Genomic DNA, 57671 nt, shown 5'->3' with positions numbered 1-57671 from the left:
TTGGTTTCAACTCAACGACTGGTGGAACAATTGCTCCAATTACCAACCTTGGTTCAGTAAGAAACAAGGGATGGGAAGCAGTATTGACTTGGAAAGAGACAAGAGGAGATTTCTCTTACTCTGTATCGGGTAACCTTTCTTCAGTAAACAACGAAGTACTTTCATTCGGTAACGACTTGGTAGAGTTTGTAAGCTCTGGTACATTCCAGGCTGGTGCAACGACTAGAACCACTCCAGGTCAACCAATCGGTGCATTCTACGGATATGTAGTAGATGGTATCTTCCAAAACCAAGCGGAAGTAGATGCTCACGGCCAGCCTAACGCTAGACCAGGTGACTTCAGATATAAAGACATCAACGGATACGACTCAGAAGGTAACTTGGTAGAGGGACCTGATGGAGTGATTAACGATGCGGATAGAGACTTTATCGGTTCTCCAATGCCAGACTTTACTTATGGTTTGACATTGAATGCTGAGTATAAAGGATTTGATGTATCAGTATTCTTCCAAGGTGTTCAAGGAAACGAGTTGTTCAATGCAATGAAGTACTTCAACATGACAGGTGGTTTCCCTTACAACAAGAACAGAGAAATCTTGAATGCTTGGAATGGAGAAGGTACAAGCAACGAAGTACCTCGTCTGGATGCTAACGATCCAAACAACAACTTGAGAGTATCAAGCTTCTATATTGAGGATGGTTCTTACTTGCGTTTGAAAAACGTTCAGCTAGGGTATACGCTTCCTTCAGAGCTAGTGAAGAAAGCAGGTATGCAAAGAGTAAGAGTATATGCTAGTGCTCAGAACTTGTTGACGTTCACGAACTACTCAGGACTTGATCCAGAGATCTCGGGTGGTGCATTGAGCACAGGCTTGGATTATGGTACATATCCACAAGCTAGAACGATGATGTTTGGTGCAAACATCGCATTCTAATCGCTGAATGTATTCCTGATGGCAGGAAGCCGACTAGCTTACTGCCATCACTCTCAAAAGATTTTTAGAATATTAGAAGATTAATCTAATCGTTATGAAAATATCTAAGCAAATATTGGTTGCTATGCTGGGTGCAGCATCGGCCTTTACAACCGCTTGTAGTGATGACTTTCTAGACAGAACACAGCAAGCTGCTTTGACAGATGGTTCATACTTCCAAACAGAGGCTGATGCAGAAACTGCATTGGTAGGAGCTTACTCTGTGTTGAACCACCTGCGTATTGCACAAACGAAATTTATCTTGGGTGATGTTTCTACACCTGATGCTGAGAAAGGTTCTACAGCAACGGATGGTGCATATATCGCTGAGATCAAGAACTTTACTGCTGCTGGTGATAACATCGGTTTTAAACTAGCTTGGTATCCACAGTGGAATGGTATCTACTATGTGAATAAGTTGCTTTTGGAGCTTCCTGAGATCGAAATGAGCGAAGCTAAAAGAGCGAGCATCGAAGCACAAGGGAAATTCCTAAGAGGATTCTATTACTTCGAGTTGGCGAAAAACTTTGGTGGTCTTCCATTGATGGATGCTCCAGCGATTGCAGGAGAGTATGACTATCCAAGAGCTTCTTTGGAAGAGACTTATGCATTTATCGAGAAAGACTTGACGGAGGCAATTGCTGTACTTCCTATGAAGTCTGAGATCGGTACTGAAAACATGGGTAGAGCAACCAAAGGTGCTGCAGTAGCATTACTAGGTAAGGTTCAACTTTACGGAAAGAAATTCGCTGATGCTAAAACGACGTTGAAGCGTTTGGTGGACGGTGACCTTGCAGGAGAGTATAGCTTGGTAGAAGGAGATTACGAAGCTATCTTCAGACAAGCTGGAGAGCATGGTTCGGAGTCTGTATTCGAGATCAACTATCTTGGAGATGATAACGGAACTTGGGATAACGGTGGTAACTTCAACACAGTATTCCAGATGCCTCGTCTTTGGGGTTGGGGTTTCAACCAGCCTACGCAAACGTTGGTGGATGCTTTCGAAATAGGAGACCCTAGACTTCCAGCTTCTATCTTGACTTACCTGGAAGCTCAGGTATTGGAGGATGCTGCATTGGGAAGTGTAGTAGCGACTAAAAACTCAGGTTTCTACCAAAGAAAATCTTATATCTACCCAGATGCAAGACCTGACTGGTGGAGAAAGTCTTCTGAAAACTACCGTGTGATTCGTTTGAGTGATGTATACCTAATGTATGCAGAAGCAGCGGCTCAGGATGGTGATGATGCTACTGCTCAAATGTACTTGAACAAAGTAAGAGAAAGAGCAAGAAATGCAGGTATGCTTGACGCTACTCCTGGTTTCACGGTAGTAGATGTAGATGCGACTACGGTAGGTTCTTCTACTGACCTTGATGCTTTGGCACAAGCAGGAAACTTGGTGATCGTAGACATCATGCAAGAGGATTCTCCTTTAGCAGCAGCTGGTGTAACAAATGTTGAAGTAGCTGCTGAAACTGTTGCAGGAGAGGATGTAAACAAATGGGCATTGACTAATGCAGTAGTTATTCAGGCAATTGATGGAACTCCAGTAACATCAAAAGCAGATTTCTATAGCATGTTGGCAGGAAAAGCAGCAGGAACTTCTGTGGCGATTACTTATGCTAAGGTTAACCAAACAATTGCTAACGGAGCAGCTTCTACTACTGTAGCTGCAGATCAAGTAGTAAACGTTAACTTGAGCGAAATCCTTCCAGATGTAAATGCTACAGGTCAAGCACTATTGGATGCGATCTACCACGAGAGAAGAGTTGAGTTAGCTTCAGAGCACCATAGATTCTACGACATCGTTCGTACAGGAAAAGGTGCTGAGGTATTGGGTCCTGAAGGATTCAAAGAAGGAACACACAACTTCTTCCCTATCCCTCAAGAGGATATCGACTTGAGCAACGGGGTATTGACACCAAACCCTTGGCAATAAGAACCGTTTAGGTTTTAGATAGATTATGAGAAAGCCCTCAGCAGTGATGCTGAGGGCTTTTTTACGTTTGGCTTGAGGTTAAATGTTGTCCTTTCCTAAGTATTGATGTCTTCTATAAAGTGATGGGATAATTAAGGTTGAATATTTAAGCGACACAATAGTTATCTCCATCCCCGCCTAGGGTTAATTAGGTTTGAATAATTAACCGACACACTTCTTACGTGAAGAGATGGGTTGAAACCCACCTCTATGTGATGTCACCCTTTCAGGGTTTTATGGTATAATCCCGAAGGGATGACATCACATAGGGGTGGATTTCAATCCGTCACTATACGGAATATGACGGATAAATATTCAACCTTAATTATCCCGTCACTATACGGAATATGACGGTTACTTATTGAACTTCACCTTCTATTATTTTTCTTCAAGTGAGTTTATTTATTCACTGCTATATCCTCTCACTCTCCTTCTTCACATTGCATTCTCACTTAAAGTTGACATAATTATGCCACAATCCCTCGTCAAAAACTATATCCATTTGGTTTTTAGTACTAAACATAGAGAGCCTCTGATACTTCCTGAGTTTGAAGTAGAAATACATGATTATCTAGGAGGACTGTGTAATCAATTTGATAGTCCAGTCTTGAAGGTGGGAGGGTATGTAGATCACATCCATATCTTGTGCAACCTGTCCAAAAATCTGAAAATGATTGATTTGGCAAGACTTGTCAAAGGGAATTCTTCCAAATGGATTAAGTCGCTGGGACCTGAATTTGAACACTTCTACTGGCAAGAGGGTTATGGGGCTTTTTCTGTTACACCCTATGATGCCGATAAGGTAGTTCGGTATATTGAAAATCAAAAAAATCATCATGAAGGGATGACTTTTCAGGATGAGTTTCGCCGTATACTTAGAAAATATGAGGTGGAATATGATGAACGGTATGTTTGGGATTAAATCATTAGGATGAATCAGATTAATGATGGTTTGATTAAGGTCAAATAATTAACCAAAGATTGTTTATGTGAAGAGGTGGGTAGAAGGCTTATCATTCCTATGCACTTCTTAGTGATGTAGTCCATTATGTGGATTCTCGGGGTTATTTATCAAAACCCTGAAAGGGTGACATCACATAGAGGCGGATTTCAATCCGTCACGATAGCGGAAGGATTCAGCTGCCGAATAAATATTCAACCTTAAACAAAAAAAGCTTTCCCCAATAAGAGGAAAGCTTCAGTGATGATTTGAATATGATATGATCGCTTACTTCAAAGTAACTGTGATCGTACCAGAGTAAGTGTCAGGCAATACAAATTCAGGATCTGTTAGATCTTGTACTGATCCATAGCCCAAGTAGATAACAGTAACAGAGATTGTTTTGCTGCTAGGGTTGTAAACACCACTTCCCTGAATTACTGTACCATTATCCAGCATGTCTTGTAGAGGGACTTCTACGGAGTTGTCCAATTCATTCAGGATAATATTCATCTTACAACCTGCACCATAATAGTTTACTACGTCACCTACGATAGTGATCGCATTACAATCTTCCCATTCAGAAGCTTCAACCGTACCGGCAATAGAAGGGTTGCTGTAAGCATCAACATCTCTATCAGCATAGGCAATATTTATGGATTTTCCGATAAATAGGTCTACATCGTCAGAACATGGTAACTCGCCTAAGTTCATCATGTTGATAGAAGCTACATCATACCCAAAGTTTGCTCCTCCGATCTCTACTTTACTATCTGACTCCACATTAGTGATTTCGATTTCAAAAGCAAAATCATCTTCTGATACTTTGTCGTAGATACCTTCCAGCTCAATATATGAAGTATATTTCGTTGCAGGGATTACAACTTTTCCTTCTGTAAGGTCATTGATTTTTGATTCCCATCCAGCTCCTTTTATAGTATAGGATACGGTAACAGAGGCGTTGCTTGGAGTAGCGGTATTCAATTTTACAGGAATTTGAACAGTAGCCCCTTCAAAGAATTGGAACTTATCCATTTCAATTCCTACATAGGAGTCAAAATTAGGTGTTTCAATTTCTTCCTGACAAGCGACAACGCTCAATGAAAGCAGTGCTCCTGCAATGATCTTTGTAAATTTGTTCATCATTGGTTTGTTTTGTTGAATAAAAAAAAGTTATACCGTTATAAAGTGAATATTTTTTATTGGGTGCTTGACAAATATTTCATTTATTATTCACTTTTGAATCCCTGAAAACCGTTAAATGATGTATTTTTTTTACTAAAAACCATTTTATTCTGTAAAAAAGGTATTTAATAATGTTTATATATGCATAAATGTTATTGCAAAAAATAATCGATTGAATATTGAGGGGTGTGAATAATATTGCAGTTTCTGTAAGTATAAAAACCCACCCAACTACTCCTTTTTAAGGAAAGCTTTTGTAATATGGAGGATGCTATTTTGGACTAGCGTTTTTTCAACCTTACCAACGATTTATTTTTCAACTTTATGAGAAAGTCACTTTTAATCTATTTAATCACATTTTTGTGGGGAAGCCAGGTGCAGGCACAAACCCCCGATTCCCTTTTTCTAAACAACATCAAAGAATACCTACAGCAGCAACCTGACGGGGAGATGGCCTCGGAGTATTTGAAGCTTAAAAAGGTTTATAGAGATACGCGTAAAAGAGAGGTCTCCTTTTTCTTCTCGACGCATCTGGAGTACTACCCTCTTCGTGAAAAGCATGTTCAGGAGGTGAAAGAGATATTAAAAAATACCCTTCAGAAAAAATATAAAAACTATCGTGTGACGGTGTTTGTAGGTGAACAATCTCGTGATACCAAGAAAGGAAGAAACAAATGGCTCAAAGGCTATCCGTATGCTCCTAAGCAAACGATAGAGGAGTTATTGCCTAACGCTTACCGCTATACGCAGAAAAAAGATCCCAAAAGAATCATGCAGCCCTTGGCAAAAAAGGGAACGGTACATGTAAAAAATATTTCCAGGCCCTATGAGGTGGAGAAGGGCTTGGCTGGAAAACACCTGGCCTTATGGCATAGCCACGGGTGGTACTATGAAAATAAGCTGGACCGTTGGGAGTGGCAAAGAGCCCGTGTATTTCAGACAGTAGAGGATTTGCTTCCAATGGCTTTTGTGCAGCCTTTCCTGGTGCCTATGTTAGAAAATGCGGGAGCCAATGTATACCTGCCAAGAGAGCGGGATACCCAAAAGCATATGGTCATTGTCGATAATGATGACCGAGTGCAGGGCTATCAGGAGCATATAAAAGTACAAGCTGGAGGTACGGGCTTTGCTGTAGGAAAAACCCCTTATCAGGAGAGAGAAAACCCTTTCCAGCAAGGAACATTCCGTACATTTAAGGGACAGACCAAGGCAGCGGAGGCTATTGCCTGGAGACCAGAGATTCCTGAAACCGGAGAATATGCGGTATACGTGTCTTATGGAAAGCATAAAAGTGCTACAACAGCGGCTACCTATACGGTACACCATAAAGGAGGGAAAACAGATTTTGAAGTGAACCAGCAAATGGGCGCCGGTACTTGGGTATACCTGGGTACTTTTGAGTTGGAGAAAGGAAATACAGCAGCCGTAACCCTATCCACTAAGGCCAAAGGAATAGTGACAGCCGATGCAGTTCGTTTTGGTGGTGGTATGGGAGATATTGCCCGAAATGGCAAGCTTAGCGGAAGGGCACGTTACCTGGAAGGCGCACGCTATTATATGCAGTTTGCCGGGATGCCGGATACATTGGTCTATACCACTACGGATGGAGAGAGTGACTATAGAGATGATTATAGAGGAAGAGGCGAATGGGTGAACTACTTGGTTGGAGCTCCTATGGGACCCAATAAGGAACGTAAAACAGAAGGATTGAATATCCCTATTGACCTTTCGTTGGCATTCCATACAGATGCCGGACACTTGTTGAGCGATACAACAGTCGGTACCTTAATGATCTACAGTACGCTGGATGCGGAGACGGAAAAGTACTTCCCGAATGGCGTATCTCGTTATGCTAATAGAGATTTAGCAGATATCGTACAGACACAAATTGTGGATGACTTAAGAGTTCTGACAGACTCTATTTGGACGAGAAGACCTATGTGGGATAAACGTTACTCTGAGGCAGCCTTACCTAATGTTCCTTCTATCTTATTGGAACTACTATCCCATCATAACTTTCAGGATATGAAGTTTGCATTGGATCCAAATTTCCGTTTTGACGTATCCAGAGCAATCTATAAAGGAATATTGAAGTATATGAGTGTACAGCATGGGTATGACTATGTCGTACAACCTTTGGCGGTTCGAGCACTTTCGGCGGAGTTTGTAGAGGAAGGAAATGTAAAGCTGAGTTGGAAACCAACCATTGATCCTTTGGAACCAACGGCTTTACCGAACAGATACGTAGTGTATACCAAGAAAGAAGGAGAGGGGTATGATGTCGGAAGGGTAGTGACAGAGCCGACAATTGTTTTAAGAAACCTAGACCGTAGCAGTATTTATAGCTTCAAAGTAACAGCTCTGAATGAAGGAGGAGAGAGTTTCCCTTCTCATGAAATTGCGGCTTGTTACACCGGAGAGGAAACGGTATTGGTAATTGACGCTTTTGATCGTGTATCAGCTCCAGCCACCATAGAGGCAGAAGGGGTACAGGCATTTGCGGATCATATCGACCAGGGCGTTGCTTGGGGAACAGACTTGTCTTACATAGGAAGTCAGTATGATTACCGTACGGATTCTCCATGGCAGGATGATGATAATCCGGGACACGGAGCCAGTCATGCAGATCATGAAACAGCCTTGGTGGCAGGAAATACATTTAATTATGCGTTGACCCACGGACAGGCTATTTGCGGAGTAGGCTATTCTTTTGTGTCCGTGAGCAGAGAAGCTGTTGAAGAAGGAATGGTAGATCTAGAGGCTTATAAAGCCATAGATATCATATTCGGGGAGCAGAAAACGACGGCAGCTCAACGAAAGGGTATACCAGATCGTTATCAGGTGTTCCCTGTAAAATTCCGTCAGCAATTACGTCAATATTTTGCCCAAGGAGGAGCTGCCTTTTTATCTGGAGCCTATGTAGGTTCTGACTTATTTTTTGAGGTGAATGGATTGCCGAAGGCCACAGATCACCCCGATATATTGTTCGCCAGAGATGAACTCCAAATGTTGGGAAGAACCAATCAGGCAGACCGTAAAGGGCAGATCATTGCTGAGGATAAGCGCTTTTCATCCTTAGCCAATATACAGTACAATAAGGCCTTGAACGATACAATCTATGCGGTAGAGTCTCCAGATGGAATAGAACCCATGACAGAGGAAGGAAGAACCATTGCACGTTATAGCAGCAATAGTATTAGTGCTGGTATTGCGGTAGAAGGAGCAAGTAAAAAGGTGATTCTGGGATTCCCATTTGAAACTATCCAAGGGGTTGAGGTTAGGGAAAAAGTGATGGAGGATGTGCTGAGGTACCTTTTAATGAAGAATGAAGAGTAGTGGGTTTCGTTGAATCGTTGAACCGTTGAATTGAGCTTCGCTCGTTGATTCGAGTTGGACTGTTGTATGAGTATCAATAGATCAATCAACAGTTCAACTCGAATCAACGAGCGAAGCTCAATTCAACTCAGCAGCTTGCTGCTGAAATTCAACGATTCAACACTATAGGCTTACACCGAAATATAATTTTGATGATACCAACATCACTTTACTTATATACCGTAAATTGGGTAGCTTTCAAAATACTGAATTTCTGTGATGTTTTTGGTGTAAGATTATAGTTCCTTTGTAATGTAAGCAATGACAAATAGAACAAACAGATATAAGACTTTAATACTAAACTGACAAAGTCATTACACTTCAAGTGTTATAATAATTGAATTGGTCATAACATTCGTATACGAAATGTTTATAAAAGGTTTTAAGTAGTTGATTTGATTGGTAAGTTTATTCTTTGGGAAAAGGCAGTGATCTTCACAAGCCTTTTTTTTTGTGTAAAATGTTGAATCGTTGAATCGTTGAATTTCACCTTAGGTGAGTTGATTCGAGTTGAACTGTTGATTGATCTATTGATACTCATACAACAGTTCAACTCGAATTAACGAGCGAAGCTCAATTCAACTCTCCGAAGGAGAAGTTCAACGATTCAACATTTTATTATCTTTGTGCTTTCCCACAATAACCCCACTTTATTTCTATAAAAAAGGGAAATATTAGAATAGCCGTTTTCAGGGATATGAGGTTATACGGAACTCTATACATTTACATTATTGAAATTTGCCAATAACCATTAGAGCAATTTAGTGGAATAAAAATGAGGATTGTGAAAAAGGATTTGAGAAGGTACGCAGTCGTAGTATTTACGATATTGATTTCAACGCCATTGGCTTGGGCACAAGGGCCAGCCAAAAGAGAATTCAGAGCTGCTTGGGTAGCATCTGTAGCCAATATTGATTGGCCTGTGAAAAAAGGTTTATCCGTACAGGAGCAGAAGCAGTCTTTTGCGAATATCCTGGATGAGCACAAGGCGAGTGGAATGAATGCGGTGATTGTACAGGTTCGTCCTACTGCAGATACTTTTTATCCTTCGGCTAATGAGCCTTGGTCAGAATACTTGACCGGAACACAAGGAGAGATGCCAGGTCCTTATTATAACCCTTTGGCATTTATGATTGAGGAGGCACACAAGAGAAACCTGGAGTTTCATGCTTGGTTTAATCCTTACCGTGCCAATATGCGTGACTCTTTGGATCAATTAGCGGAAACGCATCCGTTGAGAAGCCATCCGGAGTGGTTTGTACATTATGGTACACGTTGGTACTATAATCCGGGTATTCCAGAAGTGAAGGATTTCGTGATTGGAGAGATCATGGAAGTGGTAAGACACTACGATATTGATGCCGTTCATTTTGATGATTATTTTTATCCGTACAAAGTAGCAGGAACGGAGTTTCCAGATAGCTTGGAATATCAAACGTATGGTGCGGAGCAATTTGAAGATGTAGCGGATTGGAGAAGAGATAATGTTAATGTTTTCGTAAAGGAGATTTCAGAAAAAATCAAAAAGGAGAAACCATTTTTGAAATTCGGAATTAGTCCTTTCGGAGTATGGAGAAATAAGAAAGATGATCCAGAAGGGTCCGATACCAATGCTTATACCAATTATGATGGCTTATATGCCGATGTATTGCTTTGGATGAAAGAGGGGTGGATTGATTATGTGGTGCCTCAGTTATACTGGAAAATAGGCCACCGTGTTGCAGATTATGATGTGTTGGCACGTTGGTGGAATGAGCACGATTATGGACGTCATATCTATATTGGACACGGCTTGCATAATGTGAAAAAATGGGAAGCAACGGAGCTGTCTAAGCAGTTGGAGTTGAATAAGCAACTGGATAAAATTAACGGAAGTGCTTACTTCAGTTCTAAATGGATCACAGGAAATGTGGCAGGAGTGCAAGATAGTTTGAAAAGCTATTACAATGAACCTGCATTAATGCCTGTTATGTCTTGGTTGCAAGCACCAGCATTGGCAGCAGCACCGGAGCTGAAAGAAGTAGGCGGGAAGTACAAAGAGGGAATTACCCTGAAATGGGAAGATGCCTTGAGTAGTACAGCCACTTATTATGCTGTATACCGTGCGATACTTCCAAAATCTGGAGAGACACCAGATTTCAAGTTACTGACGACCGTAAGAAGAGGTTTAAAAGACGAACAAACTTATACAGATCACACCTGTGAGGCGGGAGAGAAATATGTCTATGCTCTCTCTGCGCTCAATAGGTCACACCACGAAAGTGCGCCGCAGATGCAAGCCATTAAAGTGCGTCGTTGGTGGAAAGCTAAGAAACTAGATTACCAGCCTCAAGTACAAGAACTGCCTGAGGTAACCACAGATATTAAGTAGTAAATTGAGTTGGATTATATAGTAAAGTGAAAGGAATAATAGTTACGAGAGAGGTAACTATTAAAGATTTTATAGACATAACGGTGTTAGTTATTAAGGCTGCTGGACTTTGTCCATCAGTCTTATTACAAACTAAAATTATATAATGAGACGTTTGAAACGACGATCATTATTGCTATAAGAGTAATTTTCATTTTTATCGGATTGGGTTAGAGGCTGAGCCAGATGGTTCAGCTTCTTTTTTGTTTAGGCGGCTTGCGCCGCTGGTTGAGTAGCACTGCGTGCTGTTGAGTAGTGCTTCGCACTGTTGAGAAATAGGGCCTACTAGGACCTGTTCATAAAAAATCGCATTACCGAGTTGTATGAAGTACGATACAATGCACAAACATAACTCAACAATGCGAAGTATTTCTCAACAGCACGAAGTGCTGCTCAACAATGTGAAGCACTACTCAAGTTCATAAAAAATCGCATTGCCAAGTTATATGAAGTACAATACAATGCACAAACATAACTCAACAATGCGAAGTATTTCTCAACAGTACGAAGTACTACTCAACAGTGCGCAGCACTACTCAACCAGCGGCGTAAGCCGCCTCAACTATGCTTCGCTGCTAGCCGCTAGCTCAACACAAAGACAAACCACTTCCATGGCTTTCTTGATCTCCTCAATAGAAGGATATGTCGGAGCCAAACGGATATTGCTGTCTTTAGGGTCGTTCTTATAAGGGAAGGTAGCACCTGCTCCAGTTAGTTTCACACCAAGTTCATTTGCCAAGGCTACGACTTTCTTTGCTTGTCCTTCGTTCAAGTCTAAGCTGATAAAGTAACCACCATTAGGGTTGGTCCAATTAGCAAGGCCTTTTCCTCCTAGCTCTCTTTCCAATACTTCCAGTACGGCATCAAACTTAGGCTTGATGATGGCAGCGTGCTTTTTCATATGTTCTTTCAGACCATTGAAGTCCTTGAAGAAACGCATGTGGCGTACTTGGTTCAATTTATCTGGTCCGATGGTTTGGAACGCAAGGTGTCCTCTCAACCACTCCATATTATTCTCGCTACCCGCTACGGCAGATACCCCAGAACCTGCAAAAGTAATCTTGGACGTTGAGCCAAAGATAAATACGCGATCTGCTTGGTTTGCTGCTTTACAAGCTTCCAAGATGTTAGCCAAGGCATCCCCTTCTTCATTTAGGTGGTGTACTGCATAAGCGTTGTCCCAGAAGATACGGAAGTCATTGGCTGCTGTAGTCATGTTAGCCAAACGGTATACCACTTCCTCAGAAACAGTTAGTCCGGTTGGGTTAGCATATTTAGGAACAACCCAGATTCCTTTGATACTGTCATCTGCTTTTACCAATGCCTCTACTTGCTCCATGTTAGGGCCATCTGCATCGATGTCTACTGTGATCATCTCAATACCAAAGTGTTCACAAATAGCGAAGTGACGGTCATATCCTGGTGAAGGACAGATGAACTTCACTTTATCTAGTTTGCCCCAAGGTTTTTCACTTCCTGCAACACCATGTGACATGGCACGGGCTACAGTATCGTGCATTAAGGTAAGACTTGAGTTTCCTCCAATCACCACTTCAGCTTCTGAAGATACTTCCAAAAACTCCTTGAAGAAACTTTTCATTTCAGGAATACCATCCAATCCACCGTAGTTGCGAGGATCATCTCCTGTTGCCGTTCTGTAATCATCAGCCGTTACAAGATCCAACATGGCAAGAGAAAGGTCCAGTTGTTCCGGTCCCGGTTTTCCTCTTCGCATATCCAGGTCAAGATTCTCCGCTTTCGCCTCTTCAAACCTTGCTTTTAGGGTATCCAGTTGTGTTGTCATAATCGTAAATATTATTTGTAAGGGGGTATTTTAGTTATGAAAAAAGAATTCAGATGCTTGTTTGTCTTCATCATTCAAAGTTAATAACTAATTCGAATATTAATAATGTATGAAGGAATCATCTAATTAATTTTTAATGGAATAAGGGATAGTTTGTGAATTTGTGATTTGGCTAACGTAGAGGCCCTGAAGGGTAGCGATGACTTTTTAAATAACATGTAGGGTAGCTGTAAAGGGATTTTTTGGACTTTTATAAGTAACTCCTTGTCTTTCTGCTATGTTGCTGTTATCAATTGATAATGGGTTAGTGAAGAGTGTCTGTAGGTTAATAACATTGTAAAACCAATTAATTAATCCAAGCCAACTAACTAAAACCATTGACACTATGAAGCAAAAGGTGATTTGCACCCTGTTACTCTTTGTCCTTTTTTTAGATTCATTTTCTCAAGAACCGATTTCTTCTAAAACATTTAAAAAGTATAAGAGAAAATCTATGTTATCTACCCCCATTGCTGACGGGTGGTACGAAGCATATGTTCACACCACGAAAGATGGCTACCTGGTCAATAAGGTAGTAACCGCTGAAGTGAGGGTCATTGACAATCATATCGACCTGCTTCGCCTGTCAGGAGTACCTTACTTTGAGAAAGTATATGCCCAAGAAGCAATCTATAAAGGAGCAAGTACTTTTGTAAAGATGATTTACGAAGAGAGCAAGGTGTTTGTGGATGTTTACCCTGTACTAGGAGGTGAGGTAGTTTTAAATTATGATGTACAAGGATTACCCATTCCTATTGATCTAGAAAAGCGTAACCTTTCTAAAGGAAAGTTTAAAGCCTACACGACTGATGAAGAGGTCTCAGAGGAAAATGGCTTGTTTGTCTTTATAAAACAACCAGAGGAATCCCATTATACCATGATCAATTATTTAACAGAAAATACCGGAGGGATAGAGTATCCTGAAAATATTGAACGGGAAAGAAAAATGACTAACATTCTATTGACAGAAGGGGTCTATGAGTTTAAAGTCATCAAGAATAATCGATCAGGTAATAATAAAAAGCTCTATCAAGAGGCGGTGATATATATTTTTCCCGAGAAATCCATTTACTGGAATTTCAACAAAATAGAATGGGAGTAGTTAACAGTGCGGCCATCAATTGATCAAAATTTGATATATTGATGGCCGTATATTTTTTAAGGTAATATTCAGATGAACAACAATCAATTAAAATGGGAGACGAAAGCGAATCCCATGTATCGCTTTTTACTCTTACTAACCATCGCTACGGCTGCAGGCTTTCAAGGCTGGCGTACGCTTTTCAATAATTTCTCAGTAGATGAAATAGGCCTTAATGGGTTGGATGTAGGAGCAATCCAGTCTTTTCGGGAGGTGCCAGGTTTTATGGCCCTGTTGGTCATCTTTTTATTATTCTTGATTCGGGAGCATAAGTTAAGCGCCTTGTCGGTGATCACGATGGGACTGGGAATCTTGATGACAGGCTTTTTTCCGACCTTCTGGGGTATGGTCCTGACTACTGTGATTATGTCGGTAGGCTTCCATTATTTTGAGACCACCAATCAATCCCTGACTTTACAGTACTTCAATAAAGAACAGACACCGCATGTCTTTGCTCGCTTTAAGAGTATTACGGCCATGACCAATATTGTGGTAGGAGGAGCGATTTATGGTCTATCCTATGTGTTGAGTTATCAAGTTCTATACTTGTTGATTGGCGGATTTGCGTTGTTTGCTGGCGTATTTGCATATCTCCAGAATCCGGTAAAAGAGGAGGCAGAGGTACAGCATAAACGTATGGTTTTACGTAGACGTTATTGGTTGTTTTATGTATTGAACTTCCTCAGTGGCGCCCGTAGACAGATTTTTGTGGTGTTTGCCGTATTTCTTCTGGTGCAGAAATATCAGTATAGCATTCAGGAAATAGCCGTACTCTTCATATTAAACAATATCATTACCTACTTCTTTAATCCTTTGATTGGAAAGGCCATTAACCGTTATGGCGAGAAGAAGGTCCTTACAACAGAGTATTTAGGATTGATCGTGATTTTTCTCTCTTATGCTTTTGTTGAAAATCGTTGGATTGTCGCAGGTTTATACCTGTTGGACCATATTTTCTTTAATTTCTCTATAGGGATTAAAACCTACTTCCAGAAACACGCTGATCCCAAGGATATAGCGCCCTCAATGGCGGTAGGATTTACTATTAATCACATTGCCGCCGTAGTTATTCCAGTGATTGGAGGCGCTTTCTGGTTGGTAAATTGGCAGTTACCTTTCTTTGCTGGAGTAGCCTTGAGTGTGATGTCATTGGTATTCGTCAGCAAAATGGAGAATAAGTAAGGGTGCCCATAAGGGGCACTCTTACTTTCTTCGTGGTACATTTTGGTGATTGTTACTCTTCTTATTAAGGTTGCATTATTCGCCACACTACCAACGATTCAACAAAGCTAGTTGGTAGTATGGCGAGTAATGTAACCTTGATAAGAAAGAATTTATCATCCAAAAGAATTGACCATGAAGGTATTATCGTATCTAACCCTACTATTATTATTGATTACCGCCTGCGATACGCAGAAGACAACAAAGGGTATTGCTTCCTCCCAAAAACAGCAGTATGCTTTGGGACAACAACTGTTGAAAGATTATCCTCAATTTAAAGAAACGACGATCACAGATCGAAGGGTGGCACATCAAACCGTACAACAATTGCTACAACAATTGCCGACTTCTTTTGAGGTAGTAGAGAAAGGAACCTCCATAGAAGGACGTAAGATTTACTTGGTCTCTATTGGTGAAGGAGATATAGATGTTTTGCTTTGGTCACAGATGCACGGGGATGAGGTGACGGCCACTATGGCACTGATGGACATCTTCAATTTTCTGAAGGATACTACCGTGATGAAAGAAGAGAAAGCGCAGTTACTCTCGGAGGTGAAGCTGCATTTTATTCCTATGCTGAATCCTGATGGAGCAGAACGTTTTCAGAGAAGAAATGCTCTGGGCGTAGATATCAATCGAGATGCGTTGAGGTTACAATCTCCAGAAGCACAAATCCTAAAGCAAGTCAGAGATAGTTTGAAGGCTGACTTTGGGTTTAATTTGCATGATCAGAGTCGTTACTACTCGGCTGGAGATTCTGATAAACCAGCCACCATTTCCTTTCTAGCTCCTGCCTATAATGAAGCCAGAGAGATCAATCAGAAAAGAAAAGAAGCCATGCAGGTAATTGCTGTGATGAACCAGGCTTTGCAGCAACAGATGCCAGGGCAAGTGGCAAAGTATGACGATACTTTTGAGCCAAGAGCCTTTGGGGATAATATCCAGAAGTGGGGTACCAGAACAATCTTGATAGAATCTGGAGGGTATCCACAAGATAGAGAGAAGCAGTATATCCGTCAGATGAATTATCTGGCAATCCTTTCTGCATTATTCAGTATTGCTGAGGAAGGTTACAAAGCCTATGATATTGCGGAGTATCATGCACTTCCCGAAAACCAGCGAAAGTTATTAGATCTTAAGTTATCCAAGGTTCGTTATCCATTAAATGGTAAAGAGTATCTTCTGGATTTGGGAATTCGTAGAAATGAAAGTATTGGAACTGTCAATGATCCTTTTGTTTACGTTGGACGTATTACAGATGTTGGTGACCTGAGCACCTCTACGGCTTATCAGTACTTTGATGCGGAAGGCTTAAGGCTGCAAGGGGGAAAAGTATATCCTAAAGTTTTTCAGAAAGTAGAGGAGATAGGAACATTGGATATGCAAGCCTTATTAAAGGAAGGGTATACTTATGTGAAGGTCAAAGAGCTTGCTGAGGAAAAGCGTTATGCTTATTTATTGCCATTGCTGGCCGAAGACCAAGAACCTTCTAGAATAGGGTATGGAAGTCATGCTACTTTTTTATTGAAGAGGGGAGAAGTATTAGAAGCTGCTGTAGTGAATGGAGTCTTGATAAAGTTCTCTGAAAATGTCGTTTTGAATAAATAAATTAACTAAAAGTGATTATTTTTTATTTTTAACTTATTTAAATTAAAAATATTCATTAATAATTTATTTTTTTGTTTATATTGTATCCTAAGAAAGAAGCATTGAAAAAAATGCATATGAAAATGGTTTATCTGTTTTCGTACTTAGATTAAATTTACGCTTGGTTGCCTTCCCATTACTTGTGAATCATGGGTAATAGGGAAGGTTTACTATGTTTTAATAAAACGACTTCTCATGATACACAAACAAACGCTGCGTCTGTTGCGCTTTTCGCTTATTACTTTTCTGTTCGGGATGGGGTTGAGCAACTTACTTTTTGCGCAAGACTTTGAGACATATTTGGCGGGGATTGCACAGAAGCATCAATTGGTAGGAATGTCTGCTATTGTAGTACACGATGGACAAATGGTAGAGTCTCTACACTTTGGAAAAGCAGACATTGAAAGAAATATTCCTATAGGGAAAAAAACGATGTATCGCATCGCTTCTATTTCTAAGTTAGTGACGGCAACCGCACTGATGAAACTATATGAGGAAGGGAGTTTGGATTTGGATAAGGATGTGAGCGAGTATTTGGGATATCAATTTAGACACCCCAATCATCCTAATGCACCGATTACAGCCAAAATGCTATTGGCACATACTTCAGGGTTGAGAGATGGGAAAGGATATTTTGATTTTCTGAAAGCCTCTTACGGAAGTACTCCTAAAAATATTAGCGGATTATTAACAATAGAAGGATCCTATCATACGTCCGATTTGTGGGGGACGGAGATTCCTGGCAAGTACTTTACCTATGCAAATATCAATTATGGGGTGATCGGTACGCTCATTGAAAAAATTAGTGGCAAACGATTCGATTTGTACGTAAAAGAAGTTATCCTCGATCCTTTAGGAATGGATGGCAGCTTTAATGTAAGTGACATTGCTAATATTGAAGATATGGCCGTGTTATATCGCAAAGGAATACCTCAGGCCGATAATTATGGAGGAGTATCTCCTTCCCGTAATATGGATCACTATATCGTTGGTAGTAATGGGTTAGCGTTTGCCCCTCAGGGTGGCTTGAGGACTTCTGCTGAGTCATTGGGTAAGTTTATGCAAATGCATATCAATTATGGAAAAGTAGAGGGAAAGCAGGTGTTTGATAGCACTACGATTGCCAAGATTCATGAGCCGGTATGGACTTATTCCAGCACAGGAAATGGCAATAACTATCACGAGCTATTCAACCAATGGGGATGTGGTGCACACTTAATAACCAATAAGCCTAATGGTGATATTGTCATTGACAATTTGAAAATGGTAGGACATCCTGGCGAGGCTTACGGCTTGATCTCCGATATGTATTTCAATACAGAACATCGTTTCGGAGTGATCTTTATAACCAACGGATATTATAGGGATAAAGGCTATAGCTATGGACAACGCAGCGCATTTTATGGACCAGAAGAGGAAACATTTATGGCTGTAGAGCAGTATTACTACCCTTTGATCAGTGCCTTGAATCAAGAAACACAAGAAAAAGAGACCTTTTATGTAAGCCAAAAGGATAAGCAAGTTCACTTTACAGATACACCTAAAGGAACCTTGTTGATCTATTCTTTACAAGGAAAGTTGTTGCGACAAGTTACCGTGAATAGCAAGCGTATCTCACTGAAGGAACAAGGAGCTTGTATCTTGGTACATCAGACGGAAGGAAAAGTATCGGCTGTTCGTAAGGTAACATTGTAATTTGTTGAATTCATTCAGCAGCTATAAAAATTAAGTTTGTTTACGTGTTTATAGTTCATCAAAACACACCTTGAAGGGAGAGGCGTCTTCCTTTGGGTGTGTTTTTTGTTTTTTACTGCCCATAAGTTTTGCTTACGCCCCAAAAGCAATGGGGAACCTCCATACTATAGTAGTTAAGATTGAAGCGGTTGTATGAGATATACTTATTGTTTATGAGTAGTGATAGGCTTAATCTGAAAGTCTATATAATCCCCCTCCTAGAGTTATCGTAAAAAAATGTATTTTCAATAGCGTATATCAATGACTAATTATTCGACCTATGTCTATCTTTACCTTAAGAGTTTTACTTGTGTTATTATTGCATATCACTATTCATTATGAAGGTTTAGGACAAAAGATATATCCCCAGAAAACATTTTTCAAGACACGAGATTTCGGACAGTACTTCTTATCGGACCATTATGCGCCCAATGTCAGAGTAAATGGAGGTTTGGGGCTTAATCTATCAGGGTATAACATTAATACAGATAGAAATGAACAATATGTATTTTATAATGAGACAGTAATAGGAACTCAAATTCCTTTGTACCTTCAAAAGTGGAAGAAATCTTCTTTGGCAGTTTCTCTACCCATCTCTATGTCCGTATGGTTTGATTTTACCGAAGATATTACAGCTCCTATCCTTAATACAGATTATCGTTTTGGTTTGATGGAGACCAATTTTATAAAAGAAGTAGATAATGGCCGAATCAAGAACTGGGGTTTCAAGATAATTCCGTTCTTTCATGAAAGCACACATATCGGGGATGAACTGACGATTAGTAGAATTTTGGATTCCATCCCTATCACAAGAGTTAATGTCTCCTTTGAGACATTTGAATTTGCATTTATGGTGAATGATCCTAAAGAAGAGTGGATAAGTAATCACGCTTCAAAAATTGGGGCGAGAGTATTGTGGAACCACTCAAAAGGATGGTATTCGATAGGCTCTTATGAAGCTGAGGACTCAGATTATATCGCTTCCAAAAGGTGGTTTGAAGCATACTTCCAATATCAATACCAACAAGCAAAAGGGGTGCTGTCGTCTGACTATTGGTTGTTTATGACTTCTTTTGATTTTAGTTTAAGAGTGCAGTATGGATATCCTTTTTATTTAAGGGGACCTCAGGGACAAACGATTGTGGAGATCGAAAACGAGGAGCGATATAGTCCTACGTTTAACTTATTGTTAGGGTGGAAGTATCGGGATACCGTCAAGGAAATATCTAGGATAGGGTTCTTTTTAAGGGGATATACTGGCTTAAACTATCACGGACAGTTTCGAAATATCCCTACTTATCAATTTATGGGCTTTTCTCTGATTTATGAGTAAGCGCTTGTCTGGAACATTGATTCGAGGAATTTTTTATCTGAACCAGTGTTCCAAACAAGCTCTAAAGCTTTTTAGTGTTAATTACCGTAGAGATACGTCTATGGGGTATGCGTCTCAGATGCTGAATTTTACAGCAGCTTGGTCGTAATATTGTTCGTACTCGTCAGCGTCTTATGGACAGGACATTTGTTAGAAATTTCCAATAGTCTTTCTCGTTGCTCTTTATTCAAATCACCTTTTAAAGTAATTTCCCGTTCAATAAAGTCTATTTTCTCTCCGTCATTTTTAGCCTCTTTACAATCTTCAGCATAATCTTTCTTGTGGGATAGATGTACCTCGACTTCCTCCAAGGGCCATTCTTTACGATCAGCATACATTCTCAAAGTCATAACAGTACAAGCTCCTAGAGAAGCAAGCAATAGTTCATAAGGAGTTGGTCCTAGATTATCGCCGCCAACGTCCTCCGGTTCATCGGCCAGTAGCGGATGTTGCCCCGCAAGAATGTGTGTAGTGTAACTATCTTTGCCAATCTGGGCGACCACTTGTTGATGTGTCTGTAATGATGGAGCTTTAGAAAGCTCAAGGTATCTTTCTGCCCATTGAGCAATTACTTTTCCAGCATATAGGGAATCGTCCTTGTTGGTTAATAAATGGTCAGCCTTGTCTAAAGAAATAAAGCTTTTGGGGTGCATAGCTTGCTCGTAGATCTCGGCAGCATTATTGATTCCGACGATATTATCTTGTGGGGAGTGCAAAATCAATAACGCCCTTTTGAGTTGCTTAATAGACGCTTGCTTATCCTTTTTTCCAATATCATCGATAAACTGCTTTTTGATGGTAAACGGTCTTCCTCCAATATTGACCGTCGCTTTTCCGGAGCGATTGATTTCTTCCAGTTGCTCATCAAAAAGATGGGTAACATGATCTGGAGAAGAAGGGGCGCCTATTGTTGCAATAGCCTTGACAGAAGAAATATGATGGGCTGCTTGTATAACAGCGGCTCCTCCCAGGGAATGTCCAATTAATAGACTAGGGCTTTCCCAATGTTCCTGCATATATTCTGCCGCAGTGACAAGGTCTTCTATATTGGATGAAAAGTTGGTGTCCTGAAAGTCTCCCTCACTACTGCCCAGTCCTGCAAAGTCAAATAATAAAACAGCAAAGCCCATACTGGTTAGTGCCTCAGCGATATGCTGAACAGCTTTGAAGTTCTTATTGCAAGTAAAGCAATGGGCAAAGAGTGCGTAAGCTAAAGGCTTCTGTAAAGGGAGTTGTATTTCAGCAGATAGGGTAAGGTTTTCTTGGTTGTTGAAAGTGATTTTTTTTGTGTTCATAAGGTGTTTTTTATTGCTAATTGTTTATAGGTGATAAACGGAATATATATTAAGCATAATTACAATAGAAACAACCTTGGTAAGGGGAGTGTTTTAGAGCAAAGGCTGTAACTTATCCACAATAACCTTAATAGGCTCACAACTGTCCCTCCCTGCAAAGTACTTACTGTTGTTAAAGTAAATGCTCTTCCGTTTAAGATTTAGTGCCTTTCGGGCTACGCTATTTTGCTCTGCATCTACCACACCAAAAAGGCGTCGGGCACAGGCTAATTCCTTTGGAACAAAAGGATGCCATACCTGTCCGGTAACATAGCGTCTGGAGTGAAGTACGATAATATTGTCAAAGCTTTTTCGAAGCTCCCGTCCCGTTAAGGGAAGTCCTTTCTCCAGGGCATATAGGTACCAGGCGACCACCGTTGCATTGCCGTCATGCAGCTCGATAATCTTGGGCTTTTTCTGGATATTGATAATGAGGGTTTTTTCAGGAATACTTCCGGTATGCCTTAATTGGTTTACTCTTCTCCTGATTTTTTTTAGAACACGTTGATCCTTCCTGAAAAAATAGCCGTGGCGAGGAGAGCTTAAAAAGTCGCCAACGTTTAGTTTGTCAATGGCTTCCATTTACCTTTTATCAAAATAGTTTTTAGGATATGTTGATAGCAGCAGACGGAGAAGAAGAAAGCGGGTAGGTATAAGTCCCCTTCTTCTGTGATACTACTTTGTAATGTTATTTTCTTTTAACGAATAAAAATGTCAGAAGTTTTCTTTGACTAGATGATAAAGCCTCAATAGCACGAATTGCTATTCAACTCCTTAACATAAAAAATTTCCATTTTAATAACTGTAGTAGGTGATTCAGTGTTACCCTAGGGAATTCATATATTAACCACTGACTATGAATACCTATAAAATAATAATAACTGTCTGCTTCCTGTTGGGGAGCCTACTGTTTAAACCCTATAATGGATATGCTCAAACCCAAACCCTGGAGTTTGAGATTACCAATATTGAGCAAGGAAAAGGGACGGTATTTATCGCTCTTTATGATCGCGATGGAAAGGACTGGATTGATAAGCCGTTTAAGGATATGGTTATCGATACTAAAGAAGATAAAAAGGTGATTTCTTTTGAGGTACCTTATGGCACCTATGCAATATCCGTTTTTCAGGATCTTAATGATAATGGAGAACTGGATGATAATATGATGGGAGTTCCCAAAGAACCAATAGCTTTTGGAAATAACTATAAGCCTCTAGGAAATCCCAAGTTTGATGCGGCCTCAGTACCTTTTAATAAACACTATAAAAGGCAGCAATTGAAGCTATATAAGATCTTCTAGCACAGTTGAGGCGGCTTGCGCCGCTGGTTGAGTAGCACTGCGTGCTGTTGAGTAGAGCTTCGCTCTGTTGAGTTTTAAACAGTACCTTTTCTCAACTCACCGAAGGTGAAACTCAACAGCACGCAGTGCTACTCAACTAGCGGCGCAAGCCGCCTCAACATTTACGCTTCGAGCATGGGGGTTTCCAAGTAAGTTAGCGTATGCTTCTTGGCATCCATCTGTACTTTTACTCCTACAGGAAGAGAAAATTTATTGGTAATATGCCCAATGTTAGCACCGTAATAAGCCGGAATCTTTAGGGGGTAAATGTGATCCAGGAACAGCTCAGACAGGGAGAAGGAAGCGGCAGGGTCGTCAGAAACGCACTTTCGACAATTCCCAAAAATAAATCCGCTGATCTGATCTAAAACTCCAGAGATTTTAAGGTGCGTCAGCATTCGGTCGATACGGTAAGGGTCTTCATTTAGATCTTCCAGAAATAGAATCTTTCCTTTCCAGTCCGGAATATATGGAGAGCCTATCAGTCCAGAGAGTACGGTAAGGTTTCCTCCAACCAATTCTCCTTCTACTACACCGGGACGTATAGTATAGGCTTCTTCTTCCGTAGAGGTATCATTAATGAGCGTGTACATTTCATTAGTCATTACGGTACGTTGAAAGTGCTCTACAGAAAATTCATTCCAGCTGGCATATCCTACTAGTCCGTGGAAAGTAACCAAAGAGGATTTCTGGTAAAGGGCCAATAACAAGGCAGTAATATCACTCATCCCCATCACCATCTTGGGATTTTTTCGGGCCAGTTCATAATCGATATAAGGAAGCATACGGGCACATCCCCATCCGCCACGAATCGCTAAGATGCCGTTGATGTCCTTATCTCCCATAAATTGATTAAACTCTTTGGCTCTATCCTTATCCTTTCCTGCCAGGTATCCGTGTTGTTGGTATAAGCTTTTTCCTTTGACTGCTTCTAAGCCAAGCTCTTTAAGGGCATCACATACTTTATCAATATGCTTGGGACTAAAGACCGCTCCTGCAGGGGCCATGATCGCAACTTTATCACCTTTTTTTAATGGTCTTGGTTTTATAAGTCCTGGAGTAGAAGGAGTAGCTAAAGCAGGTGAAGAAGGTAAAAAAATGCCTGAAAGCATGGCTGTGTTGAATAGAAAGTTTCTTCGGTTCATAATCTCGAATGTTAATTACGTCTGGTTTGATACTATACCTAGGGTCCGTTGAAAAGGAGCACCTGGTAAACTAAAAAAATCGTTTGTATGGATATAGCAGGAAAGTTCAAAAAGTTGTCTTCCCTGAATATGAATCTTCTTATTGTCTAAGTTTTTAAGCAGAAAGTCCTTCTAATAGTAATAGCAAGGCCTCTGCCAGTTCATGGTTGGAGGTATAAAGTACTCCCTTTTCATTCATATAAGTCATTCCCTTTTTGTTGAGTGGTAAAGGGGAACCTTTTGTATCGGAAACGTGTGCTCCCATTTCTTGAAAAATACAAGCAGTTGCAGCGAAATCCCAACTGCAACCACCTCCTTTTTGAGGCTTAGGAAGCTTGAAATAGCAAGCGGGTGCATGTTCCAATACCCATAAAGCATTCATCACTGCCCCTCCAATTTCCTTACGCTTTAGTTCTTTATAACCATGCAGTTTTACCAAGGCCTCCATGCTTTCGATAACCTCTACATAGATAGGGTGTTTTTGAAAACTTTGATCGGCAATAAAGTGAAAAGTACTTGATGGAGTAATTGTCCAGGGCTGCTGGTTTTTATAAGCTCCTTTCCCCTTTATCGCATGGTATAAGGTATCTGTGACAGGATCATAAACAACGCCAATTACCGGGATACCTTCTTTACTGATTAGGGCAATAGAAACGGAGAATCCTTCGGTTTGTTTTGTAAAGGGTAAAGTGCCGTCCATAGGATCGATACACCAGAAATAGGCTTTCTCAAATCGACTTTTATCATCCTGACTTTCCTCGGTCAATAGTCCCAGATCATAGGTAGTCTGACTCTCAGCGAGTATGGATAATATGATTTCCTGGCTCTTAAAATCTACTTCCGTGACCACCGAGGATGCTAGACTATTACCCTCTTTACGCAAGACGTTGATATTAGGATCATGAAGGCTTTCGGAAATATATTTGCCAGCTTTTTTTGCCGCCTCTATCGCAAGGTTGGTAAGTTCTTCGAGATTCATCAAGGATTAATTTTCAATGATTAATTTTCACTGCTCACTGCTCACTGCTCACTGCTCACTGCTCACTGCTCACTGCTCACTGCTCACTGCTTTCAATACCTCCCTCTTCACCCTTTCACTATAGGCATTAATCTTCCAGTGATCCGGACTCCATCCTTTCAAAAATCGATGAAAGTCAGTCCATGCAACGGGATATAAAGCTCGCCAGTTTTTTTCTAGTGCATCAAGGTCGACGTTTTTTCTTTGTCTTTGAAGTGCACTTCTCAATTCCTGAAAATAAGAGTCAAGAATGCGTTCTTCGTAACGTTCACAATCCTCTTCATAGAGGCAACTACCAACAAAGTAAGCGACATCTTTCATTCCACAGCCACCGCCTACGTACTGAAAGTCGACAGCAGAAACCTTTTCTCCATCTTCTGAAAAACAGAAATTGGCGAGTTTAGCATCTCCGTGAACGATGGTTTGAAAGGGGCTTTCTTTCAAGATCTGATCGATTCTTTCTGCAACCTTTTTTAGTGGAAGATCATCAAGAGCAGCAAGTTCTTCCGGTCGTGTTTCTAAGTGCCAATAGGTACCTGTTTCCCATAGTCCTTTGGGATTGTTCCCCATAAAGGTGGCGTGGAAGTTAGCGAGCCAGTGCAAGCAGTTTTCAATGTCCTTCCATGTTACGGCAGTTTTGCGGGAGGGATATCCACTGCTATTTAAATCTTCCAGTATAATTAATACTTCTCCATCTTTTTTATCCATTCCAAGGCATTGAGGAATACGTGCAAGAGAAGGGCATTGTTGAGCATAGTCCTTATACCATTGAGTCTCGACTTCATAAGAATGTAGTTTTCGCTGGTGCGAAAGGTCGGAGTTCCATCCTCTCGGGTGTGCCCCTTTTTCTTCCAATTGTATATGTTTGACAACAACACTCTTGTGGTCTCCCTTGTTTAGTTGAAGCCTTAAGATTCTTCCATATCCACTCCAAAGCTCTTGAATAACCTCGGTTTTGGTGATTGATTCGGAATTGGTAGATTGTAGGATCACCTTTTTAAATTGCTGATTCATTTTTAAAGGTAAAAGGTAAAAGGTAAAAGGTAGGGGCGACCCCGTGTGGTCGCCCATCGTTTGAGTTTATTCCTATCTGGCCACCTATTTAAATAAGGTCGCTTTTATAAAAAAATATATAAACACTTTTCAAAGTAAAACAAACACCTTCTTTATGACAAGCTTAATACTTCCCTTCGTGATTATGCTTTCTGTAATTTCTGTAGGGATAGCCTTTTTGAAAGGGCGTCAGTTTGGCGGTAAAATAACAAAAAATGATTTGGAACGATATCAACGATCATCCAATTGGAAAAAAGGGCAATTTGAAAACTTGATTGAAACCAAGATGGACATCAATTTGGGGACGATGCCAGGGTTGATTATGAGGAATATGAGAGACAAGCGAAATCGGACTCCTCAGGATCCTTTAGCGATATTACCTTTAGACCGTAAGCGCTTTCAAGAAGATATAGACCGTCCTAAGTTTATCTGGTATGGACATTCTGTGTTATTGCTACAGGTCAAAGGAAAAAATATTTTAATTGATCCGATGTTTGGACCTAATGCAGCTCCTATAGCCCCTTTCCCTTCCAAGCGATTTAGTGAAAATACTCTGGATATTATTGATCGACTTCCGCCGATTGACCTGGTGTTACAAACCCATGACCATTATGATCATTTGGATCTGGATAGTATTACAAAGTTAAAAAATAAGGTGGACCATTGGTGGGTAGCAATGGGTGTAGAGCGTCACCTTGTACGCTGGGAAGTAAAAAAAGAAGGTATTAAGGAGTTTGATTGGTGGGATACCGATTCTTTCCAAGAACTAGAAATTACATTTACTCCTTCCCGACATTTTTCAGGAAGAGGATTAAAGGATAGAGCGAAGTCCCTTTGGGGAGGTTGGGTAATTAAGTCAGAAGAACATTCGATTTACTGGTCAGGAGACGGAGGTTATGGGCCACATTTCAAGGAAGTAGGGGAGCGTTTAGGTCCATTCGATTGGGGCTTTATGGAATGTGGACAATATGATAAATTGTGGCAAGCGATTCATCTGATGCCGGAAGAAAGTATATGGGCAGCTCAGGATGCAAAAGTTGATGTCGCTATTCCGGTGCATTGGGCAGGGTTTCGTTTAGCTTTACATCCTTGGAAAGAGCCTGTTAAGCGTTTTGTAATGGAGGCAGAAAGTAAAGGGGTAAATGTTGCTATGCCAAGGTTGGGAGAAATGGTAAAGATGGGTGAGGTACCTACTTTTCGATGGTGGGAAGAGTACTAGAAATTGGGTGGAATTAGTTATTTGTAGGCTTTAACTTGAGGTAAAAGTTTTTAGTGAAAAAAAAGGATATGGAAGGAGAATATTATAAAACGAAAGCATCAGTAGAGGAATATATTCGTATGGCAGAGGGGTTTGATGGAGGAAAACTGATTGAACAATTGAAAGCGTTTTTACCAGAAGGGTCTCGTCTATTGGAAATAGGTTCTGGCCCGGGTACAGACTGGAATATTCTTAAGGAAGTTTATGATGTCATTGGGTCTGATAATTCTGTAGAGTTTTTGAAACATCTTCAGAAAGAAAACCCTGAAGGAGAGTTCTTGGAGTTGGATGCGATCACACTAGCAACAGAAAAGACTTTTAATGGAGTCTATGCCAATAAGGTATTACACCACCTTAATGATGAGGAGCTGAAACAGTCCGTGGAACGACAAGCTGCTATATTATCTTCCAATGGAGTAGTTTGTTTTTCTTTTTGGAAAGGAGAAGATTCTGAGGTTTTCAATGGACTATTTGTGAACTATCAGAATGAAGAAACGTTGAAAGAAGCTTTTGGGAAGTATTTTGACATACTATTATTAAAATCCTATCAGGAGTTTGATCCAGATGACTCTTTATTATTAATCGCTAAAAAACGATAGAATAGGTTAATTAGTGACAATATTTAATCTTTTGAGCTTTTCCATATGCTCCATCCTAGATAAATAAAAACTCCCTGTAATAAAAGGCGTAGAACCGCAGTAGTTTTGGAACCTACTACCGGGACCTCACTTATTAGGTCAAGAATATGGATCGGTAAAAAAAGAAGCATGAGAATGGCAAAAGCTATTCCTCCTATTTTCTGTGTCTTTTTGAATAAAAGTAAGCAAGCAGTAGAGATTTCAGCGATAGCTGCGGCAATGTTGGCAAAATGAGGGTGAACCACTTCAGGGATCAATGGTTCGTAAAAGTTTGGAATCATAAGGTGAGCGAGCCCCGTTAGCAATAAAAAGATGGCTAATAATAAAGGGAGGTATTTATACATCATGATGTCTGCAAGTGTAATGTTAAGGTACCAAAAAAGGTGTTCTTGCTAGCAAGAACACCTTTTTTAATTGAGGACAAATTTCTTTGTAATTCTACTACTCCCATTCTTTAGTGTCAGAAAATACAACCCTGCTTGAAAAGCGGCTTCTGGAGCGATTGTATATTCCATCGCACTTCTAACTGGAGTAACCTTTTTCTTGAAGACCACATTTCCAATAGAGTTGAAAATAGTGATTTCCAAAATGTGGTTGCTGTTAGCACCGGTGATGCTAACTTTAACTTCCTCCCTGGTATTGTCATCGGGATAAATATCGAAGTCAAGATTCCCTGAATTCCTGTAGCTTAATAACTCGCTACTTCGATGACCTTCCAGTGGGAACTTAAGTAGCGTGGAAGTTCCCGCATAACTTGTCAATGAAAGGACAATGGAAAGTGAAAGCGCAAAGAACTTCACCATTAATGCGTGAAGTTTTTTCATTCGTTGTACAGTTTTTAATCTATAATCAAATGATTTAGGATGAACAAATAGACTACTGCGACAATCTGTTGCAATAGTTTCAAGTTATCAACTAATATATTACGGAAAAAGGTTTTCCGCCAGTGGTTATTTTATAATATTAATAAAACTTGTTGAATTCTCAAGTGATTAACGCCCTTTAACACCCTTAATCACAGAAGAATACCAAGGAATAGTGATTTTATGCCAGCCCTATAAGTTTTTATTGAACTGCCTTTGGAAGGTAACGCTTTAGCCAGGTATTATTTAATGCTTTAGGCCATTCTTCTCGATATTGGGCGACATTTTGTATAGTGTTATCATATACAGGTGTTTCTGAGGAAATCAAGCCATCTTCTACCGCTTTTTTTAGCCCCATCATTGGGATAATTTCCAATCCATTATTTGTTTCTACAGCAACCTCTGTTCGACTAAATAACTGCACGTTCAACTGCTCCTCAATCGCTTTGATAATGGCGACAGACTTATCTATAGAACATCCTGATGGGGCATGGTGCTCTTGATCTACTGCCAGAATAATAAATCGATCTTTGATAATCTCAAAGCTACCTTTTAAGGCTGTACCATGTGTGTCCCATTGGTTGATGAAGTTTTCCAATAGTTGTGCAATGCCTTTTTGCTCATCAGAAGAGAATACTCTACTGGATTGGTATACCCAGATACGGGAATGGTTAGGAATATTTTCGAATGCGATATACATATGTTCTTGATCAACTAATAAAATATAAGCTATCTGTTTCTAAGTGAAACAGTTTACTTTTCCAATTTGTTTATAAAACTCGTGGGCTGATTGCTAAGTAAACTTATAGCTAAGTGCTATTTTCAGCCGGTTTAAGGATAAAGGGTGAAGGATGAAGGATAATAACTGTCTCCATAAATTCTTATTCCTTCTTCCTTCTTCTTTCTTCCTTAAACCACTAGGCAAAGGTAGTGGGAGGTAGCACAAAATAAAATATTCGGAGACGAAAAAAGGGCACGAATGTTCGTGCCCTTACGGATTACTTCTTATCTATTATCGGTTACTTTTCCTGTTGTATTGCGATTAGTTCAGCAATATCCAGAACTTGGACTTCCTGCTCTTTTTCTTTGTTCTTTACACCATCAGTCATCATGGTCATACAGAAAGGACAAGCTGCAGCAATTACTTTAGCACCTGTTTTCAGTGCTTCTTCTGTACGCTCAATATTGATTTCCTTGTCGCCACTTTCGGCTTCCTTGAACATTTGTGCACCACCGGCTCCACAGCAAAGGCCTTTTGTTTTACAGCGTTTCATCTCTACCAAGTCGGCATCTAGTGCCTCCAAAACTTTTCGAGGAGCTTCATAAACATCATTGGCACGTCCCAGGTAGCAAGAGTCATGATACGTAATCTTTTTACCCTTGAACTCTCCTCCTTCCTGCATTTTTACTTTTCCAGCGTCAATCAACTCTTGAAGGTAAGTGGAGTGGTGTACTACCTCGTAATTACCTCCTAAGGCTGGATATTCATTTTTAATGGTATTGAAGCAGTGAGGGCAAGCCGTAACGATACGCTTAACATTGTACGCATTCAGGGTTTCAATGTTAGTCATGGCTTGCATCTGGAAAAGAAACTCATTTCCAGCGCGGCGAGCAGGATCTCCGGTACATGACTCCTCAGGACCAAGTACAGCGAAGTTGATGCCTGCACCATTCAATATTTTTACAAAGGCAGTGGTCACTCTTTTGTAACGGTCATCAAAAGATCCCGCACATCCTACCCAAAATAATACTTCTGGTTCTTTACCTGCTGCAGCCATTTCGGCCATAGTAGGGATTGATATATTGGTATTTTCCATATGTTTATTTGCTTGTCAATTAATATTTGGTTGAGTGGCACTACGTGCCGTTGAGAAGTGCTTCGCACTGTTGAGTGGAGCTTCGCTCCGTTGAGTTTTACGGTAGTGCCGGCGCTCAATGGAGCAAAGCTCCACTTATATGCTCAAAGGTGATGAAAGGCTGATTTACTTATATTAGAGCTAATGCTCAACGGAGCGAAGCTCCACTCAACGGCACGCAGTGCCACTCAACCAGCGGCGTAAGCCGCCTCAACATAGGTTAGCTTTTTACAGATTTGATTTCGTCTGCCCATTTGAAGCGATCCGTTGGAGGGAAAGCCCAAGGTGCTTGGTTGTTCTCAATATTCTGGAACATCGCATTCCACTCCATAGGAGTACCTGACTCTTCCATGGCTACATATCTTCTCATATCCAGGATGATTGATAGTGGGTCGATATTGATAGGACAGGCATCAACACAGGCATTACAAGAAGTACAAGCCATTAGCTCTTCCTTGCTGATATAGTCTCCGTAAAGTGCTTTACCATCGTCGTGTCCTTCCCCATGTTGGTCTATATTCTTACCAATTTCCTCGGCACGATCTCTTGTATCCATCATGATTTTTCGAGGAGAAAGTTTTTTGCCCGTAAGGTTGGCTGGACAAACAGAGGTACAACGACCACATTCGGTACAGCTATAGGCATTAAGAACATTGACCCAAGTAAGGTCCTGTACGTCTTTGGCTCCAAACGTACCGACTTCTTCCTCTTCATTACCTTCTTCAGCAGGAAGTCCCATCATAAGTTTAACCTCATTGGTGACTGAGTCCATGTTTTTCATTTTCCCTTTTGCTTCCAGGTTTGCGAAGTAGGTATTAGGGAATGCCAGGAAGATGTGTAAATGCTTAGAGTAAGTAATGTATACCGCAAAAGCCATGATACCAATAATATGCATCCACCAAGCAGTACGTTCCACAGCAATCAGTACCGTGTTAGAAAGTCCTTGATAAAGCGGAATCAATGACTGGCTAATAGCAAACTCTCCAACAACGGGGTAATGTTCAGCACCACGGCTTTGAAGAATACTGTCGGTAGCATTCATAGTATACAGGGCAAACATCAGTACAATCTCCCATATCAGAATGATATTGGCATCAGAGGTTGGCCATCCTTTCATTTCCGGTTTGTGGAAACGTGGTAAACGCATGATATTTCTTCTAGCCAAGAATGCGACACAGGCCAAAACAACCAATAAAGCGATGGTTTCAAAGAAGTTGATCAGAAAGGAATAAAAATCGCCAAAAATGCCAGCAAAAAGACGGTGCGTTCCCAATAGCCCATCCAGGACAATTTCCAGTACTTCTAAGTTAATCAATAAGAAACCAGCGTAAATCGTGAAGTGCATGATGCCGGCCAGTGGGCGTTCGAACATTTTCTTTTGTCCGAAAGCAATCAATATTGTATTGCGGATGCGAGCCCCTTTGTCTCCCGGTTGCTCAACCTCCTTCCCAAGCAAGATATTGCGTCTAATGAAGCTACCTCTTTTAAAAAGTAGATATCCTGCAGCACCCAAGACAAGCACAAAAAGCGCTTGCTGAGCAATTTGAATAGGGTTCTCCATATTTGTGTGTGTTGTTTGTTGGTATAAATGATGAAATTCTTACGGGAGTATAGCAGTACTCCAATAAGTACTATTGTAACGGAGGTAAGGTAATATTCCTATGGTTAAAAGGAGATAAAATATTACCATGTTACATAATTGTAATCAAATGTAAATAAAAAATGTTATGCATGCATAACAAAAAAGATATTTTTTTGAGGTAAAAGGTAAAAGGTAAAAGGTAAAAGGTAAAAGGTAAAAGGTAAAAGGTGATTTTACTTTTTACCTCTTACTTCTTACCTATTACCTCCATAACATAAGCTTTGCCCCACTCTTGTTTTTCTTCTTCACTCCACAAGTCGGGAAAGAAGGAGCGCTTTTGGAATCTTGGAGGAAGATATTTTTGCCAATTGGTACCTCCCGTAGCTGCGATATCTTTAGGCTCTGCATGTAAATAGCGCACTGCGGATTTATAGTGAGAAAGCGGCCAATTGATATTGGCGAGCTGATCGTAGCTGCGTAAGGCAACAACGATTTCTTGCTGAAGAGGAGTGTCCTGTAAGTGTTCCTGATACAGTCTCCAGAGGTTACATGCTTGCATATCCTTGCCCAGTTGAATTAAATCATCCCGGTATTTGCGCATGAACATTTTTAGGGTGAGAGTTTGTTTTCCGGTAGCGAGTTCGGTAGCTCCCTGTTGCCAATAAATATGTGCAAACTGTTTTTCAATAGAAGTATTTTGTGATAATTCTTCCTTATAGGCGTGATCTACCAAATAAATAAAATCAGTACTCATGACTTCTATCTTACGGTATTGTACTGACTGAAACCCACTGGCAGGGAGAAGGGCCATACGGTATTTCAAGAACTGCTCCTTATCCATACCATCGATCATAACTTCAAAGGAATCGCATAGATGCAGAAAGTAGCGGTTGATTCGTTGTATCCTTTTAAGAAAGAAGCTATCGGTGATACCATCCCCTTGTGTGCTGATCTGTTTCAGTTCATGTATAATTAGCTTAAAGTAAAGCTCCGTGATTTGATGATACATGATAAAGATTTCCTCATCAGGAAAGTCAGTACGAGGGTTTTGTAGACTCAATAATGTATCCAGATGAATATAGTCCCAATAGGTCAGGTAATTGGAATAGAGTAAGCCATCCAGATAAGAGGAAAGGTCTTGTCCCATGGCCTCGTATTTTTCTTGTAGCTTACTGACTTGCTCAACAATTTTTGGGTCGATTGATTGATTATCCATGTTTAAGGTAAAAGGTAAAAGGTAAAAGGTAAAAGGTGTAGGGGCGACTCTTGTGGTCGCCCAGGGTTACAAAGTATATTGAACATTAAACAATAGGCAGACCCCACATGGTCGCCCTATGTTTCCTTGTAACAGAACCATTGTTCTCCCCCATAAAATACAAATTTTTCAATATGATTTTTCTTATATTGTTTTTTCAAATGTTGAATTATTCTTTTATACTATGCCCCGACAACAATTTTTTACGGTTTTCTCTTTTTGTTCCTTTTTAACCCTCTTGTTTTTTTTCTCTTTGGAAAATGCTTTAGGGCAAGAGGCTGTGTATCATCAGGGATGGTTGGATAAAAAAGAGCTATTGCCTGAGAATATTATTTATGAGCCTACCATTAAAACGGTACAGCTTTTTAATCCGAACAGTGGAGCCAATCCGGCGGAGACTGCTGATGCTGTCGTTTCGGTGAGAGAGTCAGGGAGTCTATTGCTTCGGTTTGATGAACTAGCAGAGGATGGAGAGTACTATGAGGCAAAGATTTTACATTGTAATCATGATTGGACTTTATCCGGCTTGAGCTCTTTTGATTTTATGGGGAATCAATACAATGCCTTTCGAATTAATGATTATGAGTATTCTATGTCGGAGGAGGTGCCTTATATACATTATGAATTGCAATTACCAGCCTTAAATCGTTCTGGGAATTATTTACTGGTAGTATATCGGGAGGGAGACGAAGACGATTTACGTTTTATTCGTCGCTTTGTCGTATATGAGGATAGAGTGAGTATTGTGGGGGAAGTGGCACAGACCGTAGGAGGAAGAGTCACTTGGGAGACTCATCAATTGAACTTTAAAGTGAACTATAGTAACCTGGAGATTCCCTTTCCAGACCGTAGCGTGTGGGTGACACTTCGACAGAATGAACGTTGGGATAATGCAATTTACAATTTGCCTCCTCGTTTTATTCGTACCAATGATCGTGTGATGGAGTTTGATTACTTCAATATGGAAAATGCATTTCCGGCAGGGAATGAGTTTCGAACATTTGGTTTCAGGAGTATGACGGGTAGTGGCTTGAATGTTAGAACGATTGAAGTTCCTGATGCGGGGAATATGAGGCGAATTTACTTATATAATGATATACGAAGGGGAGATAAGTCATTCAATCAGCAGCAGCAGGATATCAACGGAAGTTACTTTGTACAAGTCATGGGTAGAAGGCAGTTTTCTACAGACGCTGATTATATGGAGGTGATCTTTACCCTTAAAATGGAGGAGGTGAAAGGAGATGTATACTTGATGGGGAAGTTTACGGACTGGAAATTGCAGGAAGAATATAAGATGACCTATTTACCCGATAAAGGGATCTATGTGGGAAGTGCTATTCTCAAGCAGGGGATGTATGATTATGCGTATAGCATTTATGATCAGGGGGAGAAAAGTGAAGGCTATATAGAAGGAAACTATCGATTGGCTCAGAATACCTATGACATCATTGTGTATTATCGAAAGATCGGTGATAGAGCGGATCGGGTGATTGGATATCGCCGATTTTAAGCATTATACTAACAAATAAACAACACATTTTATGGCTATAACAACAACCAGCAAACGCTATCAGGTGTCTAAGGCGTGGCACGTTATATTTTTTCTAATCGTGATAGGAGAGGTGTTGAGACGTATATTGGTTCTACCAGAAGAAGTAGAATATATAGTCAAACCGATGATTATGCTTTGGATCTCTCTTTACTTCACCCGTTTTTGGAGGAGAGGGGTTAGTTTAATCTATTTAGGGATGATGTTTGCCTTCTTCTTTTCTTGGTTGGGAGATGTTTTACTGATGTTTCAGCAAGTCAATCCTTTCTTTTTTGTGACAGGCTTGGGTGCTTTTCTAGTAGCACAATGTTGGTATGTTTTTACTTTTCTTCGTTTGAATGAAGGACAGAAGGAAGTAGGCTTATTGAAGCAGAAGCCTTGGTGGATTATTCCGTTTCTGATTGTAGGAGGAGGATTATATTGGCTACTCTATCCAGGGATGGGAGAAGTGTTAAAAGTGGCGGTGTTATTTTACGAAGCCTCTATTTTGGGTATGGCTTTGACCGCTTTTAACCTTAAAACAGGGCCAAACAAAGCGGCAGCTCAACGTATTTTTATAGGAGCATTACTCTTTATGAGTTCAGATAGTGTCATTGCCCTCAATCGATTTTTTACGGAGATTGCCTATGCAGGATACTTTATTATCCTGACCTATATTGCAGCCCAATACCTTATTATGACAGGGGTATTAAAATTGATAAAAGAGAAAAATTGTTGAGGCGGATTGCGCCGCTGGTTGAGTAGCACTACGTGCTGTTGAGTGGAGCTTCGCTCCGTTGAGTAGCCCTTCGGGCTGTTGAGAAAAAGCAGTACTGCAAAATCTCAACGTGCGAAGCTCCTCTCAACAGCGAAGCGCTCAACCAGTGGCGCAAGCCACCTCAACATTAGCGTTTGATAAAGATAAAATCCCCTCCTTCATCTCCTGTTCCGTGTACTGTACCATATTGTGGTAGGTTTTCACTATTGTTGATAATCGCATCCTTCATGCTGTCAAACAATTGCTCGGCAGGGAGAAATTCATTGTGATTATTTTCCAGTCGCTTAATTAAGTAAGATAAGAAAATACTTTTATCTGGAACCTCTTTAAGGGCACCACTGGTCATTGCTTTTCGACTAGGGAGCTCATATCGCTTACGGATAGTACGTGGAGCACTGGCAAACGCGGCCCTTGTACGGAAAATAGAGCCACTGAAACAAGCGTCAGTCACCAACAAGGTATGTTGTGCGGGAAGTCCTTTCAGGTATTCTTTCAGTCTGCTATTACTAAACCAGTTGCTGCTGCTTTTTGGATGTGCATCAACGGGAAGCCAATAGCCAACTTCTTTTTTGGAGTCCCAGTATCCATGACCCGCATAAAAGATCAATACATTATCAATATCACGTACTTTGCTCATTAGACCATCAAAGGCTTGAATCAACTCTGAACGGGTAGGATTGCTTACAACCGTGATGTTTTCTTCTTCAAAGGTATAATGATTGACCAAGGTATTTTTCATGTCCTCGGCATCTCTTAGTGGATGTTCTAGATCCTGTATTCCTTGATCCTGATAATCTTGTACACCGATGATCAAGGCATAGTATTTCATTTCCTCTACATAGTCCTTAACGTCAAAATCAAGGTCTCCCATATCCCATTCATCGATCACCACCGTATTGGTATTTTCCACATTTCGAACACTAGCGATCATCTCAGGAATTTCTTCTTCCTCTATTTGTGGCAGGGCATTATCAGGAATTGCGGTAGAAAAGATATCGTTATTCTTGATAAAGTAGGCCATGTTTTCCTTTAGGTCGATGGATGGAGGATAATCATCCTGATCGGTATTGATAAAATCTAAAGCGATAGGATTGGACCAGCTGCCATCAGGTTGTAGTACACTGGCAAAAACATCATAGTCCATGTTTCCACTACTAGTTTCTGCTGCGTACAGTAAGGTTCGATTGTCTTCGAGAATCAGAGGGGCTTTTTCACTGTTAAGGTTGACAGGAGCTGGCAAAGGAACAGGGGATTGCCATTCACCTTTCTCGTTTTTATGAGCGACATAAATAGTGTACGTAAAAGAGATGAAATCAGAGTCGTCATCAATACGAGCGAAGTAAAGACTTTTGCCATCCGCAGAAAGACTAGGAAATAGTTCGTTGCCTTCACTATTGATAACCGAGCCAAAATTATGGATTTTCCCTAGTCGGTTACCGTATTTCTCGATATAGTATAGGTCTGTACCCCCGAAGTTGTCATCTTCCTTGGAGGCAGAAAACAAGATCATGCTTTGGTCGTAGCTCACGAAAGGAGAGGTCACATTTACTAGTTCGTCGGCAACCTTTAATACTTCAGGCTTATGCCATTCTGATCGTTTAAACTCACTACGATAAAACTGAAAGGTATCGTTTTCACGATCAGAAGCAAAGATGAGTTCCTTGTGCCTTGCGCCGTGAAGGATGTTAGGAAATTTCTCAATGCTTTCAGGAGTACTGACATTTGTAAGCAATTGAGAGACACTCTGAGCCTGTAAGAAAAGCGGCAGGAGTAAGAGGGAAACAATGAAATAATATATTCTCATGGTTGATTGGAATTCAGATTTGGCCTACAAAAAAGCAAAAAAATGTTAGAATATTACAATCCCTTAAAGCATTTAATTATACTGTGAATCAGTTACAAAAGGTGTGCAGAATCGTATTTAGGAGTGCGGCGTTAGTAGTAAATGTATTGATTTTCAAATCTTTTAACGCTTTTAAGGATATACTCCCCTATATTTTACGTTACACACAAGGTAATATTTTATAATTTTGTACGATTCAAAAAATAAGCATCAATAAAGAAGCTATTGCAAACAGACGCTAAGGAGATCCCTTGAAACAAAATTTAATACAATGAGTGATAAGAAAAAACAAGAAAGTCCATTAAATAATTTATTGATCAATATCCTGATCCCTACAGTGATCTTATCCAAGTTTAGTGATGAGGAGTATCTGGGGCCTACGTTGGGGTTGATCGTAGCGGTAGGTATTCCGGTGCTTTATGGTATTTATGATTATATCAAGACCCGTAAGGTCAACTTTTTCTCTGTGATGGGATTTGTGAGTGTATTATTGACTGGAACGGTAGGACTATTAGAGCTACCTAAAGAATATATTGCTATTAAAGAGGCCGCGATTCCTTTCATTATTGGTTTGGTCGTTTTGATTTCCATGAAAACGAAGTTCCCTTTAGTGGAAAAGCTGTTGTACAATCCTACGCTGATTAGAGTAGACAAGATTAATGCATCTCTGGAAGAACAAGGTAATGAGTCAATTTTCAAGAAAAAGCTGAACCATGCGACTATTTTATTGGCATTTTCTTTCTTCTTGTCTGCAGCCTTAAATTTTATACTAGCAAAGGTACTTATTGTAAGTGATCCGGGGACTGTTGCGTTTAACGAAGAATTAGGGCAAATGACGGCTTGGAGTTTTGTGGTGATTGCGATCCCATCGACCTTGGTGATGTTTGCGGCTTTGTGGTACTTGATCAAAGCAATAAAGCAATGCACAGGCTTAGAAATGGAAGAGGTATTGGTAGGCGTGAAGCAATAAGCTATCTGCTTGTTCATATTGTTTAGTTGAGCTTCGCTCGTTCATAATGTTTAGTTGTTTGTTTTTATTGAGCTCCGCTCAGTGGCTATGTTTCGTAGAGATAATGAAGTCATCATACCAAATAGAAAGCGAAGCTTTCAAAAAAACAATAAAAACAAACAACTCAACTAAACAGCATGAACGAGCGAAGCTCAATTAACATACGCCGTGTAGCGGGATGAACAAGTTACTCTATCTCTCTTTAAAAAAGACTATTCCAAACAAAATCTAATGATGAGAAAAGAGCGTAGGGGAAAACATTTTGAATCTGTATTAGTTAATGTAAACGCAATAGTTTATTCACATAAGCGAGGTAGTGCAGCGTGATATATTAAATACAATCGTAAAACTACAAGGCATTTTATTTGGGTTCGAATCCCATTTCTCGCTCGAGATTAAATAGTAGAAAGTAGCAATGAGAGAATGAAAATGGACAGCAGCTTCTGCTGTCTTTTTTTTACACCTCTTTAGAGATTAGTGTGCAGCTAACAATATGAAGACTTTTTATTTAGATTAATTATAGTTTGTTAAAATTATGTTAAAATAATAATAATCTAAAAATAGAAATATACTTAAGTGTTTGATCTGTAATTAATTATCGTGTTGCTCATTTTATTGAATGAATATATTTTCATTTGTTAACATGTAAAGGGTTTTATATTATTAATTATATATTCATATTTGCTATACAAATAATACAAAAACAAGCGAGAATAGCTCAGCTGGTAGAGCACGACCTTGCCAAGGTCGGGGCCGCGGGTTCGAATCCCGTTTCTCGCTCTTAAGGGTTCATAGTAGAAAGTAGCAATGAGAAATAGTTAGTTTTTGGGTTACTAACTAAGTTTAAAGGGGTGTCGCAGTGCGGTGCCCTTTTCTGTTTTTAGTATTGCTATAAAATAAAAGCCATCTTAAGCTGATACTTAAGATGGCTTTTTTATTGATGCTTATAGAGGTAAAAAACTATTGCAGTTTCATATCCTTAATGATTCCATCGATTCTTTCATCGAGCATAGCATCCACCTTATCAAAGTCTTCTTTGCTGTCCAATGTTGTGTTCACGCTAAAGTAGAACTTGATCTTAGGTTCTGTTCCAGATGGGCGAGCAGAAATTTTCGATCCGTCTTCCGTATAGAACTGTAATACGTTAGATTTTGGAAGATTTACGGTACACTCCGCACCTGTTTGTACGTCTTTGGCTACCGAAGACTGGTAGTCAATAACATCTTTTAGTTTAGAACCGTTGATGGTTGCTGGAGGGTTTGCTCTTAGCTCTTTCATCATCTCAGCAATCTCTTCGGCCCCTTTCATTCCTTTCTTGGTGATAGAGATCAAACGTTCTTTGTAGAAACCATACTTCACGTAGATTTCAATCAGTTGATCAAACAAAGAAAGTCCTTTGCTACGTGCATAAGCGGCCATTTCACAGATCATGGCAGCAGAAGCTACTGCATCTTTATCTCTAACTTTGTCGCCTACCAGATAACCATAAGACTCTTCTCCACCAACAACGAAGTTTTCCTTTCCTTCTTTTTCCTTGATTACCTCCGCAATAAATTTGAAACCAGTCAGGACATTGTAGCAAGTCATACCTTGTTTCTTGGCGAATGCGTCAATCAGCTCAGTCGTTACAATGGTTTTACAAACAAAGTCATTGTCTTTAGCCAAGCCCATGGCCTTTCTGTTCTCAATCACATAGTTGAACATTAGGGCTGCGGTTTGGTTACCGTTCAGCAATACCCATTCTCCTTTGTGATTTTTGATTGCGATACCAACACGGTCTGTATCCGGGTCAGTTCCCAAAAGAATATCCGCATCCAATTCCTTCGCTTTGGCAAGACCAATGCTTAGGGCTTCCGCCTCTTCCGGGTTAGGGTATACTACCGTAGGGAAGTTGCCATTAGGCTCAGCTTGCTCCTCTACGACATGTACATTCTCGAATCCAATACGTTTTAGGATTTCAGGAATATGTACAATACCTGTACCGTGAATAGAAGTAAAGACGATCTTCATATCTTTTTGAGACTTGATCATGTCGGGAGCAATCACATTCTCCTCTAACATTTTCAAGTATGGCTCGTCAACTTCCTTATTGATTTTAACGATTAGTTCTTCGTTGCCTTCCCATTTCACATCGTCTACTGATTGAATGGATTGCACTTCCGCTACCACATTTTTATCGTGTGGAGGTACAAGCTGTCCACCGTCTTTCCAGTAAGCCTTGTAACCGTTGTATTCTTTAGGGTTGTGAGATGCGGTTAATACGACACCAGTCTGACAACCCAACTCACGGATAGCAAAAGAAAGTTCCGGAGTAGGACGCAAGGCATCAAAAAGATATACTTTGATACCGTTAGCTGCAAATACCTTGGCCGTTACTTCTGCAAAGTAGTCACTGTTGTTACGGCTATCGTAAGCAATCGCTGCTTTAAGTTCTCCACTTTCGGCTTCTTTTAGGTAGTTAGCTAACCCTTGTGTCGCGATACCCACCGTATATTTATTCATACGGTTAGTACCTACACCCATAATACCTCTCAAGCCACCTGTACCAAACTCAAGACCTTTGTAAAAACTGTCTGCTAGTTCTTCTGGGTTACTGGATTTTAATTGTTCAATTGTTTTTTTCGTTTCCTCGTCATAGTTACCGTCTAACCAGACCTGTACTTGATCGTTAATTTTCTGATCCATTATGATATGATAAGTGGTGAATGAAAACTTTGCCCTAAAATATAAAAGCTATAGGAAATTTTTAAGATGATGGTTGAATAATTCATGTTTAGGCCATGGGAAATTTACAATTATTCATTTTCAATGAGGAATGTAATGGGTGGGGAGGGGTAGAGGTCATCGATTTAATGAAGAATGAAGAAAGGGCGCCCCTTGTGGTCGCCCCGACGATAGGGTAAAGGCAGAAAGAAGGAAGAAGGGCGCCCCTTGTGGTCGCCCCGACGAAGGGTAAAGGCAGAATGAAGAAAGGACGCTCCTTGTGATCGTCCCAACAAAAGAAGTGAATAGGAAGCGTATTTTTCATTCTTCATTCTACATTCTTCATTAAACGTTTTTCCCGTTTCGTCCACTCTTATTTAATAAGGTGGCAGAGAAGTTACATTTTAGTGACGATCGATAATGAATGTACGACGTAGGGAAGAAGTATGAGAAAACGAAGAACATTCTATGGATTGAATAGTTTAAAATATCTGCGAATAATCAATATAAATACGATAAGACTTACTTAGTGATGAAAGACAAGAAACTATTACCAGCAGGCATTGGAGCCTTATTAGTTATAGCTGCGGTGATCTTTGCCAAGTTTATGCCAGGGGCTGCCAAAGCCAATGCAGAGGTTAAAGAGGCCAAAGCTCCTTTAGTGGAGGTGAAGTATTTTACGCCTGATACCTTAAAGAATCAATTGCAAGCCACCGGTAAACTGACTTCTAAAGAACGCTTTGAGGTATATGCACAAGTAGAAGGTAGTCTGTTAGCTTCTGCCAAAAGCTTTAAGGAAGGAAATACCTACCGCAAGGGTCAGCCAATTCTTTCGATTGATAAAGGAGAGTATGCGATGACGCTATTGGCACAGAAGAGTAATTTCTTGTCGGCAATCACAGCCATTATTCCAGATCTAAAAGCAGATTTTCCTGAGAGTTATCCACAATGGCAGAAATACCTGGATCAGATGGATATCAACAAATCCTTGAAAGCGTTGCCAACGCCTGTTTCAGAGAAAGAAAAATATTACCTGGCAGGAAAAGGGGTATACAATGCATTTTACTCGATCAAGTCAGGAGAAGAACGCCTTTCGAAATATACTATTTATGCACCATTTTCAGGTGTTGTAACCAAGTCCAATGTCGATGCCGGTTTGGCGGTGCGCCCAGGAATGCAATTGGGTGAAATGATCCGTACGGATGTATTTGAAGTAGCCTTGGCACTGCCTCTGAAAGAAGCGGGACAATTGTCGAAAGGCGATAAGGTAACCTTATCTTCTCCGGATATTCAAGGGGAATGGAAAGGAACAGTTGCCCGTATCGGTGGTAACCTGGACCCAAAGTCACAGTTGGTGAATATTTTCGTAATGACTTCAGGAAAAGGCTTGAAGGAAGGAATGTTTATGCAAGCAATGATTGAAGGGAATACCTTGGAAGGGGTTGTAGAGATTCCTCGAAAACTATTGAAAAACAGCAAGGTTTACATCGTGGAAGGTAATAATCGTAAGGGACTATTGAAGCAGAAGTACGTAGAGGTGGTAGCCGTGAAGGAAAATACTGCGATGGTGAAAGGAGTCTCTACCAAAGATGCGATCCTGATGACCACAATGAAAAGTGCTTACGAAGGAATGGAAGTAACCATTAAATAATCACCAATTGACGATATGAAGAAACTAATAGAATATTTTATCAAGTTCCCCCTCGCCGTCAATCTGGTGATGGTACTGATTGTTTTCTTTGGCTTTATGGGAGTCAGAGAAATCAATAGCAACTTCTTTCCCAACTCTCCGAACCGTTTTGTGATGGTACAAGCGGTATATCCGGGGGCTTCTGCAGAAGAAATTGAGGAAGGGGTAGTCCTGAAAATTGAAGAAAACCTGAAAGGAATCACCGGGCTGGAGCGATTGACTTCCGTGTCCCGTGAAAACTCCGGACAGGTAACGGTAGAAATGCAGTCGGGGACAAACATGGAAAAAGCCCTGACGGATGTAGAGAATGCCGTGAATAAGATCAGTTCTTTCCCAGTAGGGGTAGAGTCCATCATTACCTTCAAGCAAGAGAATGTGAACTTTGCCATCAACTTTGGTATTGCTGGAGAAGAGGCAAACCTACATACGCTCAAAGCGACAGCACGTACTATTGAGAAAGACTTATTGGCGATGAATGGGGTGTCCAAGGTGGAGTTGTCGGGCTTTCCGGAAGAGGAAATAGCGATTCTACTGAATGAGTCGGCTATGCGTGCTTACAACCTGACTTTTCAGGAGGTAGCCAGAGCTGTATCAGTAGCCAATCTGAATATGACAGGGGGGAGCATCAAGGATGGACAAGAGGAGTTCTTTATTCGTGTAAAGGACAAGGCCTATACCAGTGAAGAACTGGATCACTTGATCGTAAGACGTACAGACAATGGTGGTGTGATTCGTCTGAAAGACGTTGCAGAAGTAAAAGACCAATGGGCTGACACGCCTACCAGAGTATTGATCAATGGAGAGAGAGGGGTGATTGTCACCGTGAGTAGTACGTATGAGGAAGACGTGGTAGATATTTCCGAGAAGGTAAGAAACTACATTACTGACTTCAATAACAGTAATACCAATTTGCAGGCAACCATCGTAAAGGATATGTCTGTGATCTTGCAGCAACGTCTGGATTTACTGACAGACAACGGGATCATGGGGATTGTGTTGGTATTGGTATTCCTATCAATGTTCTTGAATCCTAGAATTGCTTTCTGGGTAGCGATCGGTATCCCGATTTCTATGTTGGGTATGTTTATCATTATCTCTTTCACAGGGGTAACGATCAACATGATTACCTTGTTTGCTCTGATTGTGGTATTGGGTATTCTGGTGGATGATGCCATCGTAGTGGCAGAAAATATTTACCAGCATTATGAGGAAGGAAAGACTTCGGTTCGTGCGGCCATTGATGGAACAATGGAAGTATTGCCTGCCGTACTGTCTGCGGTTTTGACTACCATGGTAGCCTTCTCAACCTTTGTTTTCCTGGATGGCCGTATGGGAGATTTTTTCTCGGAGATGGCAATTATTGTAATAGCTATCTTGTTTGTATCTCTTATTGAAGGATTGATTATTTTACCAGGTCATATTGCACACTCCAAGGCATTGCAGGCAGGGTATCAAAAGCGTTTCAATGTGACACAGAAGACCGAGGATGCGATGCGTTGGTTGCGTACCCATACGTATAAGCCAGTGATTACCTATATTCTGGATCATAAGATACTTGGGTTAGCAATTCCTACTGCTTTATTCATCACATCCATCGCTTTGTTGGGTAAGGGATACGTGGATGCGACTTTCTTCCCATATGTAGAAGGAGACGATATTACCATGAACCTGGAAATGCCTTCCGGTACACAAGAAGAGGTAACGGACGAATGGCTGAATGTGATCAATAAAGCTATTGATGAGGTGAATGAAGAGTTGAGTGTCAACCAACCAGGGGGACAAGCACTGATTCAAAAAGTATCAGAGACTTACCTGAATGCAGAAAATAAGGTGAGAGTGAACATTACGTTGCTGGATGCTGAGGTTCGTAAAGGAGGAATTTACGATGTGATTGATGGGATTCAGGAAAAGGTACCGGCTATTCCAGGGGCGGAGAAATATGAATTTGTAGCCTTCTCACCTTTTGGAAAACCATTCTCTCTTTCCTTAAACCATCCTGACCTTGCACAATTGAATAAGGCCAAGGAAGAGTTGAAGATTGAACTGAAGTCTATCCAGGAGCTGAGAGATATTGCAGACAACACACCAGTAGGAAACAGAGAAATCCTGATTACCTTGAAAGATAAAGCGTATCACTTAGGCATCACACTTCAAGACGTGATCTCTCAGGTGCGTCAGGGTTTCTTTGGTTTAGAAGCACAACGTTTACAGCGTAACGAAGATGAGGTAAGAGTATGGGTGCGTTACCGCCCGGAAAACAGAAAAACCATTGGACAGCTGGAGGACATGCGTATCCGTATGCCTGACGGTTCTGCTTATCCTGTAAATGAGATTGCCAATCTGGAGTTTGTCAATGGTGTCTCAGCCATTAATCACTTGGACTTCCAACGTGAAGTGAATATTACCGCTGAGTTGACGAGCCCGAATGCATCCGTACCAGCGATCATCAAGCAGGTCAATACAGACATCTTACCAAAATTACAGGATAAGTATCCAGGGTTGAAAGCGAGCTATGATGGACAGAAGCGTGAGCAGGAGAAAGTGGTGAACTCGGCACAACGTGTATTGCCAATTGTCTTTTTCAGTATGTTTGCGATTGTGGTCTTTACCTTGCGTTCCGTGACGCAGTCGATCTTGGTATTTGCCATGATTCCATTGAGTGTGATTGGGGTAATTATTGGGCATATGGTACATAATGTACCGATCTGTATTCTTTCTTTCCTTGGGTTTATCGCCTTGGTAGGGGTTGTGGTCAATGACTCCCTGGTATTTATTAATGCCTTGAACCTCAACTTAAAGAGGGGAATGAAATACCGTGAAGCATTAATTGAGGCAGGAACTTCCCGTTTCCGTCCAATCTTACTGACTACCTTGACGACCGTAGCGGGTATGGGGCCAATGGTGTTTGAAACCAGTATGCAAGCCAAGTTCTTGATCCCAATGGTAGTGACAATCGCTTATGGTATCATTGCGGCAACAACAACAACACTGATTGTACTTCCAATCCTATTGGATATGGTGAATAAGTTGAAGCGTAAATGGCATAAGTTGAAGACGGGAGAGGAACTTACTGCAGAAGAGGTAGAAAGCGCAATCAAGGAACTTAAATACGAATACAAGCATGAAGAAGTATAAAAATATAAGCCTGTTGTGTGGGTTGCTATTGGCAACCTTCACGGCTTCGGCTCAGGATAAACTAAGCTTGCAAGAGGCGATTAGTACCGCCTTAAGCAATAACTATCAACTGAAGGCAGTTGCGGTTAATAAAGAGATTGCAGAGAACAATGCCACCGTTGGTAATGCAGGGCTATTGCCTTCTGTCAGCTTGAATGGAGGGGGAGAATACTCGAATAATAATACGGAGATTGAGTTCTTGTCTGCAGGAGGAAATAACCAACAGCAAGGAGGAGGTGGCGACGTGCCAATTGAAGCGAACCGTTTGGAAATCGATGGGGCTTCTTCTATCAATTACAATGCGAGGGTTCAAGTAGATTACACCTTGTTTGATGGTTTTGGAAACTATTATACCTTCAAGAAGCTCAAGCAAAATAAAGAATTGGAAGATGTAAAGTACCGCCAGCAAATGGAGAACACGGTGGCTCAGGTAGTACAATTCTATTATGCGGTGAGTAGACAACAAAGAAACTTGCAGGTAGCCAAGTCAACCATGGCGATTACTAGAGATCGTGTGAAGCGATTGAAAGATCAATATGCTTATGGACAAGTCAATAAATTGGCCGTATTGAATGCGGAGGTAGACTTGAATACAGATAGTACAAAAGTATTGGAAGCAGAGCAAGGGTATGAGATGTCGCTGCGTGACCTTAACGTGGTTTTAGGGCAAGAAGTCAATACGGTGTATGCTGTAGATACAGAGGTAGTGTATCAGGAAGAATTGAGTGCTGAGGAGATCATGAGTAATATTCGTTCAAATAATGCTTCTTTGCAGGCACAACAAATGCAGGTGGAAGTAAATCAATTGGATACGCGAATTGCACAAGCTGGAAAAGCACCAAGAGTAAGTGCTTATGGCAGTTACGGGTGGAACCAGATGGAAAGTGATGCCAGTCAGGTAACCTATAACCAGAGTATTGGATATAGTGCAGGAGTACGTCTTTCTTGGAACCTCTTTAACGGAAATCAAGTGAGTACTCGTGTACAAAATGCAAAACTGGCTACCGAAGCGCAACAGAATCAATTAAACCAAATGCAGATTGATCTGGAACGACGTGCAGCCAATGCCTGGACGGACTATGAGTACAAAAAGCGTATTGCCAGTATGGAAGAAACAGGAGTAGAGCGCGCTAAGCTTAACTTTGAGCAAACGAAAGAACGCTATGAGTTAGGGCAGGTGACTTCCGTAGAGTTCCGTACCGCTCAGGAGAACCTGCGTATGGCAGAAAATCGTTTGAGCAATGCACGATATGCAGCCAAGATTTCAGAAGTAAATTTATTGCAGTTAGCAGGAATGCTGATTAATTAATTTTCAATGATTAATGATCAATTTTCAATAATTGGGCTCTCATTAGAGTTTATCACGGTTAGTTGTTGATAAGTAGGAGAAAACACTGAACTGGTCCAAGAGTTCAAATTCCGAACGAGGTACGAGTAAGGAATTGCTCTTGGACCAAGCGGTTTACCACATCGGCTAAGTTTTTAGTGTGGAGGTGCATAGGCTGAAACTTTACACTTCTACATTTCATACAAAGTAAACCGTGATAAAGTCTATTAATAATTGAAAATTGATCATTGAAAATTAAAAAGATTATGAAGGACATTATCAACCCCCGTCTGCTACTGATTCCTTTTTTCTGGGTCGTGATGTCTGCTTTACCGGCAGGTATGATGGTTTGGATGGGGGAGAAGTCTGCGGATGAGGTGTTTAACTTTGTTGTGCATGTGACCCCTAAGCTGTTAGTGCATATCACTTTAGTGGTCTTTGTATTTGGGTTTTTAACGAAACGATTGAATAAGCATGTTCCTTGGAACTCCAGGGGACCCCTTCGAATCTTCTTGGATACGCTGATGGTTGTTACGTTTTCAGTGGGTATGATCGTAACACTTACTCCTCATCTTAAGGTACCCGCAGAAATGCGTTTTGCCATGCCTTTTATTGTGCATACGTTGGTAATGGTTATTATTGAGATGGTTTTAATTTATGAGGATAAGAAAGACCTGGAGGTAGAAGTACAGAAGATGGAAAAGGAGCATATCGCCTCTAAATATAATGCCCTTAAACAACAGCTAGATCATCATTTTCTATTTAATAATCTAAGTGTATTATCTTCTTTGATTTATGAGGATGTGGATCGGGCCGATCGTTTTATTCAGGAACTGAGTAAGATCTATCGCTATGTTCTGAATATTAAAGAGAAAGTACTAGTACCGGTGAAAGAAGAGTTGGAGTTTATAGACTCCTATATGTTTTTGCTTTCCATTCGTTTTGAAGAGGGGTTGCATTATCAACAGAAAGTATCGGAAGAAGTCAAAGAATGGTATATCCCGCCCTTGTCTTTACAGCTGATTGTAGAGAATGCCGTCAAGCACAATGTAGTGAGCAAATCCCAGCCTCTGGAGATTTGTATACGTCAGGAAAGTGATTGCTTAGTGATTACCAATACGTATCAATTGAGAAAAGAGCCGAATATGGCCTCCAATAAAACGGGACAAGCACATCTGACAGAAAAATACGAGTTGCTTTCAGGTGAACTCCCAACATTTTATCAGGAAGACGGAAAGTATATTGTTACCTTGCCATTGATCAAAGAACCAAAATATTAATATCTAGTGGAAGAAGGAAGAAGGAAGAAGGATACTTCCTTCACTAGTCTCATGAGTCGTAAATAAGTCAACTCAAATCGAGACGACATCTAATGAAGCGAAGCTTAATTGAACGATTCAACAATTCCCCTATCATCATGACCAAAATACTGATCGCCGAAGACGAAGCCCTTTCTGCCCGTAAACTGAAAAAAATGCTGGAAGATATTGTCCCACAATTCGAAGTGGTAGAAATAACTGACAGTGTTTCCGGAACGCTAGCTTTTTTAAAGCAACATCAAGTAGATTTGATCTTTTTAGATATTCATCTATCAGACGGCAATAGCTTTGATATTTTTGATCAGATTAATATTGAGACCCCCATCATTTTTACCACTGCTTTTGACCAATATGCGTTGAGTGCATTCCAACAAAACAGCATTGATTACCTATTGAAGCCTATCGGAAAGCAGGAACTTCAAAAAAGTATTGATAAGTTTCTGAAGTATTTTAATCCTAAATCTTCAGAAGCGACTGAAAAAGTAGATTACAAGGCATTGAGTGAGCTGGTGGCGGAGCAGATGAGTCCATCCTATCGAGAACGTTTTATGGTCTATGTAAGGGATGAATTACGTTCCATTAAAGCCGAGGAGGTGGCTTTCTTTTTTGCTGAAAGCAGAGCGGTGTTTATGACGACATTAGAAGGACAAACCTATGACCTGAGCTTTACCTTAGAGCAACTAGAAAAAGAGCTGAATCCCAAGCAGTTTATTCGGGTTAACCGTAAGTACCTATTACATCGGGAAGCCATACAGCAAGTCATTCAATACTCTAAAAGTAAGCTAAAAATCTCCACCACTCCAGAAGCCCCCACCGACATGTTAGTACCAGCGGAGAAGGTGAGTAAGTTTAAGGATTTTTTGGCGAATTGATGGGGGAAAGACCATAACCATCGTTGAGGCCGCTTGCGCGGCTGGTTGAGTGGGCTGCGTCCGTTGAGTAGAACTTCGTTCTGTTGAGACTTTACAGTACTGCCCACAGATACTGGTCTTAGGCTCCTGCCTAAGACCTAAAAGCGCTTTCGCCGAGCGTCCACGCTCGGGTGGTATGGGTGGAAAAAAAGATTGGTGATGGATCGAATAAAAAATCTATCTCCAAATCCTGAAAACTCCTTTTATCCTGAAAATCAAACCCTCTTTTTGTGTCTTGCAAGATATATTTTCATATCTTTGCATTATAAATGAACGGGTATTCATTTTGTTGAGTTTTGATCTTGATTCTAACAATTAAACAGATATGAACGATATAGCAGCAAATATTTCTTTAGAGAACTTCAAGGCCTTGGTAGCGGCTAGAAGATCCAACCGTGTATTTGATACAGAGCATAATATGCCAGAAGAGGTGGTAGCCAATGCGCTAGAGCAGGCATTATTGTCTCCAAATAGCTCCAATATGCAGATGTGGAAATTTATCCGTGTGCGTTCGGAGGAAATGCGTCAGGCAATGGCACCACTATGTTTAGGACAGTCGGCTGCAAAGACGGCTTCTGAGTTTGTGGTAGTGGTTGGAAGACCAGCGATTGGTAAGGAGCGTGCAGCTTTCAATTATAATCGCCTGGCAGAGGAGTATGGAAAAGACTCTGAGCAATTTACAAAGGTAAAGGAGTATTATGGTAAGCTAATGCCTTTTGTTTATCGTCATGATTATTTCGGAATCTTTGGTGGTATCCGAAAATTGATGGTGAATGCGATCGGTCTGAAAAAGCCTATGGCGAGAGAGGTAAGTAAAAGTGATATCTCTGCGACAATCCACGGATCTAACTCTTTGGCATCGATGACGTTTATGTATGCGATGAAAGCGCAAGGGTATGATACTTGTCCTTTGGGTGGATTTGATGGACCAAAAGTAAAGAAACTATTGAAACTGAAAGGTTCGGATGAGATTACAATGGTTATTGCTTGTGGTAAAGGAAAGCCAGAAGGAATCTGGGGGAAAAGACATCGTGTGCCTTACAGCGAGGTCGTTGAGATGGTATAATCTATCGATTTGGAATTATGATATAGGAGGGAGACGATTTATCGCCTCCCTTTTTTTATGCATATGTTTATATTGTGAATATTTTGAAATATTCATGGCTAGCACATTGAATAGTATGTCATTAAGTAGACCTTTGATAGGTATAATGGTTAGTATTTTGTGTCAATCACTTTAATGGTATACTTATGAAAAAATATGTCATAGCACTGTTTACCCTAGTTGTATTAGCAAGCTGCTCAAGAGAGCGTATCTCACCTACTGGATCGGTGATTACTGAGAGCAGGGATGTAGATGCTTTCTCAGCGATTAGTATTCACAATGGCTTCCGGGTGAAAATTACCATGGATAGTACAGAGTCTGTGGCGGTTGAGGCTCATGAGAATGTACAACGGTACGTAAACGTAAAACAGGTAGGGAACTTTTTAGAGATAGAAAAAGATAGATGGGTAAGTTTTTCTTCAGATGTTGAGGTAACTGTACTTATTTCAGCCAAGACTCTAGAGCGAATTAGTGGGTCAGCAGGGACGATGATGGAAGTGGAAGGAACGCTCTCTGCTGAGGATCTTAAGTTGGTTTTATCCGCAGAGGGTAATTTTAAAGGAACTATTGAGGTCGAGACGTTTGAAGCTGATCTGAGTGGTGGAAGTACTCTGGAGTTGACAGGAAATACGGGACATTGTGATTTGGAAATTTCAGGAGGGGGAGCTGCTGAAGGGTTTGATTTTGTAACCGATACTTTTGAAGCGGATTTGTCAGGAGGAAGTACTGTGAAAATGAGCATCAATGGTGCAATGGATGTATCTGCAAGCGGAGGGAGCAGGGTTACCTATAAAGGCTCCGGTGTAGTAGAGCGAGAGCAATTGTCTGGAGGTTCTACCATTATCAAAGCAGAATAGTGGAGTGCATTACATGGTGTAGGCTTCGCACTGTTGAGGTTTAGCAGGAGAGCTATTTCTCAACAGTGCAAAGCACTTCTCAACGGCACGCAGTGCCACTCAACCAGCGGCGCAAGCCGCCTCAACAAAAGCTATCTGCTTACCTCTTTCTCAACAGCTTCCACGGTCTTAGCGATTTCCTCTCCAAGTAACTCATATCCATTGTCTGTAATGACAAAGTCTTCTTCTTGTCGGATACCACCAAAATCTTTGTAGGTCTCTACAACATCGTAATTGATGAATTGCTCAAGGTGCTTATTTGCTTTCCATTGATCAATTAGTTGAGGAATAAAGTAAATTCCTGGTTCGATAGTAATGACATACCCTTTTTCCAGCTCTTTTCCTAGACGAAGGGACTTTAGGCCAAACTCCTTACTCTTCTGTAAGGTATCAGTATAGCCCACATATTCTTCTCCAAGGTTTTCCATATCGTGTACATCCAATCCCATCATATGGCCCAAACCGCACTGGAAGAAGAGGGTATGGGCACCAGCTGCCACAGCCTCTTGTGTATCCCCTTTCATCAAGCCTAAATCCTTAAGGCCATCAGTAAGGGCCGCTGCCGCAGCAAGGTGTCGATCCAGAAAACGCTCTCCCGGACGTAAGCCTTCAATGGCTGTTTGGTGGGCGCCGTATACCACTTCAAAGATTTCTTTTTGACGTTGGCTAAACTTTCCACCTACAGGCATGGTACGGGACATGTCTCCGGCATAATGCATAGCTGTTTCTGCACCAGCATCAACCAACAACAGGTCTCCTTCTTTCAGGGTATTTCCATGGTAATGGTTGTGAAGAATTTCCCCGTTTTTCGTGACAATACTAGGGAAGGATAACTGTCCACCAGATGCTTGGGCGATACGCTGTAACTCGGCAGCAATTTCGGCTTCCTCAACTCCGGGTTGAGCCATTTCCATGGCTTTAAGATGCATTTGGTTGGTGATGTCCACTGCTTTTCTCAGTTCTACCAACTCAACTTCTTCCTTAATAGATCGCTGGGCAACTACGGCCTTGATAAAAGGAATCGAAGCCTTTTTGTTGACTAGGTTGATGGGTAGATCTAACCAAAGTGACAGGTCTATTTGTATATCGTGGCGATAAGGTGGAAGGTAATGAATTGCCTGGTTGCGTTTGGCTTTTTCTAAAAAAGGGGCCAATTCTTTCTTGGGACGGACATCCTTTATACCTGCTTTTTCACATTTGGAAGCTAATGTTTCCAATGCTCCCATCCAGATAATAGCATCTATGGAAAGTTCATCGCCAAAGATGATTTCCTCTCCGGTATCTGTATCCAATACCCCTACGATATCAGGTTGGTCAATGCCAAAATAATAAAGAAAAGTACTGTCCTGACGAAAGTGATAAACATTATCGGCGAAGTTCATTCCCAGTTCTCTGTTGGCAGGGAACACAAGGATACCGTCTTGTATATTTTTAGAGAGAATGCCTCTTCTATTCTGATAAATTGAAGTTTGAAACATAGTGATGATTAGTTGATTTTATAACCCGATTTCACAAATGTAAAGTGAAAACTTTCCTTGATTTTATTCAATAATATCCAATACTAATACTATTTTAACCCAAAGGTTGCTTAATTGATCCGCTTGAAGCACTTTATGTATCAGTTGTTAATGAAGTTGAATGTAAGAGCCATTAAGGAAGCCAATAAATAACTATAGTAAATAGGTCACAGAATCTAAGTTTTAATTCCTTTTGGAGTGCATTTACCAATTCAAATGATGTACTAAAAACCATAACCAACAACCATGAAAGTACTTCCATTCAAGATTCCCAAAAGTACAAAAGAATCATTTCGCGTACAGCTAGATGCTGATCGATATTTGTTTGATACGCTTCATCAGCATTCAGAATTTCAAATTATGCTGATTGTAGAAGGAGAAGGAACCGTGATTGCAGGGGATTACATCAATCCATTTAAAGAGGGAGACCTTTTTGTGATTGGACAGAATATGCCACATGTATTTCGTAATGATCCTAGTTATTATGAAAAGGATAGCCATCTAAAAGCCACAGCCATTTCTGTTTACTTTGACTGGCAATCATTGGGCGATGGTTTTTTTGATCTTCCAGAAAGCAGGCAATTGTCTGATTTTTTGAAGATTTGTAGCCGTAGTATACAGGTACAAACTCCTGAGGTAGTCAGTCGTTTACAGCCTATGTTGTTTGCCTTAATGGATAAAAAGGGAATTGACCGAACCATTCAACTCTTGAATATTTTGGGAGTATTGTCCAATTGTCAGGATTATGACCTTTTGGCTTCTTCAAGTAACATGACCTATGATAATGAAGAAGATGGTAGACGAATGGACCGAATCTTTAAGTTTACGATGGAAAATTATCAGCGATCGGTATCTCTGGATGAAGTGGCTGATATCGCAAATATGACTCCGAATGCTTTTTGTCGCTATTTCAAGCGTCATACACGTAAAACCTATGTGACTTTATTGAACGAGGTTCGAATAGGACAGGCGTGTAAGCTATTGCAGTATGACGAGCATACAGTGACAGAGGTTTGCTTTATGGTAGGTTTCAATAACTTGTCGAATTTCAACAGAAAGTTTAAGCAGTATATGGGAGTTACTCCTACAGAATATGGGCGTAGGCATAAAAGAGCATTAGCTATTTAAGGTAAAAGGTAAAAGGTAAAAGGTGACTAGACCTTGTTCGGTTACATTCTGTAATGAGACGAGCAGCTGCGATTCTATATTCACCTCTCTATAGGCAATTTATTTAAGTGAAGAGTGTTGACCTTTGTGGTGTACAATTTATTGTACTGAATAAATAATTTTTTCCCGCCGATAAAATAAACGAGTAAACATATAAAGATGATTTCGAGAACGATTAAAAGCAGCAGTCTATTGCTGATTTTTTTGTTATGCTTGTCCCCTTGGGTAATGGGACAACGAAAACTAGGTGCAAAACCAACAGACTCTGGTGGAGTACTGATGCCTGAGCAAGCAGCTTATGATGTCACGCATTACCATATTGACCTGGAAGTTATTCCAGAAGAGAAATCGATTTTAGGTACAGTGACGATTTCAGCAAAGGTGATGGCTCCTTCAGAATGGGTAGTTGTGGACTTAGACACTGCTTTGAAGGTGCAGAAAAGTACTTTTAAAGTGGAAGGAAAAGAAGCACCCTTAGAAGTAAAACGAAAAAAGGGACAAGTATGGTATAGGTCTTCCCGTATGCTGCAAGTAGGAGAGGAATGGAAATTAGCCATTAATTATAGTGGACATCCTAAGGAAGCCCCTAGGGCCCCATGGGTAGGTGGTTTCTCCTGGGCTGAAACACCTCAGGGAGCTCCGTGGATTGCTACTTCTGTACAGTTTGATGGAGCAGATCTTTGGATTCCTTGTAAGGATCACCCATCTGATGAGCCGGACAGTGTAGACTTACACATTACCGTGCCGAAACCATTGGTAGTAGCTTCTAATGGACAGTTGAAAGGGATTAAGAAATTCAAGGGAAAGAAAACGTACCACTGGCAAATTAATACACCAATCAACAACTATGATATTGCACTTAATATAGCCCCTTATAAAGAGGTGAGTTATGAGTATACGAATGTATTGGGGGAAAAAATGCTTTTGAGATGGTGGGTATTGCCTTCTCATCAAAAACAAGCAGAAGTATTATTGCCGGAGTTTGCAGATCATTTACGCTTTTATGAGGAGAAATTAGGCCCGTACCCTTTCCGAAATGAAAAGTATGGAATAGCGGAAGTACCTTTCCTTGGGATGGAGCATCAAACCATTATTGCGTATGGGGCTAATTTTAAGCCCAATGCTTTTGGATTTGATTTTTTACATCATCATGAGTTAGGTCATGAGTGGTGGGGGAATATGGTTACAGCGGCAGACTGGAAAGACTTCTGGATACATGAAGGATTCTGTTCTTATATGCAGGCACTGTATACAGAAGAAAAGAAAGGTCTAGAGGGATATCATCAGTATATAGGTACGATGCGCCCTAAAATTAGAAATATTCAAGCATTAGCACCTATTACTTCTAAATCTACCAAGGAGAAGTATTTTCATGCTCCATGTTACACGGAAAGCGATGGAGATATTTACACCAAGGGAGTACTAGTACTACATACGCTTCGCTACCTGATTGGAGAGGAGGCCTTGATGAGGAGTTTGAGGAAAATGGCGTATCCAAGCAAGGAAATGGAAGGAAAGACTGATGGCTCTCAATGTCGATTGGTTTCTTCTAGTGACTTTATAACTATCGCAGAACAGGAAAGTGGGCAGGACTTGGACTGGTTTTTTGAGGTATATCTCAGACAACCTCAAATTCCAAACTTATTGGTTAACAAGGAAGGGGACTACTTATCCTTACGTTGGGACCTTCCAAAAGAGATGGATTTTCCAATGCCTCTGGAAATTGAGATAGGTGGACAACGTCAGCGTATTGAGATGACTGGGAATCAGGCAAAAATACCTTTAGGAAATATCAATATGGAGGAGATTTCGATAGACCCTGATAATTGGATTTATAAGAAATCAGAATACAAAGAAAAATTAGCATTTAGAAAGCAACTGTCAGAAGGACTTCCTGGAGTGACTTTTAAAGAGCTTAAGGCGAGCGATCATTTTTCTCAGTACTATGAGTTATTTATCCCTCAACCAATGGATCATCAGTCGCCCGATGGAGATCGTTTTATGCAAAGAGCTTATTTTGGTTTTGCTGGTTTTGACCGCCCGATGATCTTGGAAACAGAAGGGTATGGGGCATATAACTATACCAAAGAGCCAAGTAAACTATTACAAGCAAATCAGTTGGTAGTAGAGTATCGTTTTTATGGGAGATCAGTACCAGAAAGCGGTATTCCTTGGGAGTATCTGACGAATGATCAGGCGATAGAAGATTACCATCGATTAGTGACCAGACTAAAACCAATTTTCTCTTCTAAATGGGTAAGTACAGGAATCAGTAAGGGAGGTGAAACAACCTTGATTTATAAGAGTAAATACCCGAATGATGTGGATGTAGCCATTCCTTATGTAGCACCAATTATTCTTTCGAGAGAAGATCCCCGAACAGATATCCATATTCAAACGGTTGGAGAGAAAAGTACAAGAGATAGAATAGCGGTTTTTCAGAGAGAAGTACTGAAGAATAGACAGGCTATTCTAAATGAGATTCACCGATATGCCGCTGAAAAGGGTATGCATTTTAAGGTAGGAGAAGAGGTTGCATTGGAGTATGCGGTATTGGAATTTCCATTTTCCTATTGGCAATGGGGTGGAAAACCAGAAGAAATTCCGGGTAAAGGAGCTTCAGCAAAAGAGCAGTTTGATTACTTGAATCGCATTGTGGGAATTAGTTTTTACTGTGATAAAACGCTGGATAGATTAGCACCTTCGTATTATCAGCATATGCGAGAACTAGGATATTATGGTTTTGATACTTCCAACGTCAAAGACCTTCTGGAAGTCGTAAAGACGCCTACAAATAGGTTCTTTGCTCCAGAAGGAGTCACACTAACCTATGACAATACTTATATGAGAAAGGTATTGGACTATTTGGAGACCAAGGGGAATAATATTTTATATATCTATGGAGGATATGATACCTGGGGTGCTTGTAGTGTGAACCCTACAGACCAGACGAATGCATTGAAAATGGTTTTGGAGGGTGGCAGCCATTCGACTCGTATCAAAGATTTTTCAGAAGAAGATCAAAAGAAAGTTTACGCAACGCTAGTGAAATGGTTGAATATTGAAGTGACACCATTAGAAAATGTCTGTATAGAGTAGTATTTATTGAATGGCGATACACTTGTATTTCATAAACACAGACTTCTGGAACACCGCTTTTTTGATGGAGAGGCGGTGTTTTTTTAAATTATCAATGTTAGCTGAACTGGTTCAAGAGTTCAAATTCCGAACGAGGTACGAGTACGGAATTGCTCTTGGACCAAGCGGTTTACTACCTCAGTCAAGTCTAATGCGTACTGCGCTAGTCCAAGAGCGTATTGATAGTCGTCCCTCCTATCAATACTGAACTCTTGAACTAGGAGCATATTTTCTACCCATACGAAACTAACCGTGATAAAGTCTATTGAAAATTTGATTACAATCATCATTTCCCACCATATAGGTCACTCTTTGAGGAAACCGTAATCTCTACCTTGGTTGTAGAAAGAAACAGTAGAGGGG

42 protein-coding genes and 1 tRNA gene (1 of these 43 only partly in view) are annotated in these 57671 nt (G+C 40.6%); 27 read left to right on the top strand and 16 right to left on the bottom strand.

Features of this window, described 5'->3' with window-relative positions:
- The 3 genes from ABD985_RS09065 to tnpA form a co-directional block, all read left to right on the top strand.
- On the top strand, positions 1 to 935 hold the 3' portion of the coding sequence (locus tag ABD985_RS09065) for a SusC/RagA family TonB-linked outer membrane protein (RefSeq protein WP_345371083.1). 2140 nt of this gene lie to the left of the window's left edge; the window shows 935 of its 3075 coding nt (coding positions 2141–3075); its start codon lies off the left edge, out of view; it ends in the stop codon at positions 933 to 935.
- Positions 936 to 1029: 94 nt separating this feature from the next.
- Complete coding sequence (locus tag ABD985_RS09060; RefSeq protein WP_345371081.1) at positions 1030 to 2913, top strand: RagB/SusD family nutrient uptake outer membrane protein; 1884 nt, start codon at positions 1030 to 1032, stop codon at positions 2911 to 2913.
- Positions 2914 to 3421: 508 nt separating this feature from the next.
- Entirely contained in the window at positions 3422 to 3874 is a 453-nt protein-coding gene (gene tnpA, locus ABD985_RS09055; protein ID WP_345371080.1) for an IS200/IS605 family transposase, read from the top strand.
- A gap of 306 nt (positions 3875 to 4180) precedes the next feature.
- On the opposite strand, the gene ABD985_RS09050 is transcribed toward tnpA, so the two are convergent.
- Positions 4181 to 5038 carry a hypothetical protein gene (locus tag ABD985_RS09050; protein ID WP_345371078.1) on the bottom strand — a complete coding sequence of 286 codons (858 nt, stop codon included), beginning with the start codon at positions 5036 to 5038 and terminating at the stop codon, positions 4181 to 4183.
- Positions 5039 to 5401: 363 nt separating this feature from the next.
- Between ABD985_RS09050 and ABD985_RS09045 the strand changes: the two genes are divergently transcribed.
- Positions 5402 to 8413, top strand: a complete 3012-nt coding sequence (locus tag ABD985_RS09045) for a golvesin C-terminal-like domain-containing protein (RefSeq protein ID WP_345371076.1) — start codon at positions 5402 to 5404, stop codon at positions 8411 to 8413.
- Positions 8414 to 9227: 814 nt separating this feature from the next.
- Complete coding sequence (locus tag ABD985_RS09040; RefSeq protein WP_345371074.1) at positions 9228 to 10823, top strand: glycoside hydrolase family 10-like protein; 1596 nt, start codon at positions 9228 to 9230, stop codon at positions 10821 to 10823.
- Positions 10824 to 11424: 601 nt separating this feature from the next.
- On the opposite strand, the gene ABD985_RS09035 is transcribed toward ABD985_RS09040, so the two are convergent.
- Positions 11425 to 12666: an aspartate aminotransferase type Ic gene (locus tag ABD985_RS09035; protein WP_345371072.1), complete on the bottom strand. Its 1242-nt coding sequence runs from the start codon at positions 12664 to 12666 to the stop codon at positions 11425 to 11427.
- Positions 12667 to 13159: 493 nt separating this feature from the next.
- Between ABD985_RS09035 and ABD985_RS09030 the strand changes: the two genes are divergently transcribed.
- The 5 genes from ABD985_RS09030 to ABD985_RS09010 all read left to right on the top strand — a co-directional run bounded on the left by ABD985_RS09030 (position 13160) and on the right by ABD985_RS09010 (position 19781).
- The gene (locus ABD985_RS09030) at positions 13160 to 13807 is read left to right on the top strand and encodes a hypothetical protein (protein ID WP_345371070.1); all 648 of its coding nucleotides are present in this window, start codon (positions 13160 to 13162) and stop codon (positions 13805 to 13807) included.
- A gap of 72 nt (positions 13808 to 13879) precedes the next feature.
- Positions 13880 to 15028, top strand: a complete 1149-nt coding sequence (locus ABD985_RS09025) for an MFS transporter (RefSeq protein ID WP_345371068.1) — start codon at positions 13880 to 13882, stop codon at positions 15026 to 15028.
- 174 nt (positions 15029 to 15202) lie between these two features.
- Positions 15203 to 16675, top strand: coding sequence for a M14 family metallopeptidase (locus tag ABD985_RS09020; RefSeq protein ID WP_345371066.1), 1473 nt, complete (start codon positions 15203 to 15205; stop codon positions 16673 to 16675).
- Positions 16676 to 16909: 234 nt separating this feature from the next.
- Positions 16910 to 18409, top strand: a complete 1500-nt coding sequence (locus tag ABD985_RS09015) for a serine hydrolase domain-containing protein (RefSeq protein WP_345371064.1) — start codon at positions 16910 to 16912, stop codon at positions 18407 to 18409.
- Positions 18410 to 18728: 319 nt separating this feature from the next.
- Positions 18729 to 19781, top strand: coding sequence for a hypothetical protein (locus tag ABD985_RS09010; RefSeq protein ID WP_345371062.1), 1053 nt, complete (start codon positions 18729 to 18731; stop codon positions 19779 to 19781).
- Positions 19782 to 19909: 128 nt separating this feature from the next.
- Here ABD985_RS09010 and ABD985_RS09005 read toward each other — a convergent pair whose 3' ends face one another.
- Together ABD985_RS09005 and ABD985_RS09000 are read right to left on the bottom strand one after the other, a co-directional pair.
- Positions 19910 to 21115 carry a bifunctional alpha/beta hydrolase/OsmC family protein gene (locus ABD985_RS09005; RefSeq protein ID WP_345371060.1) on the bottom strand — a complete coding sequence of 402 codons (1206 nt, stop codon included), beginning with the start codon at positions 21113 to 21115 and terminating at the stop codon, positions 19910 to 19912.
- Between the two features lie 93 nt (positions 21116 to 21208).
- The gene (locus ABD985_RS09000; RefSeq protein ID WP_345371058.1) at positions 21209 to 21736 is read right to left on the bottom strand and encodes a hypothetical protein; all 528 of its coding nucleotides are present in this window, start codon (positions 21734 to 21736) and stop codon (positions 21209 to 21211) included.
- Between the two features lie 274 nt (positions 21737 to 22010).
- Between ABD985_RS09000 and ABD985_RS08995 the strand changes: the two genes are divergently transcribed.
- On the top strand, positions 22011 to 22454 hold the full coding sequence (locus ABD985_RS08995) for a DUF2141 domain-containing protein (protein ID WP_345371057.1): 444 nt from the start codon (positions 22011 to 22013) through the stop codon (positions 22452 to 22454).
- Between the two features lie 161 nt (positions 22455 to 22615).
- Here the strand turns inward: ABD985_RS08995 and ABD985_RS08990 are convergent, their stop codons facing one another.
- The 3 genes from ABD985_RS08990 to ABD985_RS08980 form a co-directional block, all read right to left on the bottom strand.
- Complete coding sequence (locus tag ABD985_RS08990) at positions 22616 to 23638, bottom strand: S66 peptidase family protein (RefSeq protein WP_345371055.1); 1023 nt, start codon at positions 23636 to 23638, stop codon at positions 22616 to 22618.
- A 154-nt stretch (positions 23639 to 23792) separates the two neighbouring features.
- The gene (locus ABD985_RS08985) at positions 23793 to 24656 is read right to left on the bottom strand and encodes a 3'(2'),5'-bisphosphate nucleotidase CysQ family protein (protein WP_345371053.1); all 864 of its coding nucleotides are present in this window, start codon (positions 24654 to 24656) and stop codon (positions 23793 to 23795) included.
- 69 nt (positions 24657 to 24725) lie between these two features.
- Positions 24726 to 25709 (bottom strand): oxidoreductase family protein, encoded by a 984-nt coding sequence (locus tag ABD985_RS08980; RefSeq protein WP_345371052.1) that lies wholly within the window; start codon positions 25707 to 25709, stop codon positions 24726 to 24728.
- Between the two features lie 154 nt (positions 25710 to 25863).
- On the opposite strand from ABD985_RS08980, the gene ABD985_RS08975 reads away from it, so the two are divergent.
- Positions 25864 to 26967 carry an MBL fold metallo-hydrolase gene (locus ABD985_RS08975; protein ID WP_345371050.1) on the top strand — a complete coding sequence of 368 codons (1104 nt, stop codon included), beginning with the start codon at positions 25864 to 25866 and terminating at the stop codon, positions 26965 to 26967.
- 68 nt (positions 26968 to 27035) lie between these two features.
- Positions 27036 to 27605, top strand: coding sequence for a class I SAM-dependent methyltransferase (locus tag ABD985_RS08970; RefSeq protein WP_345371048.1), 570 nt, complete (start codon positions 27036 to 27038; stop codon positions 27603 to 27605).
- Between the two features lie 23 nt (positions 27606 to 27628).
- On the opposite strand, the gene ABD985_RS08965 is transcribed toward ABD985_RS08970, so the two are convergent.
- The 6 genes from ABD985_RS08965 to ABD985_RS08940 all read right to left on the bottom strand — a co-directional run bounded on the left by ABD985_RS08965 (position 27629) and on the right by ABD985_RS08940 (position 33161).
- Positions 27629 to 27991, bottom strand: coding sequence for a hypothetical protein (locus ABD985_RS08965; RefSeq protein ID WP_345371046.1), 363 nt, complete (start codon positions 27989 to 27991; stop codon positions 27629 to 27631).
- Between the two features lie 63 nt (positions 27992 to 28054).
- Complete coding sequence (locus tag ABD985_RS08960) at positions 28055 to 28468, bottom strand: T9SS type A sorting domain-containing protein (RefSeq protein WP_345371045.1); 414 nt, start codon at positions 28466 to 28468, stop codon at positions 28055 to 28057.
- Positions 28469 to 28709: 241 nt separating this feature from the next.
- Positions 28710 to 29207 (bottom strand): hypothetical protein, encoded by a 498-nt coding sequence (locus ABD985_RS08955; RefSeq protein WP_345371043.1) that lies wholly within the window; start codon positions 29205 to 29207, stop codon positions 28710 to 28712.
- Between the two features lie 319 nt (positions 29208 to 29526).
- Positions 29527 to 30324 (bottom strand): (Fe-S)-binding protein, encoded by a 798-nt coding sequence (locus ABD985_RS08950; protein WP_345371042.1) that lies wholly within the window; start codon positions 30322 to 30324, stop codon positions 29527 to 29529.
- Between the two features lie 259 nt (positions 30325 to 30583).
- Positions 30584 to 31924 carry a 4Fe-4S dicluster domain-containing protein gene (locus ABD985_RS08945; RefSeq protein ID WP_345371041.1) on the bottom strand — a complete coding sequence of 447 codons (1341 nt, stop codon included), beginning with the start codon at positions 31922 to 31924 and terminating at the stop codon, positions 30584 to 30586.
- Between the two features lie 268 nt (positions 31925 to 32192).
- On the bottom strand, positions 32193 to 33161 hold the full coding sequence (locus tag ABD985_RS08940) for a tryptophan 2,3-dioxygenase family protein (protein ID WP_345371039.1): 969 nt from the start codon (positions 33159 to 33161) through the stop codon (positions 32193 to 32195).
- A 223-nt stretch (positions 33162 to 33384) separates the two neighbouring features.
- On the opposite strand from ABD985_RS08940, the gene ABD985_RS08935 reads away from it, so the two are divergent.
- Together ABD985_RS08935 and ABD985_RS08930 are read left to right on the top strand one after the other, a co-directional pair.
- Positions 33385 to 34713 carry a type IX secretion system plug protein gene (locus tag ABD985_RS08935; protein WP_345371037.1) on the top strand — a complete coding sequence of 443 codons (1329 nt, stop codon included), beginning with the start codon at positions 33385 to 33387 and terminating at the stop codon, positions 34711 to 34713.
- A gap of 31 nt (positions 34714 to 34744) precedes the next feature.
- Positions 34745 to 35470: a lysoplasmalogenase gene (locus tag ABD985_RS08930; protein WP_345371035.1), complete on the top strand. Its 726-nt coding sequence runs from the start codon at positions 34745 to 34747 to the stop codon at positions 35468 to 35470.
- A 166-nt stretch (positions 35471 to 35636) separates the two neighbouring features.
- On the opposite strand, the gene ABD985_RS08925 is transcribed toward ABD985_RS08930, so the two are convergent.
- The gene (locus ABD985_RS08925) at positions 35637 to 37313 is read right to left on the bottom strand and encodes a caspase family protein (protein ID WP_345371034.1); all 1677 of its coding nucleotides are present in this window, start codon (positions 37311 to 37313) and stop codon (positions 35637 to 35639) included.
- Positions 37314 to 37623: 310 nt separating this feature from the next.
- Here ABD985_RS08925 and ABD985_RS08920 point away from each other — a divergent pair, with 310 nt between their 5' ends.
- Both ABD985_RS08920 and ABD985_RS08915 read left to right on the top strand, forming a co-directional pair.
- Positions 37624 to 38322 (top strand): VC0807 family protein, encoded by a 699-nt coding sequence (locus tag ABD985_RS08920; protein WP_345371032.1) that lies wholly within the window; start codon positions 37624 to 37626, stop codon positions 38320 to 38322.
- A 746-nt stretch (positions 38323 to 39068) separates the two neighbouring features.
- Positions 39069 to 39141, top strand: a tRNA-Gly gene (locus ABD985_RS08915).
- Between the two features lie 180 nt (positions 39142 to 39321).
- Here the strand turns inward: ABD985_RS08915 and ABD985_RS08910 are convergent.
- Complete coding sequence (locus ABD985_RS08910; RefSeq protein WP_345371030.1) at positions 39322 to 41046, bottom strand: phospho-sugar mutase; 1725 nt, start codon at positions 41044 to 41046, stop codon at positions 39322 to 39324.
- Between the two features lie 95 nt (positions 41047 to 41141).
- On the opposite strand from ABD985_RS08910, the gene ABD985_RS08905 reads away from it, so the two are divergent.
- The 8 genes from ABD985_RS08905 (at position 41142) to ABD985_RS08870 (ending at position 51447) form a co-directional block, all read left to right on the top strand.
- Positions 41142 to 41264 carry a hypothetical protein gene (locus tag ABD985_RS08905; RefSeq protein WP_345371028.1) on the top strand — a complete coding sequence of 41 codons (123 nt, stop codon included), beginning with the start codon at positions 41142 to 41144 and terminating at the stop codon, positions 41262 to 41264.
- Positions 41265 to 41596: 332 nt separating this feature from the next.
- Entirely contained in the window at positions 41597 to 42715 is a 1119-nt protein-coding gene (locus ABD985_RS08900) for an HlyD family efflux transporter periplasmic adaptor subunit (protein WP_345371026.1), read from the top strand.
- A 15-nt stretch (positions 42716 to 42730) separates the two neighbouring features.
- The gene (locus tag ABD985_RS08895; RefSeq protein ID WP_345371024.1) at positions 42731 to 45889 is read left to right on the top strand and encodes an efflux RND transporter permease subunit; all 3159 of its coding nucleotides are present in this window, start codon (positions 42731 to 42733) and stop codon (positions 45887 to 45889) included.
- Positions 45876 to 47237, top strand: a complete 1362-nt coding sequence (locus tag ABD985_RS08890; RefSeq protein WP_345371022.1) for a TolC family protein — start codon at positions 45876 to 45878, stop codon at positions 47235 to 47237. Before ABD985_RS08895 ends, ABD985_RS08890 begins: the two co-directional genes overlap by 14 nt.
- A gap of 284 nt (positions 47238 to 47521) precedes the next feature.
- Entirely contained in the window at positions 47522 to 48535 is a 1014-nt protein-coding gene (locus ABD985_RS08885) for a sensor histidine kinase (protein ID WP_345371020.1), read from the top strand.
- 137 nt (positions 48536 to 48672) lie between these two features.
- Positions 48673 to 49446, top strand: coding sequence for a LytR/AlgR family response regulator transcription factor (locus ABD985_RS08880; protein WP_345371019.1), 774 nt, complete (start codon positions 48673 to 48675; stop codon positions 49444 to 49446).
- Between the two features lie 364 nt (positions 49447 to 49810).
- The gene (locus ABD985_RS08875; protein ID WP_345371017.1) at positions 49811 to 50551 is read left to right on the top strand and encodes a nitroreductase family protein; all 741 of its coding nucleotides are present in this window, start codon (positions 49811 to 49813) and stop codon (positions 50549 to 50551) included.
- A 185-nt stretch (positions 50552 to 50736) separates the two neighbouring features.
- Complete coding sequence (locus ABD985_RS08870; protein ID WP_345371015.1) at positions 50737 to 51447, top strand: head GIN domain-containing protein; 711 nt, start codon at positions 50737 to 50739, stop codon at positions 51445 to 51447.
- 131 nt (positions 51448 to 51578) lie between these two features.
- On the opposite strand, the gene ABD985_RS08865 is transcribed toward ABD985_RS08870, so the two are convergent.
- On the bottom strand, positions 51579 to 52964 hold the full coding sequence (locus ABD985_RS08865; RefSeq protein WP_345371013.1) for an aminopeptidase P family protein: 1386 nt from the start codon (positions 52962 to 52964) through the stop codon (positions 51579 to 51581).
- A 285-nt stretch (positions 52965 to 53249) separates the two neighbouring features.
- Here ABD985_RS08865 and ABD985_RS08860 point away from each other — a divergent pair, with 285 nt between their 5' ends.
- A complete protein-coding gene (locus ABD985_RS08860) occupies positions 53250 to 54131 on the top strand; it encodes an AraC family transcriptional regulator (protein WP_345371011.1) in 882 nt (293 codons plus the stop codon).
- A gap of 198 nt (positions 54132 to 54329) precedes the next feature.
- The gene (locus ABD985_RS08855; protein WP_345371009.1) at positions 54330 to 57269 is read left to right on the top strand and encodes a M1 family aminopeptidase; all 2940 of its coding nucleotides are present in this window, start codon (positions 54330 to 54332) and stop codon (positions 57267 to 57269) included.
- Positions 57270 to 57671: the final 402 nt, after the last annotated feature.

Source organism: Algivirga pacifica, assembly GCF_039543525.1.
Taxonomy (GTDB): Bacteria; Bacteroidota; Bacteroidia; order Cytophagales; family Flammeovirgaceae; genus Algivirga; species Algivirga pacifica.
This window is presented reverse-complemented; position numbering and strand designations above follow the sequence as displayed.

Coding starts and splice junctions, on each gene's coding strand:
- ABD985_RS09060 (WP_345371081.1), top strand. CDS start 1,030: ATGAAAATATCTAAGCAAATATTGGTTGCTATGCTGGGTGCAGCATCG.
- tnpA (WP_345371080.1), top strand. CDS start 3,422: ATGCCACAATCCCTCGTCAAAAACTATATCCATTTGGTTTTTAGTACT.
- ABD985_RS09050 (WP_345371078.1), bottom strand. CDS start 5,038: ATGATGAACAAATTTACAAAGATCATTGCAGGAGCACTGCTTTCATTG.
- ABD985_RS09045 (WP_345371076.1), top strand. CDS start 5,402: ATGAGAAAGTCACTTTTAATCTATTTAATCACATTTTTGTGGGGAAGC.
- ABD985_RS09040 (WP_345371074.1), top strand. CDS start 9,228: ATGAGGATTGTGAAAAAGGATTTGAGAAGGTACGCAGTCGTAGTATTT.
- ABD985_RS09035 (WP_345371072.1), bottom strand. CDS start 12,666: ATGACAACACAACTGGATACCCTAAAAGCAAGGTTTGAAGAGGCGAAA.
- ABD985_RS09030 (WP_345371070.1), top strand. CDS start 13,160: ATGTTATCTACCCCCATTGCTGACGGGTGGTACGAAGCATATGTTCAC.
- ABD985_RS09025 (WP_345371068.1), top strand. CDS start 13,880: ATGAACAACAATCAATTAAAATGGGAGACGAAAGCGAATCCCATGTAT.
- ABD985_RS09020 (WP_345371066.1), top strand. CDS start 15,203: ATGAAGGTATTATCGTATCTAACCCTACTATTATTATTGATTACCGCC.
- ABD985_RS09015 (WP_345371064.1), top strand. CDS start 16,910: ATGATACACAAACAAACGCTGCGTCTGTTGCGCTTTTCGCTTATTACT.
- ABD985_RS09010 (WP_345371062.1), top strand. CDS start 18,729: ATGTCTATCTTTACCTTAAGAGTTTTACTTGTGTTATTATTGCATATC.
- ABD985_RS09005 (WP_345371060.1), bottom strand. CDS start 21,115: ATGAACACAAAAAAAATCACTTTCAACAACCAAGAAAACCTTACCCTA.
- ABD985_RS09000 (WP_345371058.1), bottom strand. CDS start 21,736: ATGGAAGCCATTGACAAACTAAACGTTGGCGACTTTTTAAGCTCTCCT.
- ABD985_RS08995 (WP_345371057.1), top strand. CDS start 22,011: ATGAATACCTATAAAATAATAATAACTGTCTGCTTCCTGTTGGGGAGC.
- ABD985_RS08990 (WP_345371055.1), bottom strand. CDS start 23,638: ATGAACCGAAGAAACTTTCTATTCAACACAGCCATGCTTTCAGGCATT.
- ABD985_RS08985 (WP_345371053.1), bottom strand. CDS start 24,656: ATGAATCTCGAAGAACTTACCAACCTTGCGATAGAGGCGGCAAAAAAA.
- ABD985_RS08980 (WP_345371052.1), bottom strand. CDS start 25,709: ATGAATCAGCAATTTAAAAAGGTGATCCTACAATCTACCAATTCCGAA.
- ABD985_RS08975 (WP_345371050.1), top strand. CDS start 25,864: ATGACAAGCTTAATACTTCCCTTCGTGATTATGCTTTCTGTAATTTCT.
- ABD985_RS08970 (WP_345371048.1), top strand. CDS start 27,036: ATGGAAGGAGAATATTATAAAACGAAAGCATCAGTAGAGGAATATATT.
- ABD985_RS08965 (WP_345371046.1), bottom strand. CDS start 27,991: ATGATGTATAAATACCTCCCTTTATTATTAGCCATCTTTTTATTGCTA.
- ABD985_RS08960 (WP_345371045.1), bottom strand. CDS start 28,468: ATGAAAAAACTTCACGCATTAATGGTGAAGTTCTTTGCGCTTTCACTT.
- ABD985_RS08955 (WP_345371043.1), bottom strand. CDS start 29,207: ATGTATATCGCATTCGAAAATATTCCTAACCATTCCCGTATCTGGGTA.
- ABD985_RS08950 (WP_345371042.1), bottom strand. CDS start 30,324: ATGGAAAATACCAATATATCAATCCCTACTATGGCCGAAATGGCTGCA.
- ABD985_RS08945 (WP_345371041.1), bottom strand. CDS start 31,924: ATGGAGAACCCTATTCAAATTGCTCAGCAAGCGCTTTTTGTGCTTGTC.
- ABD985_RS08940 (WP_345371039.1), bottom strand. CDS start 33,161: ATGGATAATCAATCAATCGACCCAAAAATTGTTGAGCAAGTCAGTAAG.
- ABD985_RS08935 (WP_345371037.1), top strand. CDS start 33,385: ATGCCCCGACAACAATTTTTTACGGTTTTCTCTTTTTGTTCCTTTTTA.
- ABD985_RS08930 (WP_345371035.1), top strand. CDS start 34,745: ATGGCTATAACAACAACCAGCAAACGCTATCAGGTGTCTAAGGCGTGG.
- ABD985_RS08925 (WP_345371034.1), bottom strand. CDS start 37,313: ATGAGAATATATTATTTCATTGTTTCCCTCTTACTCCTGCCGCTTTTC.
- ABD985_RS08920 (WP_345371032.1), top strand. CDS start 37,624: ATGAGTGATAAGAAAAAACAAGAAAGTCCATTAAATAATTTATTGATC.
- ABD985_RS08910 (WP_345371030.1), bottom strand. CDS start 41,046: ATGGATCAGAAAATTAACGATCAAGTACAGGTCTGGTTAGACGGTAAC.
- ABD985_RS08905 (WP_345371028.1), top strand. CDS start 41,142: ATGGGAAATTTACAATTATTCATTTTCAATGAGGAATGTAATGGGTGG.
- ABD985_RS08900 (WP_345371026.1), top strand. CDS start 41,597: ATGAAAGACAAGAAACTATTACCAGCAGGCATTGGAGCCTTATTAGTT.
- ABD985_RS08895 (WP_345371024.1), top strand. CDS start 42,731: ATGAAGAAACTAATAGAATATTTTATCAAGTTCCCCCTCGCCGTCAAT.
- ABD985_RS08890 (WP_345371022.1), top strand. CDS start 45,876: ATGAAGAAGTATAAAAATATAAGCCTGTTGTGTGGGTTGCTATTGGCA.
- ABD985_RS08885 (WP_345371020.1), top strand. CDS start 47,522: ATGAAGGACATTATCAACCCCCGTCTGCTACTGATTCCTTTTTTCTGG.
- ABD985_RS08880 (WP_345371019.1), top strand. CDS start 48,673: ATGACCAAAATACTGATCGCCGAAGACGAAGCCCTTTCTGCCCGTAAA.
- ABD985_RS08875 (WP_345371017.1), top strand. CDS start 49,811: ATGAACGATATAGCAGCAAATATTTCTTTAGAGAACTTCAAGGCCTTG.
- ABD985_RS08870 (WP_345371015.1), top strand. CDS start 50,737: ATGAAAAAATATGTCATAGCACTGTTTACCCTAGTTGTATTAGCAAGC.
- ABD985_RS08865 (WP_345371013.1), bottom strand. CDS start 52,964: ATGTTTCAAACTTCAATTTATCAGAATAGAAGAGGCATTCTCTCTAAA.
- ABD985_RS08860 (WP_345371011.1), top strand. CDS start 53,250: ATGAAAGTACTTCCATTCAAGATTCCCAAAAGTACAAAAGAATCATTT.
- ABD985_RS08855 (WP_345371009.1), top strand. CDS start 54,330: ATGATTTCGAGAACGATTAAAAGCAGCAGTCTATTGCTGATTTTTTTG.